Source organism: Enterobacter cloacae complex sp. 2024EL-00214, from assembly GCF_043945575.1.
GTDB classification, from domain to species: Bacteria; Pseudomonadota; Gammaproteobacteria; order Enterobacterales; family Enterobacteriaceae; genus Enterobacter; species Enterobacter cloacae_P.
In genome coordinates, this window is record NZ_JBIMRC010000016.1 from 57,392 (window position 1) to 115,062 (window position 57,671).

Below are 57,671 nucleotides of genomic sequence, written 5' to 3' on the forward strand. Positions count from 1 at the left end.
GACGATATTTTTCCCGCTTTCGGCATTAATCAGGCGTGCGACCTGGTCGCGCGCGGCTTCATAGCGTGCAGTTAAGCGCTGGGCCTCAGCAAACTGACTGCGATGCACATTACCTGCACTCAGGCTGTAAAACTGCGTAGTGGCGTCGATAACGGCCAGCGGCTTGAGCGCCGTTGCTGCGCTATCAAGGTATATACCGGCATCGGCCAGCGCCGGGAACTGTGCGCGAAAGTGTGCGGGACTGAAAGCGTTCATGGAATTCCTCATTTCGATCCGTAGATCGTCGCGCAAATTTGGAAGCAGGGCAAGGTGGTTAGATGAAACACGCTGGAGAGGGGAAAAAATGGACAAAAAAAAAGCACCGCAAATTGGCGGTGCTACATTAATCACTATGGACAGACAGGGTAAATGTACAGGAAGTGAAAAATTGGTAGCGTTGCTACCGTGGTCTGAATCGCAGACCAATTGCAAACACAACAACACAACATCACAACCGTAAGCCAAAAGCCCTTCAGAACACGCATTCTAAAAAAAGCTTTTCGTTCCGGCTCAGGAAGTGCCGCCACTATAGGTATTTGCTGGTAGTTCCTCAACGGACAAATTATAATGGCTCAGATTAAAAAAACTAATAGGTTAAACGTTGTTTCCTATATGTTAAATCTCGTTAACATCTAAGCCAGATAACCATGTCGAAGCGATTGCCACCCCTTAATGCATTACGTGTTTTTGATGCAGCAGCACGCCACCTGAGCTTCACCCGCGCAGCAGATGAGCTTTTTGTGACACAGGCCGCAGTAAGTCACCAAATCAAGTCCCTGGAGGATTTTCTGGGCCTTAAGCTGTTCCGTCGCCGCAACCGTTCATTACTCCTGACTGAAGAAGGCCAGAGCTATTTTCAGGATATTAAAGAGATTTTTTCCCAGCTCACCGAAGCCACGCGTAAGCTGCAGGCGCGCAGTGCAAAAGGCGCACTCACGGTAAGCCTATTGCCAAGTTTTGCCATTCAATGGCTGGTGCCAAGACTTTCAAGCTTTAACTCAGCTTATCCGGGAATCGACGTCCGAATTCAGGCGGTGGATCGCCAGGAAGACAAACTGGCAGATGACGTGGATGTCGCCATTTTTTATGGTCGCGGTAACTGGCCGGGCTTGCGCGTCGAGAAATTATACGCAGAATATCTGTTGCCGGTTTGTTCACCGCTGCTTCTGACGGGGGACAAGGCGCTAAAGACGCCCGCTGATTTGGCGCAGCATACGCTTTTACATGATGCTTCTCGCCGTGACTGGCAAACTTATACCCGCCAATTAGGTCTTAATCATATAAACGTGCAGCAGGGCCCCATTTTTAGCCACAGTGCGATGGTGTTACAGGCTGCCATTCACGGGCAGGGCGTTGCGTTGGCGAACAACGTAATGGCACAGTCCGAAATTGAGGCAGGCCGCCTGGTTTGCCCTTTTAATGATGTTCTGGTCAGCAAGAATGCGTTTTATCTGGTTTGTCATGACAGTCAGGCAGAACTGGGTAAAATAGCCGCCTTCCGGCAGTGGATACTGTCCAGAGCGGCGAACGAGCAAGAAAAATTCCGCTTCAGGTATGATCAATAACTTTTGTGTGCTGAGCACGTATCACTTTAGGACTGAACCATGACCAGCCGATTCATGCTGATTTTTGCCGCGGTGAGTGGCTTTATTTTTGTCGCACTGGGTGCCTTTGGCGCGCATGTGTTAAGTAAATCTTTAGGGGTGGTAGAGATGGGCTGGATCCAGACCGGCCTTGAATATCAGGCGTTCCATACGCTGGCTATCTTTGGGCTGGCGGTAGCGATGCAGCGCCGTATCAGCATCTGGTTTTACTGGAGCAGCGTATTTCTGGCGCTGGGTACCGTGCTGTTTAGCGGTAGCCTGTACTGCCTTGCGCTCTCGCATTTGCGCCTGTGGGCGTTTGTTACACCTGTTGGTGGCGTCAGCTTCCTGGCAGGTTGGGTATTAATGTTTATCGGAGCTATCCGTCTGAAACGCAAGGGCGTTGTTCATGAATAAGGTTGTTTTATATTGTCGCCCGGGGTTTGAGAAAGAGTGCGCCGCGGAAATTACGGATAAAGCGGCGAAGCGCGAAGTCTTCGGTTTTGCACGCGTCAAAGAAAATGCGGGCTATGTGGTGTTCGAATGCTACCAGCCTGACGACGCGGATAAGCTGGTGCGTGAACTGCCGTTCAGCTCATTGATCTTCGCCCGCCAGATGTTTGTTGCAGGTGAACTGCTCAAAGATCTTCCGCCTGAAGACCGCATCACGCCGATTGTCGGGATGCTGCAGGGCGTGGTGGAGAAAGGGGGCGATCTGCGCGTTGAAGTGGCTGACACCAACGAAAGCAAAGAACTGATGAAGTTCTGCCGTAAGTTCACCGTACCACTGCGTGCAGCGCTGCGTGATGCGGGCGTGCTGACGAATTACGAGACGCCAAAACGTCCTGTTGTGCATATCTTCTTTATTGCACCTGGCTGTTGCTACACGGGCTACTCATACACGACCAACAACTCCCCGTTCTTTATGGGCATCCCGCGTTTGCGCTTCCCGGCAGATGCACCGAGCCGTTCAACGCTGAAGCTGGAAGAGGCATTTCACGTCTTTATCCCGGCTGATGAGTGGGACGAACGCCTGGCAAACGGCATGTACGCGGTCGATCTCGGTGCGTGTCCTGGCGGCTGGACGTATCAGCTGGTGAAACGCAACATGTGGGTTTCGTCTGTCGATAACGGCCCGATGGCACAAAGCCTGATGGATACCGGACAAGTGACCTGGCTGCGTGAAGATGGGTTCCGCTATCGTCCAAACCGCAACAATATCTCCTGGATGGTGTGCGATATGGTTGAGAAACCGGCGAAAGTGGCTGCACTGATGGCCTCCTGGCTGGTGAATGGCTGGTGTCGTGAGACTATCTTCAACCTTAAGCTGCCGATGAAAAAGCGTTATGAGGAAGTCTCTCAGAACCTGGCCTACATTCAGGCACAGATGGATGAACATGGTATTAACGTGGAAATTCAGGCACGTCAGCTTTATCACGACCGCGAAGAGGTGACGGTGCATATTCGTCGCTGGTGGGCTGCTGTCGGTGGGCGTCGCGACGAACGGTAGTTCCCCTTACCCCGGCCCTCTTCCCAAAAGGGTGAGGGAGAAAAGACAACACCGGGCAATTCCCTCTCCCCTATGGGGAGAGGGTGAGGGGCAACTAACGCTCTAACCTCAGTTGCTGCAAATTCCCGTCTAACTGTAAATCCGTCTGTAGTGTCGCCACATCCCGGCAGATAAACGCCATTTCTTTATGTGCCTCCAGCTTTTTGCGCCACTTTTCTGGTACGTCATCCAGCCGGGCATAAATTCCTTCCAGGCTCTGAAAATCCGTCAGAAGCTGTGCGGCACTCTTCGGCCCAATACCCGCCACCCCCGGAACCTTGGAGCTGCTTATCCCCGCAAGCCCCCAGTAATCGGGAAGTTGTTCAGGCGAGACGCCAAACTCACTGGCAATAAACGGTGCGTCCAGCCAGCGTTTTTGAAAGTAGTCGCGAATGCGGATAGTGGGTGAAAGTAGCTGGCAGTAGCCTTTATCGGTCGACACAATTGTGGCCTGATGCCCGGCGCTCGCCACCTTTACGGCAAGCGTAGCTGCCAGATCGTCGGCCTCATTGCCTTGAGCACCCCAGCAGGGGACACCGTGCTGTTCAAAGGCGGCGCGGATGGCGGGCATTTCAGCATGCAGATCGTCTGGCATGGGCGCGCGTCCGGCTTTGTAGTCGGGCAGGCGCTGGTGACGCCAGCCTGTATTGCGTGCTTCGTCGTCGAACACCGCGACGACATGGGTCGGTTCGCTATGGCGGATAAGCAGCTCCAGTGCGTGCAGGCAGGTATCCTTACACGGCGTACCTTGCACCGCATGAATTCGGCGAATCAGGTTGAGGGCATCGACGATAAGCAAATGAACGGCCACAGATAATCTCCCTTCTGTTAATGCAGGAAGGGTAACACTGTCAGCAGTATGAAACTATGCGCGGCGGGGAAAACAGGAAGAAGCCTCGCAAAACGAGGCTTCCTGAGAGGCTTAATCGCAGGTGACGATCTTCATCGCCAGGCCACCGCGAGAGGTTTCGCGGTATTTGGCGTTCATATCTTTACCGGTTTCGTACATGGTTTCGATAACTTTATCGAGGCAGACGCGCGGTTCACTGGTACGGCGCAGCGCCATACGTGCCGCGTTTACCGCCTTCACCGAGGCGATAGCGTTACGCTCGATGCAAGGCACCTGCACCTGTCCTGCAACCGGGTCACAGGTCAACCCCAGGTTGTGTTCCATGCCGATTTCCGCTGCAATGCACACCTGAGCCGGGCTTGCCCCCAGCAGTTCTGCCAGACCTGCCGCAGCCATTGAACAGGCCACGCCCACTTCACCCTGACAGCCCACTTCCGCCCCGGAAATGGATGCGTTCATTTTGTACAGTGAACCAATCGCACTGGCGACCAGCATGTAACGTGCCAGAGAGTTCGCATTTACTTCACGAATAAACTTGTCGTAGTACGCCAGCACAGCCGGAACAATGCCGCAGGCACCGTTGGTTGGTGCTGTCACCACGCGGCCACCCGCAGCGTTCTCTTCGTTAACGGCCAGCGCGAACATGTTGATCCAGTCCACTACGGCCATCGGGTCAGTCGTCGTTTTGTCGGTGCTGACCAACATGCGGCGCAGTGCCGCCGCACGGCGTGGTACGCGAAGTTTACCCGGCAGAACACCCTCGGTGGTGATGCCGCGTTCAATACCGCTGCGCATCACTTCCCAGACGTTGGCAAAGTGCTGTTCAAGCTCTTCTTTGCTGTGCAATGCCAGTTCGTTTTTCATCATCAGGCCAGAGAGAGACAGACCTGTCTCCTGACAGTGACGCTGTAAATCCGCCGCGTTTTTATACGGATACGGTACCTCAACGGAGGAATTGTTCGTCTGACCAAAGTGGTCTTCGTCGACGATAAAACCGCCGCCGATGGAGTAGTAAGTCTGGCTGTAAATCGCCTTGTCGCCTGCCAGCGCGGTAATGCGCATGCCGTTTTCGTGCAGCGACAGGTTGTCGGCATGGAAATTCATGCACTGATCAACCGGGAACTCAACTTCATGCTCACCGTTTGCCAGCAGCAAACGACCATGCGTATTGACGTCCTGGATGAATCCCGGAATCGTATCAATATCAACGGTATCCGGCAGGTTTCCTGCCAGGCCCATGATAATGGCGATATCCGTATGGTGACCTTTACCGGTCAGGGAGAGAGAACCGTATACATCGACAACTACGCGGGTAACGTCGTGCAACATGCCGCGTGCAATCAAGTCATCCGTGAATTGTTTACCTGCTTTCATTGGTCCGACGGTGTGAGAGCTGGAAGGACCAATACCGATTTTGAAGATATCGAATACGCTAATCATGATGCGTCCATTGCTATCAGTCAGAGAGGAGGAGTGCGCCGCCCAGGGGCGGCGCAGGAGGTATTAGCTGAAGAGCGAGAAGAAAATGGCGGAGATGGCAATCAGACCCATAATCACAACGAATACGTTGCTGATATGGCCGCTGTATTTACGCATCGCAGGCACTTTCTGAATCGCGTACATCGGCATCAGGAACAGAATCATCGCGATAACCGGGCCACCCAGGGTTTCAATCATACCCAGGATGCTTGGGTTCAGGGTGGCTACCGCCCAGGTGGTGACCAGCATGAACAGTGCAGTGATTTTGTTCAGTTTGTTGATTTCAATGCTCTTGCCTTTACCGCGCAGAGATTTAATCACCATACCGTTGAAACCTTCACGTGCGCCCAGGTAGTGGCCCAGGAAGGATTTGGTGATAGCGATAATCGCGATGATAGGTGCCATCCACGCAATCAACGGAGCGTTAAAGTGGTTTGCCAGGTAAGACAGAATAGAGATGTTCTGCTCTTTCGCCGCAACCAGATCTGTCGGGGAGAGGCTCAGTACGCAGCTGAAGACGAAGAACATCACGGTCAGCACCATCATGATGTGTGCACGTGCCAGGATGCTGGAACATTTCTTCTCTGCGCCATTGCCGTACTCTTCACGCTTCGCAACCGCGAAGGAGGAGATGATCGGGGAGTGGTTGAAGGAGAACACCATCACAGGGATTGCCAGCCACAGGGTCAACAGCAGGCCGTTACCGGTTGCGGATGCGCTGCTCAGGGACAGGGTTTCCAGTGCTGCACCGTTCCACTGCGGGATCAGGTAGCACGCCAGCACCATCAAGGCTGCCACAAACGGGAACACCAGAATGCTCATCGCTTTAACAATCATCTGCTCACCGAAGCGTACGATGGTCATCATACCGACGATCAGGATCAGAGACAGAATGGCACGCGGAGGTGGCGTCATGTGCAACTGGTGCAGCATGAAGCTCTCTACGGTGTTGGTGATTGCCACGCTATACACCAACAGGATTGGGTAAATTGCAAAGAAGTAGAGCAGGGTAATCAGTTTACCTGCGCCTACGCCAAAGTGTTCTTCAACAACTTCGGTGATGTCTTCACCCGGGTTTTTACCGGACAGCACGAAGCGGGTCAGACCGCGGTGTGCAAAGAAGGTCATCGGGAAGGCGATGATTGCCATGATGATCAGCGGAACCAAACCGCCGACACCTGCGTTAATAGGAAGGAATAGTACACCAGCGCCGATTGCTGTGCCGTAAAGGCCAAGCATCCACATGGTATCCGTTTTGCGCCAACCACTTCGGGATTCAATCGAAGCAACGGTGCTGGTTTGAGTGGTTTCCATCTGTATCTCCTGGAGGAAGCAAATTGTCAGGTTTCTAGTCTAATCCGATGAAAAAGGGCCTGACGGTAATATGAAATTCGTTCAGTGACGGTTTTTTAATAATTTTTGCCCGTAACTATTGGCGGGCGGAAAGATACATTTTAGTTATGAGTGTATCAGTGATCACGATCCCAAATGCAATAATCCACTTTTGATGTGGGCATCTTTAGACCATTTATCTATTAAAAAAACATCAAAGAGAATTTACGGGCGCGAAGGCTACCATTAACAACATGTGACCTGAAAGGCTGGCCAGTGAGATAGGCGTCTTACGCTGTAAAGAAATGGGATTTTAGGATTTTCTGGCAGATAATTTTGATTAAGGCTGATAATTTCCGGTTTGAAAAATGAGGTAATCGTTTGCGTATTGGCTGGTTTTGTAAATGACATAAGAGATATGCATCAGTTGTCAGGGAGTTATAAAGGAAATAAAAAAGCCGGATAGCGATCCGGCTTGAAAGGGTTTTGTGCTGATAGTCAGGTGCAGATTTCGTAGCAAGGAATATAGGCTGAACCCGGTAGCTTCATGCGGTGCTGGGCCACAAAGCCCTGCAGCATGTCATCCATGCGGCGCATCATCTCTCGATCGCCGTGAATTTTGTATGGGCCAAACTCCTCGATAGCGCGGATACCCATCTCTTTCACGTTACCTGCCACGATACCGGAGAAGGCGCGGCGCAGATCGGCTGCCAGAACCTCTACGGGTTGATCCGGATAGAGCTTCAGGTTGGCCATATTCTCGTGCGAAGGTTCGAACGGGATCTGCAGATCCGGCGCAATGCGGATTGACCAGTTAAAGCTGTAGGCATCGCCGGTGTCACGACGATTCTCTTTCACCAGTGGCATCGCTTTTTTCATCTGGCGTGCTACTTCTGCCGCATCGTCAATGATAATGCGATAGTGACGACGCGCAGCTTCACCCAGTGTATGCACGATAAACTCGTCCAGTACGCGGAAGTAGTCGGCACTCTCTTTCGGCCCGGTCAGGATCAGCGGCAGAACCTGATCTTTGTTGGCCGGGTTCATCAGGATCCCCAGCAGATAAAGCAGCTCTTCCGCCGTACCCACACCACCAGGGAAGATGATGATGCCGTGGGCGATACGGACAAACGCCTCAAGGCGTTTTTCGATATCCGGCATGATAATCAGCTCATTAACCAGTGGGTTAGGTGGTTCAGCTGCGATAATGGACGGTTCGGTCATACCGATAAAACGTCCCTCTTTATAGCGTTGCTGCGCGTGTCCCACCGCTGCACCTTTCATTGGCGCTTCCATCGCCCCCGGGCCGCAGCCGGTACAGATGTTCAGTTCGCGCAGACCAAGCTGTGTCCCCACCCGACGGGCATAGAGGTATTCGGTTTCATTAATGGAGTGACCACCCCAGCAGACAACCGTATTCGGCGCTTCGCCGACGTGCAGAGCGCGGGCATTACGTAAAATAGAGAACACCAGGTTGGTGATATGAACTGAGCTTTCCAGATCGAGATGCTGGAAGCGGTCGGCGTTGTGGATCTGCCCGTTAACAAACAGGATGTCACGCAGCACGGCAAACAGGTTGGCCTGCAGGGAACGAATAATGCGCCCGTCGACAAAGGCCTCTTCCGGCGGGTTGATGACCTCAAGTTTCACACCGCGCTCGCGGCGCAGCACGTTGATGTCAAAACTTTCGAAGCGGGACAGCAGTTCTTTACTGTTGTCCGTCAGACTACCGGAGTTCAGTACGGCAAGTGAACAGTTACGAAACAGTTGATAAAGATCGCTGCTGGCGGTGCGTTTAAGCATATCCACTTCCAGCTGCGACAACATATCCATTGAGCCAAGCGGGCTAATATGTGTAATCAAGTGAGCTCCTTACGGGACAATTTTCGTCTTTCCCTGTTGATTACAATAGCCCTGGCTTATGACGTTTCACAACCTAAAGCGCGGAATGAACCGCGCATATTTTCAAAAAAAATGTTACTGACGCACCAGACGTCCGGTAGCAGGCACAAAATCGGTATTGGTGCGCCACGGGTTGATATCCAGACCGCCACGGCGGGTGTAGCGCGCATAGACGCTCAGTTTTTCCGGGTGGCAGAAACGCTGAATGTCATTAAAGATGCGCTCCACGCACTGTTCGTGGAATTCGTTGTGATGGCGGAACGACACCAGGTAGCGCAGCAGCTTTTCCCGGTCAATTTTCGGGCCGCGATACTGAATCTGCACTGAGCCCCAGTCCGGCTGATGGGTGATCAGGCAGTTGGACTTCAACAGATGGCTGACCAGCGTCTCTTCGACCACTTTTCCGCTCGCTGCATTTTCGAGGTAATCGGCGCTGAATTCATAGTTAGCCACCTCTATGTCCTGATCGTCGATGCATGCACCGTTGAAGTGGGCAATAGGTTGCCCTTCCAGCTCATGCAGGCGATACAGTGAGACGGTCACCTTACCCTGCGCGCAGGTGCTTAAATCCCGCTCCAGCGTGTGCTGGACATCTTCCCAACTGCGGAATTTTGTCTGGTTAAAGCTGTTGAGGTACAGCTTAAAGCTTTTAGATTCCACCAGGTTAAGACTGGCGTAATCCAGCTCAACGTGACCCACAGCGACCTGCGGCAGGCCGCGCTCGTTAAGCCAGGACAGTTCGTATAACGTCCAGATATCGCCGCCGACAAACGGCAGCGCGTCGGCGTGCAGACCCAGAGGATCGCGGTTCAGGCTGCGCGGTACGCCTTGCAACAGGCTTGCATCGTAGGTGTCGCGGTAATCGGTCGATTTACCCAGCGTTAAGCCCGTTAACGCCTGATGATTTTCGTAAGACATGTTTCATAGCCACTTTACAGGTACACTTATGGGCTGAGTTTATCCTGTCTTACAAGAAGAGAGAAATCGGTGGATATCGAAACTGCAAATGCCCTGACTACCTTCACGACCCGCTACTGCGATGCATGGCAAGAAAAGCAGGGGACGTGGCCGCAAAGTGCTGACTTATATGGTGTACCATCACCGTGCATTATCTCTTCTCTGGACGACCGCGTTATCTGGCAACCAAAACCCTTCACGGGCGAGCAAAATGTAAATGCGGTTGAACGCGCAATGGACATTGTGGTACAACCAGCGATTCATGCGTTTTACACCACGCAATTTGCAGGGGATATGGCCGCACGCTTTGCCGACATATCGCTGACCTTGCTGCAGACCTGGAGCGAAGACGATCTACAGCGCGTTCAGGAAAACCTGATTGGCCATCTGGTCACGCAAAAACGCCTTAAGCTTTCTCCGACTCTCTTTATTGCCACGCTGGACAGTGAACTGGATGTTATCTCCGTCTGCAACCTGTCTGGTGAAGTGATCAAAGAGACTATCGGTACCCGCAACCGCGACACTCTTGCTCCTTCACTTGCGGATTTCCTCACCCGGCTTGAGCCTCTTCTGTAATCCATGATGCTACTGTGCGTGTGAGAGATCTCTTACAAGGTTTGTGAGAGATTGCCGCATTCTTCAGTATTGTCTCAGAGAATTAAGAAAGCTATTGTCATATTTTTCAATGAATTAATTGTTTTTTGAGGCGTCTGGAGAGGTTTCTTGTGGCTTACCACGCTTACAGGGTGGGTTGTAAGACGAAGCGGAATAGCGGATTCTATCTCTGTCGACAGGATGCCGACACGAGAAACGAACATCAGGATGATGGCGTTTCTCACAAAGGACTCGTCAGGATGACGCTGCAGGAAGGCTTCAGGATGAAGCAAAGAGGATAGCGCAGGATGCGTAATGGACACCTCCAGGAAGGAGAACGAGAGCCGGTCAGGATGGTCGGTGGGTCAGGACGGCCAGGACGTTTCAGGATGAAACAGCACATCAGGATGATGTGAGCAGGATGCAAAAGGTTTACGGATGACCATGCCTTCGGGCCTCAGGAAAAGTTGTCACGGATGAGCAGGGAGCACAAATTGTAGCTGGAATGCTGCGGAACGAACCGGGAGCACTGTTTTTACAGTGCTCCCTTTTTTTATTTCTGCGTCCTGCAATGCTATGCTGCGCGCCGTTCAGTTTTTCAGTTGAGGTTACTATGACGCAACACGATAGCGTTCGTGCCCGGTTGCACGCCATCGAAGCACTATTGCGCCAACATCAGCTGTGGCAGGAGACCGCGCCGCAGCCAGAAGCGTTCGCAAGCACCCAGCCGTTTTGCCTGGATACGCTGGCACCGTTTGAGTGGCTCCAGTGGGTGTTAATTCCGCGCATGCACGCGCTGCTCGAAGGTGGCCACCCGCTGCCGCAGACGTTTGCTGTTTCGCCCTATTATGAAATGGCACTTGAGGCGACGCATCCTGCGCGCGACGTGATGCTGCCTGAGTTAGAAAGGCTGGATGCACTGTTTGCCGGTGATGATGCATGATGCTTGAGATCCTCTATCAGGATGAGTGGCTGGTGGCGGTGAATAAACCGTCAGGCTGGCTGGTACACCGTAGCTGGCTGGATCGCGACGAGAAAGTGGTGGTGATGCAAACCGTGCGTGACCAGATTGGTCAGCATGTTTTTACCGCACACCGGCTGGACAGACCGACATCCGGCGTACTGTTGATGGGGCTTTCCAGCGAAGCGGGCCGCCTGTTGGCGCAGCAGTTTGAACAGCATCAGATCCAGAAACGCTACCACGCGATTGTGCGCGGCTGGCTGACGGAGACTGCCCGGCTTGATTATCCGCTGGTGGAAGAGCTGGACAAAATTGCCGATAAATTTGCCCGTGATGACAAAGGCCCGCAGCCCGCCGTGACGGATTATCGCGGCATGGCAACAACAGAAATGCCGGTGGCTACCAGTAAATTCCCCACCACCCGCTATAGTCTGGTTGAGCTTTTGCCCAAAACCGGGCGCAAACATCAGCTCCGCCGTCACCTGAAACATCTTCGCCATCCGATTATTGGCGACAGCAAGCACGGCGATCTGCGCCAGAACCGTAGCGCGGCAGAGCATTTTGGCTGCGATCGTCTGATGCTGCATGCAAGCGAACTGAGCCTGACACACCCGTTTACCGGCGAACCCCTGACCATTCGGGCAGGGCTGGACGACATCTGGATGCAGGCACTGTCACAGTTTGGCTGGCTGGGGCAACTCCCCGAAAATGAAAGGGTTGAGTTTGTACCGGGCAGCGTTCAGGATGAACAGCAAGCGCAATAATTAAGGGAACATAACATGGCTGAAGTTGGTATTTTTGTCGGCACGATGTACGGCAACTCGCTGCTGGTTGCTGAGGAGGCGGAAGCCATCCTTGCGAACCAGGGCCATAAAGCCACGGTCTATGAAGACCCGGAGCTTGCTGACTGGGAAAAGTACAAAGACAAATACATTCTGGTTGTGACCTCCACAACAGGCCAGGGCGATTTACCTGACAGCATCGTACCGCTTTTCCAGGGGATTAAAGACCAGCTTGGTTATCAGCCGGATGTTCACTACGGCATTATCGCCCTCGGTGACAGCTCCTATGCCAATTTTTGTGGCGGCGGTAAGCAGTTTGACGCGCTTTTGCAGGAACAGAGTGCCCAGCGCGTTGGCGACATGTTGCTGATTGATGCCGGTGAACATCCGGAGCCAGAAAGTGAATCGAATCCGTGGGTTGAGCACTGGGCGACCTTGCTGAAATAACGCCCCGCATGAACCGTTGGCCGGGTCAGGTGTCGCCGCCGCCCGGCAACGAACCCCAATTCCATGAAGTCTCTTCCTGCGCGTTGGGCTTATGCCCTAAACAACCTCTCATCATCACCGCAATGTTGTGTTCCTGCACGGTGAGAACATCACTCCCTCCGACATATACTTTTCCCCTCCATGACCAAAAGGGCAGTGCAGATATATGCTTAATGCAGTGAGTATGCGTAAGGGTGACCTATGAAAATTGTGATCGCGCCGGACTCATATAAGGAAAGTTTGAGTGCTCCTGAGGTTGCGACGGCGATAGAACGCGGTTTTCGCGAGATTTTTCCTTCGGCGCACTACGTCAAACTGCCGGTTGCTGATGGTGGCGAAGGTACGGTAGAGGCGATGGTCGCGGCAACTCAGGGGCGAATAGTTCATGTTCCGGTGACCGGCCCGCTGGGTGAGCGCGTGGACGGGTTTTATGGGTTATCCGGCGACGGGCAGCGCGCATTTATTGAGATGGCGGCGGCGAGCGGCCTGGCGCTGGTCGCGCCTTCGCAACGTAACCCATTGAAAACCACCTCATGGGGAACCGGCGAGCTTATTTGTCATGCACTGGATGTTGGTGTGAAACATATCATTATCGGCATTGGTGGCAGTGCAACCAATGACGGTGGTGCGGGTATGGTGCAGGCGCTGGGGGCAAAACTGCTTGATGCCAAAGCGCAACGCATTGGGCCAGGTGGCGGCGAATTGTCACGGCTGACGCATATCGATCTGAGCGAGATGGACAACCGTCTGGCTGATTGCCGGATTGAGGTGGCCTGTGATGTGACCAATCCGCTCATCGGCGAAGAGGGCGCGTCAACGGTGTTTGGGCCACAGAAGGGGGCCACGCCGGAGATGGTCGTCACCCTGGACAACGCGCTTGCCCACTACGCGCGGGTTATTGCCCGGGATCTGAGTATTGATGTGACAAACCTCGCCGGTGGCGGGGCGGCTGGCGGAATGGGGGCGGCACTGTACGCCTTTTGTGGCGCTCAGTTGCGCCAGGGCATCGACATTGTCACGGATGCGTTGCACCTGGCGGAGCAGGTCGCCGATGCGGATCTGGTTATCACGGGTGAAGGGCGTATTGACAGCCAGACTATCCACGGCAAAGTGCCTGTCGGCGTGGCGAGAGTCGCCAAACGCTACAACAAACCGGTTATTGGTATTGCGGGTAGTCTGACGGCGGATGTCGGCGTGGTGCATGAACACGGTATCGACGCGGTGTTTAGCGTGCTTTATACCATTTGTTCGCTGGAAGATGCGCTGGATAATGCCAGCGAGAATGTGCAGCTGGCGGCGAGGAATATTGCGGCGGTGCTGAAAGTGGGACAGGGGTTGAAACGCTGAATGCCGGGTCAGGCGACGTCGCCGCCCGGCAATGGTTCTAGTTTCCCAATAACTTCATCGCTTCCCGCGTCACATTATCCATCTCATCCAGCAGTTCCAGAAACTCCGGTTCAAGCTCCGATTCTGGCATGCCAGCTCGTAGCTGTTGCTCCAGCAACTGGCAGAGATTTTTCAGCCGTGGTACCCCGCTGTAGCCGCAGCTGCCGTGCAGCTTGTGGATGGCCTCCAGCAGATCCTCCGGGTTCTCTCCCACCAGTTGTTCTTCAATCTTATTCCGAATTTCCGGCAGGAACGCGACCAGCATTTGCAGCATTTCACGGGCTAAATCGGCCTTCCCGGCCGCCTGGCGTAGCGCAAGCTGCCAGTCAAAAGTGGCATTATGGTTGATGTTGATCTCAACCGGTTCGGCAGAAACGGTATACGTCCCGCTGATATGTCCCGGTTTATAGCGCAGCAACAGGTTGTGCAGCTTTTCTTCGTCAATCGGTTTTGCCAGATAATCATTCATTCCGGCGCTCAGAAGTTTCTCTTTCTGACCGGCCATCGCATGTGCTGTCACGGCAATGACCGGGGTTTGCTGCTGGTGCGGGAGCTGGTGTATCAGCTCACAGGCGCGAATACCGTCCATACCTGGCATCTGAATATCCATCAGAATTAAGTCGAACTGCATCTGTTTAGCCTGTTCGACCGCCTGAGCACCGCTGGCACACAGTTCAACGTGCTGAACCTGATCCTCAAGCAGTACACCTATCAGCTTCAGGTTGGCCGGATTATCATCCACCGCCATGACGCTCATCGGCAGCTTTTGTTCATCGTCAATCAGCGGCACGGCATGCTGGCTCAGGCGACAATACTCCGTGAGTGCTGGCAGCAAGCGTGTGGCGGTGAGTGGCTTAAGCAGGCAGGCGGCCGCTCCGTCATTTTTCAACTCTTCCGCGTTGATTTGGGCATGACACGGCAGGGCAAGCAGCAGGTAATCGGTCATTGATGCAGCTTTCGCCAGGCGCTCCTGTTGCATCGTGAGTTCGCCGGTAAAGGTGACCGGGACCCCCATCAGCAAAATATCGTAATGCTCGACGGCCAGTGCAGAGAACGTTGGGCTGTAGACAACCTCCAGCGGCGTGGTGCTTAAAATATCCAGCGTACACTGTGCCGCCGCTGCGTTAGGCTCAACATAGGCCAGACGCATTCCTTTCAGGCAATCCGTCACCGGGATATCTGTCAATACGTTCGGATTGAGGTCCAGGCTAATATGGAACCAGAAGGTTGACCCACGGTTTGGCTGACTGTGGAAAGAGATATCTCCGCCCATCTCTTTCACCAGTTTTTGCGTGATCACCAGCCCCAGACCCGTACCGCCGTGGCGGCGGGAAATGCTCGCATCTGCCTGACGGAACGCCTGGAAAAGACGCGACTGGTCGCGCTCCGGAATACCGATACCCGTATCGCGGATCTGAACTTCAATCTGTACCTTGTTATTACTGAGCGCCCGTTTTTCGACCAGAATGTCGATGTTGCCGCTTTCAGTAAACTTGATGGCGTTACCCACCAGATTGGTGATGACCTGTTGCAGACGCAGCGGGTCACCAATGACGTTATCCGGCACGTCGTTCTTGATATTGAGCGTCAGCTCCAGCCCTTTGTCGTGTGATGAGTGGGCGAGCAACGTCACCACTTCATCGAGCGTACTGCGCAGCGGGAAGGGAATGCTCTCCAGAAGCAGCTTACCGGCTTCCAGCTTGGAGAAGTCCAGCACGTCGTTGATGATAGCCAGCAGGTTATTGGCCGAGCGTTCAATGGTGTGCAGGTGATCGCGCTGGGTTGGGTTAAGCTCGCTTTTCAGCGTCAGGCGGGTAAAGCCGATCACGCCATTTAGCGGCGTGCGCAGCTCGTGCGACATATTTGCCAGGAATTCAGATTTAATGCGCGCCGCTTCCTGGGCGCGTTTTTTCGCCAGATCCAGCTCGACGTTCTGAATCTCCATCTGCTCCAGCGTTTCACGCAGATCGGAGGTGGCCTGGTCGACGTTATGCTGCATCTCCTCGTGGTATGCCGCCAGCGACATCGCCATCGAGTTAATGCCGTTTTTCAGCATATCCAGTTCGCCCAGCATAAATCCTTCCACACGACTGTCGAGCTGGCCCCGCCGGATGCGGTCAACGGTGTTGACCATATTACGGATTGGCCCCGTGACGTCGCGCATCAGTCGCCAGCCAAAGATTAGCGCAATACCGATACAGAACAGCATCATCACGCCGGAGATAAAAATCTCTTTGTACTGCTGCAGCCGTACAGACTTGAGATCCAGCTCCAGCGCCACATATCCCAGCATATTATTGGTGGATTTGGCGTCGGACTGGGCAGACTCATCAGGGGAGTAACTTTCCGAGATAATAGGCGTGCGCAGGATCATGATATCGCCATGCCGCATTACGCTGAGATTGCGCGGGAACGGCGTACCGTCCGGGATTTTCAGTTCCGCAGGGTCGAGATGAAAATTCGAGGTTACGAACAGGCGGTTATGCTCATCGTAAACGGAAATGGCGCGCACGATCTCCGAGTGTCGACGATGCAACACACTGATTAACTGACCAATAGATTCGCGGTTTTGCAGGTTCATCCCGTACTCACTGGAGACGGCCAGCGGTTCAATAATGCTGGCTCCGGCATCTTCCAGTTGTCGCTGCAAATCGTTATAGCGATGCACCACAAAGAAGATACTCAGCAGCAAACCGATAAGTACGGTGGGGGCGAGGATCAAAATCATCATGCGTGCACGCAGGCTGTAGTTGGTCATGGCGTTCCGTTATGGGACAATTAGGGTCACTAAATTTATTTGAGAACAATCTCAGCGATGGCGCAATTCTACTCTGCAAAGCGACGCGTGACGACGCGTCAGATCATAACTGTTGAAGCCACAGACCTCGATCCCTTTGGTCAGGGGGTTGCGCGTCATAATGGTAAAGCATTGTTTATAACAGGTTTGCTGCCAACAGAACGAGCAGAAATTACGCTGACGGAAGATAAGCGCCAGTACGCGCGTGGCCAGGTGAAGCGCCGACTGAGTGATAGCCCTGAACGCGTGGTGCCGCGCTGCCCGCATTTTGGCGTCTGTGGCGGCTGTCAGCAACAGCATGCCAGCATAGGTTTACAGCAAAAAAGTAAAAGTAGCGCACTGGCGCGCCTGCTTAAGCATGAGGTTAACGAGATTATCGCCGACCAGCCCTGGGGTTACCGTCGTCGCGCCCGTCTGAGCCTCAACTATCAGCCAAAAACCGGGCGGCTGGAGATGGGGTTTCGCAAGGCCAGCTCCAGCGATATCGTCGATATCAGGCAGTGCCCCATTTTGGTGCCCCATCTTGAGGCGTTGCTCCCGGAAGTGCGCACCTGTCTGTCTGAGCTGGATGGGGTTCGTCACCTCGGACACGTTGAACTGGTTCAGGCAAACAATGGCCCGCTGATGGTGCTGCGCCATACCGCGCCACTGTCGAAAAAAGACCGTGAAAAACTGGAACGCTTTTCGCATTCCCACGAGCTGGTGCTTTTCCTCGCCCCACAAAGCGAGATACTAGAACAGGTTACAGGAGATGCGCCCTGGTATGCGTCAAACGGGCTACGCTTAACGTTCAGCCCGCGGGATTTCATCCAGGTAAATGATGGCGTGAATCAGAAGATGATTGAACAGGCGTTGTCATGGCTGGATGTACAAAAGAGTGACCGGGTGCTCGATCTGTTCTGCGGTATGGGGAATTTCACGCTGCCATTGGCTCAGAAAGCGGCAAGTGTGGTGGGGGTAGAAGGTGTTGAGGCGCTGGTTGCCAAAGGGCAAGAAAATGCCCGACAGAACGGTTTGCAAAATGTGACATTTTTTCACCAAAATCTTGAGGAAGATGTCACTCAGCAGCCGTGGGCAACGCAGGGCTTCGACAAAATTCTGCTCGACCCGGCCCGGGCAGGCGCACCTGGCGTGATGCAACATATTATTAAACTCGCGCCGAAGCGTGTGGTCTATGTTTCCTGTAACCCGGCAACGCTTGCGCGGGATAGTGAGGCATTAATCAGCGCGGGTTACCAGATTCAGCGTCTGGCAATGCTGGACATGTTCCCGCACACTGGGCATCTGGAATCAATGGTGTTGTTTGAGCATATAGATACACTAAATAATTCGAGTTGCAGGACAAAACGCTCTGGCGTTTTGAACAGCGCTTGCGCTGGCCCCGAAGGGGCGAGGCCGCAGGCCGAGTAACGCGGCAAACGAATGAATCACCAGGAGCTTACATAAGTAAGTGACTGGGGTGAGTGAGTGCAGCCAACGCACATGCAGCTTGAAGTATGACGGGTATAATTAGTTTGGCTTGTCGACTTCGACAGGCCCAGGTCCCTAAAGGAGAGGACAATGGTTGCGGTAAGAAGTGCACATCTCAATAAAGCTGGGGAGTTTGACCCACAAAAATGGATCGCAAGTCTGGGGATTTCCAGCCAGCAGTCGTGTGAACGCTTAACCGAAACCTGGGCCTATTGTCTACGCACCACACAGGGGCATCCGGACGCTGATTTGCTGTTGTGGCGCGGCGTGGAGATGGTCGAAATTTTATCCATGCTGAACATGGATATCGAAACGCTGCAGGCCGCGCTTCTGTTCCCATTAGCCGATGCTGATGTGGTCACTGAAGATGTACTGCGAGAAAGCGTCGGTAAATCTGTCGTCGCGTTGATCCACGGCGTGCGCGATATGGCAGCCATCCGCCAGCTTAAGGCTGCGCACACTGATTCCGTCTCTTCAGAACAGGTCGATAACGTTCGCCGCATGCTGCTGGCAATGGTGGATGACTTCCGCTGCGTGGTTATCAAGCTTGCCGAGCGAATTGCGCACCTGCGTGAAGTGAAGGATGCACCTGAAGACGAGCGCGTACTGGCTGCCAAAGAGTGTACAAACATCTATGCGCCACTGGCGAACCGCTTAGGGATCGGGCAGCTGAAATGGGAGCTGGAAGATTACTGTTTCCGCTACCTGCACCCGGCAGAATATAAGCGCATTGCTAAACTGCTGCATGAACGCCGTATTGACCGCGAACACTATATCGATGAGTTTGTCGGCGGACTGCGTCTGGCGATGAAAGAAGAGAATGTGCGCGCCGAAGTCTATGGTCGACCAAAACACATCTACAGTATCTGGCGCAAAATGCAGAAGAAACATCTCGCCTTCGACGAGCTGTTCGACGTGCGTGCGGTGCGCATCGTGGCGGAACGTCTGCAGGACTGCTACGCCGCGCTGGGGATAGTGCATACTCACTTCCGCCACCTGCCGGATGAGTTCGATGACTATGTCGCGAACCCGAAACCTAACGGCTACCAGTCTATTCATACCGTTGTGCTCGGCCCTGGCGGCAAAACGGTTGAAATTCAGATCCGCACCAAACAGATGCACGAAGACGCCGAGCTGGGCGTGGCCGCGCACTGGAAATACAAAGAGGGTACCTCTGGCGGTGCACGATCTGGTCATGAAGATCGTATCGCCTGGCTGCGTAAGCTGATTGCGTGGCAGGAAGAGATGGCCGATTCTGGCGAGATGCTCGACGAAGTGCGTAGCCAGGTCTTCGATGACCGGGTATACGTCTTTACGCCGAAAGGCGATGTTGTCGACCTGCCTGCTGGTTCAACACCGCTCGACTTTGCCTACCACATTCACAGTGATGTGGGGCACCGCTGCATTGGCGCGAAGATTGGCGGGCGAATTGTGCCGTTCACCTATCAGCTGCAGATGGGCGACCAGATTGAAATCATCACCCAGAAACAGCCAAACCCAAGCCGGGACTGGCTGAACCCGAACCTGGGTTATGTCACCACCAGCCGCGGGCGCTCCAAAATTCATGCCTGGTTCCGCAAGCAGGATCGTGACAAGAATATCCTTGCCGGTCGCCAGATCCTGGACGACGAGCTGGAACATATCGGGATTAGCCTCAAAGAAGCTGAAAAACATCTGCTGCCGCGTTACAACTTCAATGAGCTTGATGAGCTGTTAGCGGCCATTGGTGGCGGTGATATCCGTCTGAATCAGATGGTGAATTTCCTGCAGGCGCAGTTTAACAAGCCAAGTGCGGCAGAACAGGATGCGGCCGCGCTGAAACAGCTTCAGCAAAAAAACTATGCACCGCAGCAGCGCAGCAAAGACAACGGTCGCGTGGTTGTGGAAGGCGTGGGCAATCTGATGCACCACATTGCCCGCTGCTGCCAGCCGATTCCGGGAGACGATATCGTCGGCTTTATCACGCAGGGGCGTGGGATCTCAATTCACCGTTCTGACTGTGATCAGCTTGCTGAGCTGCAGTCGCATGCGCCGGAGCGTATCGTGGAAGCGGTCTGGGGAGAAAGCTACTCCTCCGGTTACTCGCTGGTGGTGCGCGTTACCGCTAACGACCGTAGCGGCTTGCTGCGCGATATCACGACCATTCTTGCCAACGAGAAAGTTAACGTGCTGGGCGTTGCCAGCCGCAGCGATACCCGCGAACAGCTTGCCACCATCGATATGACCATCGAAATCTATAACCTGCAGGTGCTGGGCCGCGTGCTTGGCAAACTGAACCAGGTGCCGGATGTGATTGACGCACGTCGCCTGCACGGCGGTTAAGCGCCCTCTTCGACAGGCCGGGTCAGGCGCAGCCGCCACCCGGCATTTCTTTTTTTCATCAGGACAGAATTATGACTCAAATCGACCGCCTGCTCGGCATCATGCAACGCCTGCGCGACCCGGAAAACGGCTGTCCGTGGGACAAAGAGCAGACTTTTGCCACCATCGCCCCATACACCCTCGAAGAGACCTATGAAGTGCTGGACGCCATTTCACGCGAGGATTTTGACGACCTGCGCGGCGAGCTGGGTGACCTGCTTTTCCAGGTCGTATTCTATGCGCAGATGGCACAGGAAGAGGGACGTTTTGATTTTGACGACATCTGCGCGGCCATCAGTTCCAAACTGGAACGCCGCCATCCGCATATCTTTGGTGATGCTACTGCAGACAACAGCGCCGAAGTGCTGGCCCGCTGGGAGCAGATTAAAAGCGCCGAGCGTGCTGAAAAATCCCAGCACTCTGCGCTGGACGACATCCCGCTGAGCCTGCCTGCACTGATGCGTGCGCAAAAAATGCAGAAACGCTGCTCCACCGTGGGGTTTGACTGGACATCTCTTGGCCCGGTGCTGGAAAAAGTGTATGAAGAGATAGACGAAGTGATGCACGAAGCGCAGCAGGCCGTCGTGGATGAAGCAAAGCTGGAAGAGGAGATGGGTGACCTGCTGTTTGCCACGGTCAATCTTTCCCGCCATCTGGGAGTAAAAGCGGAAACCGCGCTGCAAAAAGCCAGCATTAAGTTTGAACGTCGTTTTCGCGAAGTTGAGCGAATTGTGGCTTCGCGCGGCCTGGAAATGACCGGAATTGACCTCGAAGAGATGGAAGAAGTCTGGCAGGAAGTAAAACGCCAGGAATCTGATCTCTAACGGAATTTTGCGATCAAGCGCAATTTGTGTGATTTTTTAAATGACAAGCGCTTGATTTGCGTCAAAAACATTTACCCAAAACGGGCTATTTTCTCACTCCTTATGTTTGTCATCGCCTGGAAAGGAGACGGAGAATGAAAGTTTGTGGCGCTCGCCGTGTTCGGGTATACTACTTTCCCGTCCTGGTTATTCCATCGTTTCACCCTAACTTCTCAGGTTCAGCATGACAACGAACTATATTTTTGTGACCGGCGGGGTCGTATCCTCTCTGGGTAAAGGCATTGCCGCAGCCTCCCTCGCAGCCATTCTTGAAGCCCGTGGCCTCAATGTGACCATGATGAAACTGGATCCGTACATCAACGTCGATCCTGGCACCATGAGCCCAATCCAACACGGGGAAGTGTTCGTTACTGAAGACGGCGCTGAAACCGATCTGGATCTTGGCCACTACGAGCGTTTCATCCGTACCAAAATGACCCGTCGTAATAACTTCACGACTGGCCGTATCTACTCCGACGTTCTGCGTAAAGAGCGCCGTGGTGACTATCTGGGTGCTACCGTTCAGGTTATCCCGCACATCACTAACGCAATCAAAGAACGCATTATTGCGGGTGGCGAAGGCCATGACGTTGTGCTGGTTGAAATCGGCGGTACTGTAGGTGATATCGAATCCCTGCCGTTCCTGGAAGCGATTCGCCAGCTGGCGGTCGATATTGGTCGTGAACATGCGCTGTTCATGCACCTGACGCTGGTGCCTTACCTGGCGGCGGCTGGTGAAGTGAAAACCAAGCCGACTCAGCACTCTGTGAAAGAACTGCTCTCCATCGGTATTCAGCCTGACATCCTGGTTTGCCGTTCCGATCGCGCTGTTCCGGCGAACGAACGTGCGAAAATTGCATTGTTCTGTAACGTGCCTGAAAAAGCCGTTATTTCAATGAAAGATGTCGATTCCATTTATAAAATCCCGGGCCTGTTGAAATCACAGGGTCTGGACGATTATATTTGTAAACGATTCAGCCTGAACTGTCCGGAAGCTAACCTGTCTGAATGGGAACAGGTTATTTACGAAGAAGCTAATCCGGCAGGTGAAGTGACTATCGGTATGGTCGGCAAGTACATTGAGCTGCCGGATGCCTATAAGTCCGTTATCGAAGCGCTGAAACACGGCGGTCTGAAGAACCGCGTCTCCGTTAACATCAAGCTGATTGATTCGCAGGATGTTGAAACGCGTGGCGTAGAAATTCTGAAAGGTCTGGATGCGATTCTGATCCCTGGTGGCTTTGGCTACCGTGGTGTGGAAGGCAAGATCGCCACTGCACGCTATGCGCGTGAAAACAATATTCCATACCTCGGCATCTGCCTGGGTATGCAGGTTGCGCTGATCGAATTTGCGCGCAACGTAGCAGGAATGGAAAACGCGAACTCTACGGAATTTGTGCCAGACTGTAAGTACCCTGTCGTGGCGCTTATCACTGAATGGCGTGACGAAGACGGTAACGTTGAAGTCCGTACAGAGAAGAGCGATCTGGGTGGCACAATGCGTCTTGGCGCACAGGCCTGCCAGTTGTCCGACGATAGCGTGGTTCGCAAGCTGTATGGCGAGCCAACCATTACTGAGCGCCATCGTCACCGCTACGAAGTCAACAACATGTTGTTGAAACAAATTGAAGCTGCGGGTCTGCGTGTTGCGGGCCGTTCCGGGGATGATCAGTTAGTCGAGATCATTGAGGTGCCTAACCATCCGTGGTTCGTTGCCTGCCAATTCCACCCGGAATTTACTTCTACGCCGCGTGATGGACATCCGCTGTTTGCAGGCTTTGTGAAGGCCGCCAGCGATTACCAGAAGCGTCAGGCGAAGTAAAAAAGTTAGAACGGCAACGCGTACCTTTGGTACGCGTTGTTTGTCTGGAGTTTTAGTTTAACTTGTACTGAGGAAAATCTAATGTCCAAAATCGTTAAAGTCATCGGTCGTGAAATCATCGACTCCCGTGGTAACCCGACCGTTGAAGCTGAAGTTCACCTGGAAGGTGGTTTCGTCGGTATGGCAGCTGCTCCATCAGGTGCTTCTACTGGTTCCCGCGAAGCGCTGGAACTGCGCGATGGCGACAAATCCCGTTTCATGGGCAAAGGCGTACTGAAAGCTGTTGGCGCTGTAAACGGTCCTATTGCTCAGGCAATCCTTGGCAAAGACGCCAAAGACCAGGCTGGCATCGACAAGATCATGATCGATCTGGACGGTACTGAAAACAAATCTAACTTCGGTGCGAACGCCATCCTGGCCGTTTCTCTGGCGAACGCCAAAGCGGCAGCTGCTGCGAAAGGTATGCCTCTGTTCGAGCACATCGCTGAACTGAACGGCACCCCAGGCAAATACTCCATGCCAGTACCAATGATGAACATCATCAACGGTGGTGAGCACGCAGATAACAACGTTGATATTCAGGAATTCATGATTCAGCCAGTTGGCGCGAAATCCCTGAAAGAAGCGGTACGTATGGGTTCTGAAGTGTTCCACAACCTGGCTAAAGTTCTGAAAGCTAAAGGTATGAACACTGCTGTTGGTGACGAAGGTGGCTATGCGCCAAACCTGGGTTCTAACGCCGAAGCACTGGCTGTAATCGCTGAAGCGGTTAAAGCAGCTGGCTATGAGCTGGGCAAAGACATCACCCTGGCAATGGACTGTGCAGCATCTGAATTCTACAAAGACGGTAAATACGTTCTGGCTGGCGAAGGCAACAAAGCGTTCACCTCTGAAGAGTTCACTCACTTCCTGGAAGACCTGACCAAACAGTACCCAATCGTTTCTATCGAAGACGGTCTGGACGAGTCTGACTGGGCTGGTTTCGCATACCAGACTAAAGTACTGGGCGACAAAATCCAGCTGGTTGGTGACGATCTGTTCGTAACCAACACCAAGATCCTGAAAGAAGGTATCGATAAAGGCATCGTTAACTCCATCCTGATCAAATTCAACCAGATCGGTTCTCTGACCGAAACTCTGGCTGCGATCAAAATGGCGAAAGACGCTGGCTACACTGCAGTTATCTCTCACCGTTCTGGCGAAACTGAAGATGCTACCATCGCTGACCTGGCTGTTGGTACCGCTGCAGGCCAGATCAAAACAGGTTCTATGAGCCGTTCTGACCGTGTTGCTAAATACAACCAGCTGATTCGTATCGAAGAAGCTCTGGGCGAAAAAGCACCATACAATGGTCGTAAAGAGATCAAAGGCCAGTAATAGCCTTTAATCCCTTGAAATGAAAATGCCAGTCGAATGACTGGCATTTTTTTTGGCTATTTAAAATCGACTTCCATTTGCTCCGGAATAGTCAGCCCCCGGGTGGTCTGAACGCAGCGGGCAATGTAGTCCGTAAAGCGAGGGGGTTTTGGCATCCCCATGCTCAGCAGCTTATCATTGCTGAAGCGCACGTTCAGCGTGGCAAAGGCACCGTATAAACGCATCGCTTTCAACATCAGACGCTCATTGCACGGGCCAAAAATATCCTTCAGCTCGCGACGCATTCTGACCAGCGTTTCGTAGCTCACCTGAGCGTACTTATCACCGACAGGCGCTTTCTCCAGTGCCAGCGCCATTGCGTTATCAATATCCGCAAAACGAACGCTGTTCTCTTCCCCGGCAGAAATATGCACAACTTCCCCTGGACGAGCATTGCTGTAGAGGAGCATTAACAGTGCATCGGCGCAGTAGTCCACCGGCACAACATCGATCTTGTCCTCCATCGAACACATAAATTTTTGCAGCATCAGTCCCATGCTGAAGACCCAGAAAATGCTGCTTGAAGGCGCACAGCCGTGACGGGTATGGCCGACGACGATGGATGGACGGGCAATAAGCAGTGGCAGATTTGGGCAATGCTGACGCATCATCTGCTCAATAGTGGATTTCGAGTACGTATATTCCACCAGGTGCTCGGCGCTCTCTCTGAATTCCGCGCTTTCGGCTACCAGTGAATCCTGCTCCGGCGTACAGGACATGGCTGTACCCACGTGCAGGAAACGCTCTAATGTGGCCACTTGCTCCATGCGGCGAGCCAACGCCAGCGTGCCCTCAACGTTAACTTTCCAGATCAGCGGGTTATTACCAAATGACGCAACGGCTGCGCAGTTAAGAACATGCGTCACCTGTTCCAGACGAGGATCGTCCAGGAAACTCTCAGGCTGGCTGAGATCGCCGATGAGGATATCCTCCGCTTTCAGCGAGGCCAGTTTATCCTCATGGACGTTGAATTTACGCATGTTCTCTTTCACGCGCTCCAGCCCTTTTTGTTGGTCGCTGGCACGCGCGAGCAGGAGTAACCTTACGGGTTCGTTGCTATTAAGGATTTTTTCAAGTGCTGCACCGCCCAGAAATCCGGTCACGCCTGTAATCAATAACGTCTTCATGGATACCGTCTCATTATGATAGATGAGGCGGATTGTAGGCGGGTAAAAGTAAACGGCATTTAAATAAAAAAAAGCCCTGTCGAGTGACATCTTAAGCTTATTTTAAGGTAATGAAATTGGCCGTAGTTTTTTTGACAACAACAGGGGGTGAAAAATTCATTATTTAAACTTAAAATGACTAATTAACTGTTTTAAAAGATTTTTATCTTATGGAGTTAGTTACGTCTAACTGTAAAAACTAAAATAATTTGTTACATTATGAATTCATGTGATGAATAAATAAAAGAGCCTCAGGCGGCACAGTTAAACCGGAAAATAAAAATAGCAGACAAAAATGAAATAATCGGTTTACCGCTTTTTCACATCAATTTTTCCTCAAAGCACCGATGGAGCATGATCCTCAGGCGGGGATCTGCGATACTTATCGTTTATCCCCTTAACTGAGATGACTATGCAGTACCCGATTAACGAGATGTTCCAGACCCTGCAAGGCGAGGGTTACTTTACCGGCGTTCCCGCTATCTTTATCCGCTTGCAGGGATGCCCGGTTGGCTGTGCCTGGTGTGATACCAAACATACGTGGGATAAACTCGCAGATCGGGAAGTGTCGCTGTTTAGCATTCTGGCCAAAACCAAAGAGAGCGATAAGTGGGGTGCGGGAAGTTCGGAAGATCTGCTGGCTATCATTGGTCGCCAGGGCTGGACGGCCCGCCATGTGGTGATCACCGGCGGTGAACCCTGCATCCACGACCTGACGCCGTTGACTGAGTTGCTCGAAAAGAACGGCTATAGCTGCCAGATTGAAACCAGCGGTACCCATGAAGTGCGCTGCTCACATGCCACCTGGGTGACGGTATCGCCAAAAGTAAGTATGCGCGGTGGATATGAGGTGCTGTCTCAGGCGCTGGAACGTGCCGATGAGATCAAACATCCGGTTGGTCGCGTGCGTGATATTGAAGCGCTGGATGAACTGCTGGCAACGCTCACCGATGAAAAGCAGCGGGTCATTGCCCTGCAGCCGATCAGTCAGAAAGACGATGCCACGCGTCTGTGCATTGAAACATGTATCGCCCGCAACTGGCGGTTGTCGATGCAGACGCACAAGTATTTGAACATTGCATAAAAAAGCCCGGTCTGACCGTAATGCTGGTCACTTAAGATGACCAGCAGTTTTTCTCGTCGGGTATTTCTGGGATTTTTCTCTTAACTCCCGAGGGTAACTTCGCTCTCTTCTTCCGGGTAATACCAGCCATTTTGCTTTCTCATACAACGTTCTTAACTCGCCCGGCATCTTACCCGGTGAAGCCCATGGCAACGTTATCAGCAGCCGGGTGATTTCACTTATTGAGCCGCTAAAGCTCAGTTGATAAGGCAGATAATCTCCTTTCCGTTCGAACGCCATCCTTACCATCTGGTATCTCACCAGGTTGTAAGTCAGCAGCACACCCCATAACTCCTGTCGCACCCGTTCTGGCAGTTTGCTGCGTAACGTCCAGCGATTGTCCAGCATCCCTTGCTTCGCTTCCCGATAACCCAGTTCAATTTCCCATCTGTGACGATATAACACGCTGATATCATTGCCAGGATAACGATTCTGGTCTGTCAGGGATGTCAGAGATGTCAGGGATGTCAGGACCCGCCTTTCTTTACCATTAATCGTTCGGGTCAGCAGTCTGGCTGTGAACCGCTCGGGGAGTGCAGGCCACTGTTTTCGGGCCTGTGGGCTGGTTGTCAGTTCAACAAACTCATCGCCGCGCTCCAGTTTATGCACGACTTCATATTGGGTGTGTTTTTTCAGCGGTAGCAGCCAGTGCCGTTTTTCTCCGCACGTTTGCCAGTGATGAAGCAGTCCCGGTGAGTAAAATCCTTTATCGAACAAAGTGATACTCTCATCCGGTGTTCTCTCTGCCAGCTGCGCTGCCAGTCGCATTTCGCTGACGTTCTCGCTGTCAAAGACGCTGGCATTAATCAGATGGCTGCTCAGGTCCATCAGGCAGATCATCCGGACCTGCGGATAGCCACCGATACCATTCCGTCCGGCAGGTCTGCTGAAGGCTTCGCTGTTTTCCGGCGCTGAATGACTGAGCTGCGGGCGGTAAAAGGCTCACCGGTCCTGTCAGTGATATCCATCAGATTCACAATCTCAGTCATGGGGCGATTGCAGAAAATGGACATGCCAACGACAAGCCAGATCATGGATTCAAGAGGAAGTTTGCGTTTGCGAAGCGTGACAGTATCCGTCAGCGTTAGCGCCTTCTGAATGAATTCAGGGGGAATGAGGTCAGAAAGGCTACGGGCGTGCTCAGGGGAGGTGACATTGATAATGCCGGGAGCTTGTGAAAGTTCCATTTAAAAAGGGTCCATGATGAACATGAACCCTTTTTACACCGCCCACCGGATCGGCATTAGGTCTGACCGGGATTTTTTTACTCTCCGCGATATACGCAGCCTGCCGTACAGGTTTCTTTGATCATCACCGCGCTCAGCAGTGGTACCAGCGGTTTCATCTGATCCCAGACCCATTTTGCCAGCACTTCGCTGGTCGGGTTTTCAAGGCCCGGGATGTCATTCAGATAGTAGTGATCCAGACGATCGTAGGTTGGTTTGAAGGCGGCCTTCAGTTCGGCAAAGTCCATGATCCAACCCGTATGCGGATCGACTTCACCGGTGATCTCAAGACGCACCATAAACGAGTGCCCATGCAGGCGGCCACATTTATGCCCTTCAGGGACATGCGGAAGGCGGTGGGCGGCTTCGAAGGTGAAATCTTTAAACAGTGTGGTGGACATCATCGCTCTCAGTAATGCGGAAAAAACCGCCGCATAGTACCGGAAAGCACAATTTTTATCATTAACTAAAACGGCTTTAAGGTGTGAACCCTGCCTGTCAGACACTTTTCCTGTTTTTTGTCTTTTAATTTCAATCTGTTAAATAATCGGTTTTATCGTTAAGAACGATAACTAAAACAGGTTAGTCCATTTGGTTATTTATTATTTCCATCCCTTCTTTAATTGTTATTATCCCCGCCGTTAACCTTATCCCTAGTTTGGTCTTTTTGCATAAATTCCGCTTTGCTACTGGAACATAACGACGCATGACAACACAGGCCCCACCTTCAAACTTGCTTCCCCTGAACCCGGAGCAACTGGCGCGCCTTCAGGCTGCCACCACTGATTTTTCACCCACTCAGCTTGCCTGGGTGTCCGGCTATTTCTGGGGAATGCTTAACCAACAGGCAGGAGCCGTTGTTGCTGCTCCTGCGACTGCCGTTGAGACCCCGGCCATTACGCTTATCTCCGCCTCGCAGACGGGCAATGCCCGCCGTGTTGCCGAAGCGCTACGTGATGATCTGCTCGCAGCCAAACTGCACGTGAACCTGGTGAACGCCGGGGATTATAAATTCAAACAAATCGCGTCAGAAAAACTGCTGGTGGTTGTGGCTTCAACGCAGGGTGAGGGTGAGCCTGCTGAAGAAGCGGTGGCATTGCATAAGTTCCTGTTCTCGAAAAAAGCGCCAAAACTGGCGGGCACTGCCTTTGCCGTGTTCGGCCTGGGCGATACCTCCTATGAATTCTTCTGCCAGTCAGGTAAAGATTTTGACAGCAAACTGGCGGAACTGGGCGCAGAGCGCCTGCTGGACAGAGTCGACGCCGATGTGGAATACCAGACTGCGGCAGCTGAATGGCGCTCGCGTATTGTTGAGGTGCTGAAAGCCCGTGTTCCGAAAGAGACATCGGCGCAGGCAACACTCACGGCGACGGGGGCCGTCAATGATATTCACTCCACGCCATACACCAAAGAGACTCCGCTGACGGCGACGCTTTCCGTTAACCAGAAAATTACTGGCCGTGACTCTGAAAAAGATGTGCGTCATATCGAAATCGATCTTGGTGACTCGGGTCTGCGTTATCAACCCGGTGATGCGCTGGGGATCTGGTATCAGAACGATCCTGCGCTGGTGAAAGAGCTGGTTGAATTGCTGTGGTTGAAAGGTAACGAACCTGTCACCGTGGAAGGTAAAACACTGCCGCTCAGCGAAGCGCTGCAGTGGCATTTCGAGCTGACGGTAAACACCATCAATATCGTTGAGAACTATGCCACCTTAACGCGCAGCGAATCACTGCTGCCGCTGGTTGGCGACAAGGCGAAATTGCAGCATTACGCGGCAACTACCCCGATTGTCGATATGGTGCGTTTCTCTCCTGCTCAACTGGATGCCGATGCGCTGATTAGCCTGCTGCGTCCACTGACGCCGCGCCTGTACTCCATCGCCTCTTCGCAGGCAGAAGTGGAGAGCGAAGTGCATGTCACCGTGGGCGTGGTGCGTTATGACATCGAAGGCCGTGCGCGTACGGGGGGAGCATCAGGCTTCCTGGCTGACCGTGTAGAAGAAGAGGGCGAAGTCCGGATCTTTATCGAGCACAACGATAACTTCCGTCTGCCAGCAAACCCGGAGACGCCGGTCATTATGATTGGCCCGGGCACCGGTATTGCACCGTTCCGTTCATTTATGCAGCAGCGCGCAGCAAATGAAGCGCCGGGCAAAAACTGGCTGTTCTTCGGCAACCCGCACTTTACCGACGATTTCCTCTACCAGGTTGAATGGCAGCGCTACGTCAAAGAAGGCGTACTTTCGCGCATCGATCTGGCCTGGTCTCGCGACCAAAAAGAAAAAGTCTACGTACAAGACAAACTGCGCGAACAGGGTGCAGAGCTGTGGCGCTGGATCAATGACGGTGCCCATATTTATGTCTGCGGCGACGCCAATCGCATGGCGAAAGACGTTGAGCAGACGTTACTGGACGTGATTGCCGAATTCGGCGGTATGGATGCCGAAACGGCGGATGAATTTTTAAGTGAGCTGCGCGTTGAGCGCCGTTATCAGCGAGATGTCTACTAATGAGTGAAAAACATCCTGGCCCACTGGTGGTCGAAGGCAAACTGTCTGATGCCGAGCGCATGAAGGTTGAGAGTAACTACCTGCGCGGCACCATTGCCGAAGATTTAAATGACGGTCTGACCGGCGGTTTCAAAGGCGATAACTTCCTGTTGATCCGTTTCCACGGTATGTACCAGCAGGACGACCGTGACATCCGCGCCGAGCGTGCTGAACAAAAGCTGGAGCCGCGTCATGCAATGCTGCTGCGCTGTCGTCTGCCGGGTGGGGTTATCACCACCAAACAGTGGCAGGCGATCGACAAGTTTGCCCATGACAATACTATTTACGGCAGCATTCGTCTGACCAACCGTCAGACCTTCCAGTTCCACGGTATTCTGAAGAAGAACGTGAAGCCGGTACACCAGATGCTGCACTCTGTTGGCCTGGACGCGCTGGCGACCGCCAACGATATGAACCGTAACGTGCTGTGCACCTCGAACCCATTTGAGTCCGAACTGCATGCAGAAGCGTATGAGTGGGCGAAGAAAATTTCTGAGCATCTGTTGCCACGTACCCGCGCTTATGCGGAGATCTGGCTCGATCAGGAAAAAGTCGCCACCACCGACGAAGAACCGATCCTCGGCCAGACCTATCTGCCGCGTAAGTTCAAAACCACGGTGGTGATCCCGCCGCAGAACGATATCGATCTGCACGCCAACGACATGAACTTTGTGGCGATTGCCGAAAACGGCAAGCTGGTGGGCTTTAATCTGCTGGTGGGCGGCGGTTTGTCCATTGAACACGGTAACAAGAAGACCTATGCCCGCACCGCGAGCGAGTTCGGCTTCCTGCCGCTGGAGCACACGCTGGCCGTGGCGGAAGCGGTAGTCACCACTCAGCGTGACTGGGGTAACCGTACCGATCGTAAAAACGCGAAAACCAAATACACCCTGGAGCGCGTAGGCGTCGAGACGTTCAAAGAAGAAGTAGAGCGTCGCGCGGGTATTAAGTTTGAGCCGATCCGTCCGTACGAATTCACCGGTCGTGGCGATCGCATCGGCTGGGTAAAAGGTATCGACAATAAATGGCACCTGACGCTGTTTATCGAAAACGGTCGTATTCTGGATTATCCAGGCCGTCCGCTGAAAACCGGTCTGCTGGAAATTGCTAAGATCCACAAAGGTGAGTTCCGCATTACCGCCAACCAGAACCTGATCATTGCCGGTGTGCCGGATAGCCAGAAGGCGAAGATCGAGAAGCTGGCACGCGATCACGGGTTGATGAATGCGGTCAAACCGCAGCGTGAAAACTCGATGGCCTGCGTGTCATTCCCGACCTGTCCGCTGGCGATGGCGGAAGCCGAACGCTTCCTGCCGTCGTTCACCGATAAAGTGGAAGCGATTCTGGAAAAGCACGGTATTCCTGAAGAGCACATTGTGATGCGTGTGACCGGTTGTCCGAACGGCTGTGGCCGCGCGATGCTGGCCGAACTGGGGCTGGTCGGTAAAGCGCCGGGCCGCTACAACGTGCATCTCGGCGGCAACCGGATGGGTACACGCATTCCGCGTATGTATCGCGAAAATATTACGGAACCGGAAATTCTCGATTCCATTGACGAGCTTGTCGGGCGCTGGGCGAAAGAGCGCGAAGCGGGTGAAGGCTTCGGTGACTTTACGGTGCGTGCGGGCATCATTCGCCCGGTGCTCGATCCCGCACGGGATTTCTGGGAGTAACCACGAGAGGTAATTATGTCCGTACTCGATCTAAACGCCCTTAACGAACTGCCAAAAGTTGAACGTATTCTGGCACTGGCGGAAACCAACGCAGAGCTGGAAAAACTGGACGCCGAAGGGCGAGTGGCGTGGGCGCTGGAAAACCTGCCGGGTGACTATGTTCTCTCGTCGAGTTTTGGTATCCAGGCGGCGGTCAGCCTGCATCTGGTGAATCAAATTCGACCGGACATTCCGGTGATCCTCACCGATACCGGCTACCTGTTCCCGGAAACCTACCAGTTTATTGATGAGCTGACGGACACGCTCAAACTGAACCTGAAAGTCTACCGTGCAGAGCAGAGCGCGGCCTGGCAGGAGGCGCGTTACGGCAAGCTGTGGGAGCAGGGTGTTGAGGGCATTGATAAATACAATGAGATCAACAAAGTCGAGCCGATGAACCGTGCGCTGAAAGAGCTCAACGCGCAGACCTGGTTTGCGGGCCTGCGCCGCGAGCAGTCCGGTAGCCGGGCGACATTGCCGGTGCTGGCTGTTCAGCGCGGTGTGTTCAAAGTGCTGCCGATTATTGACTGGGATAACCGTACGGTTTACCAGTACCTGCAAAAACACGGGCTGAAGTACCATCCGCTGTGGGATCAGGGCTATCTGTCAGTCGGCGATACCCACACCACGCGTAAATGGGAGCCGGGAATGGCGGAAGAAGAGACGCGATTCTTTGGGCTGAAGCGCGAGTGCGGGTTGCACGAAGGGTGATCCCATGTCCCCGGACCGTACATGGGAGAGGGGCGGGGTGATCCTATATCCTCCCTCTCCCTGTGGGAGAGGGGCGGGGTGATCCTATATCCTCCCTCTCCCTGTGGGAGAGGGTCGGGGTGAGGGCATCAGGCAGCACTAAGCCTTATTTGCTTTCGCCAGTTCTTTCACCAGCGGCAACATCACTTTCACCACATCGCGACTGCGGTGTTCAATTCTTTGCGGTAGCGCGCTATCAATGTGCTGCTGATTATCCAGTCTGATGTCATGCCAGCTTGTCCCGTCCGGGAAGGCTTTCGATTTGGCACGCTGTTGATAGCCATCTTTCTTGCCCAGCGTCCAGTTAGTGGCCTCAACGTACAGTACCGGAATACCCGCTTTGTCGAATACTTCACCGTCGGAACAACAGGCGGTTCCTTTTGGATGCGCCGGGTTGCCGCCAGGATTGCTGGTAGCATACACACCCTGATTACGGGCAATGGCCAGCGCCCGGTCTCGCGTGAGTTTACGCACGGTGCCAGGGGTACTTTGTCCGCTGTTGAAATAGAGCTTATCGCCCACGATCAGGTTATCGAGGTTAATCACCAGCAGCGTATTTTTCTTCTCTTCTGCACTCATGCGCTTAAGGATATTCTCAGCGCCGAGTTTTCCTTCTTCTTCACCGCTGGTCGCGACAAAGCGAATTCCGTATTTTGTCGGGACATTCTTCATGCGCTCGGCCAGTTCGAGCATGACGCCCAGACCGGCCGCGTTATCATCCATTCCCTGCAGCGTCAGCCCGCCGAGGTTATTATCGATATCGGCATCGCTCATCGGCGCGTAGGTATCGAGATGCGCCATAATAATAATCTGCTGGGCGGCGTGGCCCTCGTGTGCAGCAATGACGGTGCTGCCGGTCACGTTATGCCAGTTTTTCGTTTTGTTGCGTGAGGTATAGATGTAGCGGCTGTGGAACGATCGGATATCACTTTGGTAACCCATATCCGCAAACTGCTGGCGAATATAGTCTGCAGAGAGCATCTCTGCTGGCGTGCCGGTCATGCGACCAGGAAAGACCGTTGCAATGTGCCGCGCCTGCATATTGGCGATTTCACCATACGGTTGATTTTTTGCCTGAGCCGGAAGGATAAAGCAAACGCCGAGCGCCAGGGCAGCCATACGGTGGCGCGTTGCGGATAACATAGTGAGTCCTTAAAAACAGAGCAAATTTTTAACCTGCTTAGTATGAAACTGTGATCCCGTATGCACAATTTGAAATGCTCTTAAATGCCCGATATTTCGCATGTTAAGCACTTTTTGATATTTGTATTTCTGTGTCGTTATTCCATTGAGTAACTACTCATTCCAATTCGTAATTTCATTCGATCTAAGCCGCCCCCTATAGTCCCACTATTCCCGGTTGTTAGTTGCACAGCACGTTCAACATACAACAGACGCAGAGAACTTCCGTTCTTCTGCGGTGATTCTGGCTTAAGGAACGGTTATGGACCAAAAACGACTTACTCACCTGCGGCAACTCGAAGCGGAAAGTATCCATATTATCCGCGAAGTGGCAGCTGAGTTCTCTAACCCGGTGATGATGTACTCCATCGGCAAAGATTCCAGCGTGATGCTGCACCTGGCGCGTAAAGCGTTTTATCCGGGCACGCTGCCGTTCCCGCTGCTGCACGTTGATACCGGCTGGAAATTCCGCGAGATGTATGAATTCCGCGACCGTACTGCGAAAGCCTACGGTTGTGAGCTGCTGGTGCATAAAAACCCGGAAGGGGTGGCGATGGGCATTAACCCGTTTGTACACGGCAGCGCCAAACATACCGATATCATGAAAACCGAAGGCTTGAAGCAGGCGCTGAATAAATACGGTTTTGATGCCGCCTTTGGCGGTGCACGCCGTGATGAAGAGAAATCCCGTGCCAAAGAGCGTATTTACTCCTTCCGCGACCGTTTCCACCGCTGGGACCCGAAAAATCAGCGTCCGGAGCTGTGGCACAACTACAACGGCCAGATTAACAAAGGCGAAAGCATTCGCGTCTTCCCGCTTTCTAACTGGACCGAGCTGGATATCTGGCAGTATATCTATCTGGAAAATATTGAAATCGTTCCACTGTATCTGGCGGCAGAACGTCCGGTTCTGGAACGCGATGGCATGCTGATGATGATCGACGACGATCGCATTGACCTGCAGCCGGGTGAAGTGATCAAAAAACAGATGGTGCGTTTCCGTACTCTCGGCTGCTGGCCGCTGACCGGCGCGGTGGAATCTCACGCGCAGACGCTGCCGGAGATCATCGAGGAGATGCTGGTGTCGACCACCAGTGAGCGACAGGGCCGCGTGATTGACCGCGACCAGGCAGGCTCGATGGAGCTGAAGAAACGTCAGGGTTATTTCTAAGGAGCCGCCATGAACACCACAATTGCCCAACAAATTGCTGATGAAGGCGGCGTAGAAGCTTACCTGCACGCACAGCAGCACAAAAGCCTGCTGCGTTTTCTGACCTGTGGCAGCGTCGATGACGGGAAAAGTACCCTGATTGGCCGTCTGCTGCACGACACGCGCCAGATTTATGAAGATCAGCTCTCGTCCCTGCACAATGACAGCAAGCGTCACGGCACCCAGGGTGAAAAACTCGACCTGGCGCTGCTGGTTGATGGTCTGCAGGCGGAACGCGAGCAGGGCATCACCATTGATGTGGCCTACCGCTATTTCTCCACAGAGAAGCGCAAATTTATTATTGCCGACACCCCGGGGCATGAGCAGTACACCCGTAACATGGCGACCGGTGCGTCCACCTGTGAGCTGGCGATCCTGCTGATCGACGCCCGTAAAGGCGTGCTGGATCAAACCCGTCGCCATAGCTTTATCTCCACGCTGTTGGGGATCAAACACCTGGTGGTGGCGGTGAACAAAATGGATCTGGTGAACTTCAGCGAAGAGAAGTTCGGGGAGATCCGCCAGAGCTACCTGACCTTTGTCGAACAACTGCCGGGTAATCTGGATATTCGCTTTGTGCCGCTCTCTGCACTGGAAGGCGATAATGTCGCGTCCCAGAGCGAAAACATGCCGTGGTACAGTGGCCCGACGCTGCTGGAAGTGCTGGAAACCGTAGAGATTCAGCGCGTGGTTGACACTCAGCCGATGCGCTTCCCGGTGCAGTACGTTAACCGTCCGAACCTTGATTTCCGCGGCTTCTCCGGCACGCTTGCTTCCGGTAGCGTGAAGGTTGGCCAGCGTGTGAAAGTGCTGCCGTCGGGTGTGGAATCGGCCATTGCCCGCATCGTGACCTTTGATGGCGATCTGTCGGAAGCCGGTGCAGGTGAAGCGGTGACGCTGGTGCTGAAAGATGAGATTGATATCAGCCGGGGTGACCTGCTGGTAGATGCTCACGAAACGCTGGCGGCGGTGCAGGGCGCTGCCGTTGATGTGGTGTGGATGGCTGAACAGCCGCTGGCCGCTGGCCAAAGCTACGACATTAAAATTGCGGGTAAGAAAACCCGTGCCCGCGTGGACGGCATTCAGTTCCAGGTGGACATCAACAATCTGACCCAGCGCGAAGTCACCGGACTGCCGCTGAACGGGATTGGGCTGGTGGATCTGACCTTTGATGAACCGCTGGTGCTGGATAAATACCAGCATAACCCGGTCACCGGTGGGCTGATCTTTATCGACAGGATTTCTAACGTCACCGTCGGGGCCGGTATGGTGCGCGAGCCCAACGGCCAGGCCGCCGTGCCATCCGAATTCAGCGCCTTTGAGCTGGAGCTGAACGCGCTGGTGCGTAAGCACTTCCCGCACTGGGGCGCACGCGATCTGCTGGGAGGCAAATAATGGCCGATCATGATGAGAACGTCGTCTGGCATCCTCATCCGGTTACCGTCGCAGCGCGCGAGCAACTCCACGGTCACCGTGGGGTTGTGCTGTGGTTTACCGGGCTGTCTGGTTCCGGTAAATCCACGGTAGCGGGCGCGCTGGAAGAGGCGTTACACCAGCAAGGGGTGAGTACTTACCTGCTGGATGGTGACAACGTGCGCCACGGCCTGTGCAGTGATTTAGGGTTTAGCGACGAAGACCGCAAAGAAAATATCCGTCGGGTGGGGGAGGTTGCCAGCCTGATGGCGGATGCCGGGCTGGTAGTGCTGACCGCGTTTATCTCACCTCATCGCGCCGAGCGCCAGATGGTGCGCGAGCGCGTAGGTCAGGATCGCTTTATCGAGGTGTTTGTTGATACCCCGCTGGCGGTTTGCGAAGCGCGCGATCCCAAAGGGCTTTATAAGAAAGCCCGCGCGGGCGAGCTGCGGAACTTCACCGGTATTGATGCGGTATATGAAGCGCCTGAATCGCCTGAAATTCACCTGGAAGGTCAACAATTGGTAACAAATTTAGTAAGCCAATTATTAGATCTGCTCAAACGGGACGATATTATCAGATCCTGAGGCGGTATCGTTCGGGGGCAGTTTTCCCGAGCGGTGAGTCATGGTCACAGGATTAGCTATGCGCAACAGCGAAAACTACATTATCACCACCGGGTCGGAGCCGTTATCGACCGACGACGAGACGACCTGGTCATTTCCTGGGGCCATCGTCGGCTTCGCCTCGTGGTTACTGGCGCTGGGTATCCCTTTTCTTATCTACGGCGGTAACACGCTGTTTTTCTTCCTCTACACCTGGCCTTTTTTCCTGGCGCTGATGCCCGTGGCGGTTGTCGTTGGCATTGCGCTGCATTCGCTACTCAATGGCAAACTCCTGTACAGTACCGTGGTCACGATTGTGACGGTGGTTCTGATGTTTGGGCTGTTATTTTTGTGGCTCATGGGCTAAGTTCAGCCATAATTCAAACCGTAACCAACTGTGTGACAATATTGTGCAGGGCGATTCTGCGGAAAAAATGTGGTACATTTGCCCGCGATGTTGCGGCATCTCTGTTACCCCGGCGTAGAGTCCTGGGGGCGTTTTGGGATGATGATGCCGTTTTTCAGGGGGCAGGATGGGTAAACTAACGCTGCTGTTGCTGGCTTTGCTGGTCTGGCTGCAATATTCGCTGTGGTTCGGTAAGAACGGGCTGCACGACTATAGCCGGGTGAGCGATGACGTCGCGGCTCAGCAGGCAACAAACGCCAAACTTAAGGCGCGAAACGATCAACTCTTTGCTGAAATTGATGACCTCAATGGCGGGCAAGAGGCGATTGAGGAACGCGCACGTAATGAACTCAGTATGACTAAGCCGGGCGAAACCTTTTATCGTCTGGTTCCGGATGCGTCTAAACGCAATCAGGGCTCAGCACAGAATAATCGATAATCAGGCCCAGGATTACGACATGGCAGTAACTTTTTCGGACGTATGCGCCGTGGTGCCGGCTGCGGGTTTTGGCCGGCGCATGCAGACAGAATGTCCCAAGCAATACCTTTCTATTGGTGATAAAACGATCCTTGAGCACTCCGTGGCGGCGCTGCTGGCGCATCCACGGGTGACGCGCGTGGTCATCGCCATCAGCCCGGGTGATGCCCGTTTCGCGCAACTGCCGCTGGCAAATCATCCTCAGATAACGGTTGTTGATGGTGGTGCCGAGCGCGCCGACTCCGTGCTGGCGGGCATTCAGGCTGCCAAAGATGCGCAGTGGGTTCTGGTGCACGATGCCGCACGCCCGTGCCTGCACCAGGATGACCTGGCGCGCCTGTTGGCAATTAGCGAAACCAGCAAGGTGGGCGGCATTCTGGCTGCACCCGTGCGCGACACCATGAAGCGTGCCGAACCGGGCAAACTGGCCATTGCTCATACCGTTGAGCGCGTCGATTTATGGCACGCGCTGACGCCACAATTTTTCCCCCGCGAGTTACTCCACAACTGCTTAACGCGTGCGCTTAAAGAAGGTGCGACCATTACGGACGAAGCCTCGGCGCTGGAGTATTGCGGTTTTCATCCTGAGCTTGTTGAAGGGCGCGCTGATAATATAAAAGTGACGCGCCCGGAAGATTTACAGCTTGCGGAATTCTATCTTACCCGTTCGACCCATCAGGAGAAGGCATAATGCGAATTGGACATGGTTTTGATGTACACGCCTTTGGCGGAGAAGGCCCAATTATCATTGGCGGCGTACGCATTCCTTATGAAAAAGGTCTGCTGGCGCATTCTGATGGCGACGTGGCGCTGCATGCCTTAACCGACGCGTTGCTCGGAGCTGCCGCGCTGGGTGATATCGGCAAGCTGTTCCCGGACACCGACCCGGCGTTTAAAGGGGCTGACAGCCGTGCGCTGCTGCGCGAAGCCTGGCGTCGTATTCAGGCTAAAGGTTACACCCTGGGCAACGTTGACGTGACGATCATCGCCCAGGCTCCCAAAATGCTGCCCCATATTCCACAGATGCGCGTGTTTATTGCCGAAGATCTGGGTTGCCACATGGATGACGTCAACGTCAAAGCGACCACCACTGAGAAACTTGGGTTTACTGGCCGTGGCGAAGGCATTGCCTGTGAAGCCGTGGCGCTGCTGCTGAAGGCGGCCAAATGACCGATTTCGATGACCTGACGTACCTGCATGGTAAACCGCAGGGGAACGGCCTGCTGAAAGCCAGTCCTGAAGATTTCGTCGTAGTGGAAGATTTAGGTTTTGAGCCGGACGGCGAAGGCGAGCACATTCTGGTACGCATTCTGAAAAACGGCTGCAACACCCGGTTTGTAGCCGACGCGCTGGCGAAATTCCTGAAAATTCACGCCCGCGAAGTGAGTTTCGCCGGGCAGAAAGACAAACACGCGGTCACTGAACAGTGGCTTTGCGCGCGCGTGCCGGGCAATGCGATGCCTGATTTAAGCCAATTTGAGCTCGAAGGCTGTAAGGTGCTGGAGTATGCCCGCCATAAGCGCAAACTGCGTCTGGGGGCGTTGAAAGGTAACGACTTTACACTGGTGCTGCGCGAAGTCACTAATCGTGATGATGTCGAAAAACGCCTGAACGCCATCAGCGAGCAGGGCGTGCCGAACTACTTTGGCGCACAGCGCTTTGGGATCGGCGGCAGTAACCTGCAGGGCGCACTGCGCTGGGCGCAAAGCGATGCACCGGTTCGTGACAGGAATAAACGCAGTTTTTGGTTGTCGGCGGCCCGCAGTGCGTTGTTTAATCAGATTGTGAGCGAACGACTGAAAAAACCAGACGCGAATCAAGTTGTTGTCGGCGATGCGCTACAATTAGCGGGACGCGGAAGCTGGTTTGTGGCGACGGCTGAAGAGATGGCTGACGTACAGGCTCGCGTGGACGCCAAAGCGCTGATGATTACCGCAGCGCTGCCCGGTACGGGCGAGTGGGGCCCTCAGGGCGCTGCGCTGGCCGCTGAGCAGTCAGCCGTGGCAGATGCACAAGAATTACAATCATTGCTGGTGCGGGAAAAAGTCGAAGCGGCACGCCGTGCGATGCTGCTCTACCCGCAACAGTTGAGCTGGAACTGGTGGGATGACGTGACCGTTGAGTTACGCTTCTGGCTGCCGGCAGGTAGCTTTGCCACCAGTGTTGTCAGGGAACTTATCAACACGTCGGGTGATTATGCGAATATTGCTGAGTAACGATGACGGGATCCATGCGCCAGGTATTCAGACGCTGGCGAAACATCTTCGCGAATTTGCAGAAGTGCAGGTAGTGGCTCCCGATCGTAACCGCAGTGGGGCGTCTAACTCATTGACGCTGGAGTCGTCGCTTCGCACCTTTACCTTTGATAATGGTGATATTTCCGTGCAGATGGGCACACCGACCGACTGTGTGTTCCTGGGCGTGAATACGCTGATGCGCCCGCGTCCGGATATTGTTGTGTCCGGTATCAATGCCGGGCCAAACCTCGGCGATGACGTTATCTACTCGGGTACCGTGGCGGCCGCGATGGAAGGGCGTCATCTGGGGTTCCCGGCGCTGGCGGTATCGCTTAACGGTCATAAGCATTACGACACAGCGGCGGCAGTCACCTGTTCGATTCTTCGGGCGCTGAGCCGTGAACCGCTGCGTACCGGCCGCATTCTTAACATCAATGTTCCCGATCTACCGCTGAATGAAATCAAAGGCATTCGTGTGACGCGCTGTGGCAGTCGTCATCCGGCTGACCAGGTGATCCCGCAGCAGGATCCGCGTGGCAATACGCTCTACTGGATTGGCCCACCGGGTGAAAAATGCGATGCCGGGCCGGATACGGATTTTGCCGCCGTAGATGAAGGATACGTTTCCGTTACGCCGTTGCACGTAGATTTAACCGCCTATAGCGCGCATGATGTCGTGTCGGGTTGGCTGGATCGCGTTGGAGTGAACACGCAATGGTAAGCAAACGTGTACAAACTCTTCTGGAACAATTACGCGCTCAGGGGATCACTGACGAGCATGTGCTGGATGCGCTTGCCCAGGTTCCCCGCGAGAAGTTTGTTGACGAGGCGTTTGAACACAAAGCATGGGAAAACGTGGCGTTGCCTATCGGGCAGGGCCAGACGATTTCACAGCCCTACATGGTGGCACGCATGACGGAACTTCTGGAATTAACGCCGGAGTCCCGCGTGCTGGAGATTGGCACCGGGTCGGGGTATCAAACGGCGATCCTGGCGCATCTGGTTCACCATGTTTGCTCAGTCGAGCGAATTAAAGGTTTACAGTGGCAGGCGCGTCGTCGCCTGAAACAACTGGATTTACATAATGTTTCGACACGGCACGGTGATGGATGGCAGGGTTGGCAGGCACGAGCCCCATTCGATGCCATCATCGTGACGGCCGCTCCGCCTGAGATCCCTGCGGCACTGTTGTCGCAGCTTGATGAAGGGGGCATTCTGGTTCTGCCCGTGGGGGACGAGCAGCAGCTTTTGAAGCGCGTTCGTCGACGCGGCGGCGAATTTATTATCGATACCGTGGAAGCCGTGCGCTTCGTCCCACTCGTTAAGGGTGAGCTGGCCTGAGACTCGGAATTATCCAGGGTTATTAAGGCAAATTCAGCGTATGGTGTGGCGCGAAAGGTTCGAGCCATCACGGTTATTTTTAAGTCACTGGTAGTTAACACATTCCTGGGGGATAAATGAGCGCGGGAAGCCCTAAATTCACCATCAGCCGTGTTGCGGCATTATCACTGGTTTCGCTATGGCTGGCAGGTTGTTCAAATTCTGGTAACGCACCTGCGTCTGTGAGTTCCGTAGGCGGAAACAGCGGATCGGGTAACACGTCCAGCGGAATGTTGATCACCCCTCCGCCAAAAATGGGTTCCACGACACAGCAGACGCAGCAGATTCAACCGGTTAAGCAACCGGTATCGCAGCCAACACAGATTCAGCCAGTGCAACAGCCTGTGCAGACCCAAAATGGGCGCATAGTTTATAACCGTCAGTATGGGAACATTCCAAAAGGGAGCTATACCGGCGGCAGTACGTACACCGTCAAGCGTGGTGACACGCTGTTCTACATTGCGTGGATCACCGGGAACGATTTCCGCGACCTGGCTCAGCGTAATAATGTCCAGGCTCCGTATGGACTGGAAGTCGGTCAGACGCTCCAGGTCGGCAACGCCACGGGCACACCGCTCACGCCGGGCAATACCGTTTCAGCGGCAGATGTCACGGCGCAAAATAACAGCGTTAAACCTGCACAAAAAACCACCACGGTGGTTGCTTCGCAACCTGTAATTACGTATTCTGAAGATTCAGGTGATCAGAGTGCTAACAAAATGTTGCCGAATAATAAAGGGACTGCGACTGCTGTCACAGCACCGACTACGGCACCTGTGGTTAGCTCTATCGAACCGACTGCCAGCAGTTCATCTACCAGTTCGCCTATCTCTGCATGGCGCTGGCCAACTGACGGCAAGGTTATCGAGAACTTCTCTTCTACCGAAGGTGGGAACAAAGGGATCGATATCGCAGGAAGTAAGGGACAGGCTATCATCGCGACCGCAGATGGGCGCGTTGTGTATGCCGGTAACGCGCTGCGCGGTTACGGTAATCTTATTATCATCAAACATAACGATGATTACCTGAGTGCCTACGCCCATAACGACACAATGCTGGTCCGGGAACAACAAGAAGTTAAGGCGGGGCAAAAAATCGCTACTATGGGTAGCACCGGTACCAGTTCTACACGCTTGCATTTTGAAATTCGTTACAAGGGGAAATCCGTAAACCCGCTGCAGTATCTACCGCAGCGATAATTTGACGGGGCATGCCAACCTGGGTGTCTTGTTCAGGGATCACGGGTAGGAGCCACCTTATGAGTCAGAATACGCTGAAAGTTCATGATTTAAATGAAGATGCGGAATTTGATGAGAACGGAGCAGAGGCTTTTGACGAAAAAGCCTTAGTAGAAGAGGAACCCAGTGATAACGATTTGGCTGAAGAAGAGCTGTTATCGCAGGGAGCCACACAGCGTGTACTGGACGCGACTCAGCTTTACCTTGGGGAGATTGGTTACTCCCCACTGTTAACGGCCGAAGAAGAAGTCTATTTCGCACGTCGTGCTTTGCGTGGTGATGTTGCCTCGCGCCGTCGCATGATTGAAAGTAACTTGCGTCTGGTCGTGAAAATTGCCCGTCGTTACGGTAATCGTGGTCTGGCTCTGCTGGATCTGATTGAAGAGGGCAACTTAGGTCTCATCCGCGCAGTAGAGAAGTTTGACCCGGAACGTGGGTTCCGCTTCTCCACTTACGCTACCTGGTGGATTCGTCAGACTATCGAACGGGCAATTATGAACCAGACCCGTACGATCCGCCTGCCAATCCACATCGTCAAAGAGTTGAATGTCTATCTGCGTACCGCGCGCGAGTTGTCCCATAAGCTGGACCACGAGCCAAGTGCGGAAGAGATTGCCGAACAACTCGATAAACCGGTTGATGACGTAAGCCGTATGCTGCGTCTCAACGAGCGCATTACCTCAGTTGACACCCCGTTGGGTGGCGACTCCGAAAAAGCGCTGCTGGACATCCTGGCCGATGAAAAAGACAACGGCCCGGAAGACACCACGCAGGACGATGACATGAAACAGAGCATCGTCAAATGGCTGTTCGAACTGAACGCCAAACAGCGTGAAGTGCTGGCACGTCGTTTCGGTTTACTGGGGTATGAAGCTGCGACACTGGAAGACGTCGGCCGTGAGATTGGCCTGACCCGTGAACGTGTCCGCCAGATTCAGGTTGAAGGTCTGCGTCGCCTGCGTGAAATCCTGCAGGGGCAAGGGCTGAATATCGAAGCGCTGTTCCGCGAGTAAGCAACCATTCGTCAAAAAAGGCTCGTCGTGAGACGAGCCTTTTTCTTTTGTGTTACGGCTGCGCGGTTTCGTGCAGCAAACGCCACGTTATCCGATCGCCTTCCTGATTGAGCACCGCGGTTGACCAGCGCACGTTGAGTGGCTGCTCCGGGCGGGTTTGCGTCTCCCGATAGTGAAGCACTGCGCCGTTGTTCCAGGTTTGTAGCGTCGTTAATTCATCAATGACGATCTTCAGACCGGGACGGCTTCCGCGCTGACTGTCCAGGAAACTGGCAAGGGCTTGATAGTCGAAATGTGCCCCACCCGGTGGGATCATCAGAAAATCTGGCCGGAAACGGGTGAGCAGGGCGCTGGGATCGCCTTCGCCTTTGCCTAACCAGTTTTCAAGCGCAATGTGGAGGTCGATAATTTCGTGTTCGAAAGGCGTCATGAATTCTCCTGTCGCAGCTGGGTTAGCACCTGCGTATTGTTAAGACGAAAAACATACAGTACAGGCAGTAAGGTGATGCCTGCAGCAAAAATAAACATCCCGTGCCACGCGGCGAGCGGCGTCAGCCAGGCCAGCGCCAGGTTCAGCGCCTGCGCCAGCAACAGGGCTCCTGCAAAAAAGCTTAACTGTCGATTAAGATTCCACAGCGCGCTGGCATCCGGCATATCTTCCTGGTGCGTCGTCAAAAAAGCGCTACTCTGAGCCGTACTGCTGCAAAGGCTTCCGCCTGCGCCCATCAAGGTAAACGCAACGGCAGGTAACAGCATTGCCGAACTGGCGTTAATCAAAAGCAGAATGCCCGTTGCCTGCAAAAGGCAACCGAGGACAATCAGCGGCCGGGGTCCGATACGGTTAAAATAGCGTCCTGTCGCCGTGATGGCTATAAACGATGCCACAGACCACGGCAACATAAGCATCCCCGTTGCGGCTGGTGTCATATTGGCCTCGCTCTGAAGATAAAACATGCCCGTGACGTTCACCCCGATAAACATGCCGGGGACACATAAATAGACCAGCATGGAAAAACGTAAAAGCGGGTCCGTCAGCAAAGGCAGGTTTAGCAGCCTGGTTGCTTTCATCGGTGGCATTTCGTGTTTAAGCCACAGGCAGGCCAAAGCAAAGGTCACGATGGCAACCGGGAGCGTGGCGAAAAATATCCAGCGCCAGCTTAATGCCTGAACCAGCAGTCCCCCAATAGCGGGTGAGCAAGCGGGGGCAAGCAACGCAACCAGCATGACCGCTGAAGAGAGTCTGGCGCGCTCGTGGGGCTTAAATTGTTGCCATGTCAGTGCCTGTCCAACCGGGATCAGCAAACCACCCCCAATCCCCTGCAGCACTCGCCAGACAATCAGGCTCTCCAGCGAGGATGACAGGCCCGCTGCAGCAGAGGCTGCGCTGAACAGAAAAAGTGAAAGCAGGATAACGCGCTTTGGCCCGATGCGGCGCGTCAGCACGGTGCTGAAGGGGATCACCAGTGTCAGACCGGCAATGTACCCGTTACTGACCCAGGAAAGTGCTGAAGGCGTGGTGTTAAAGGCGTGAGCCATTGCCGGAAAAGCGACGCTGGCGATAAACATATTAATCAGATCAAGAAAAAAGCCCAGCAGATAGACAACTGCGACTTTGCTGCGATACGTCATGGTAGATCCTCCGGTGAGGAGGCGGATCGTAGCGTTCCTTAATGTGCTGATAAACACGACAAACTGAGATATTCTGTCAAAATTATTTTGACAGTTCTCAAGGCTGATAATGATTAATTTACAGCGTACGGCGATGTTTGTTGCGGTAGCGGACACAGGCAGTTTCACTGCCGCAGCAGATGCGATGGGGCTGACAAAAGCTGTCGTCAGTTTCAATATTCGCCAGCTTGAAGATGAGCTGGGCGTAACGTTGTTGCTGCGATCTACCCGTCGCCTGAGGTTAACCGAGGCAGGGGCGCTTTTTCATCAACGTAGCGTGGCGCTTTTAAAGGATGCAGAGCGATTGCGGGATGATGTCCGCGCAAACCATGCCGGGCTTACGGGGGAATTGCGGATCACCACTACGCCCGAGTACGGTTCGCAGATCGTGATACCTTTGCTGGCCGGGTTCAGCCAGCTACACCCGAGCCTGCGCATACGTCATGTCTCGTCGTCTCTGCATGCCGACCTTATCTCTGAACGCTTTGATGTCGCCATCAGACTGGGAACCCTCGCAGATTCACGTTATCACGCCGCATTGATTACCCACTTTTCCATCCTGCCCGTTGCGACGCCTCGTTGGCTGCTTGACCATCCGGTTGAATCGCTGGAACAGCTGGCTGAAGCAGACTGGATTATTCACGAGCGCCTGGCCTCGCCGCTGCACTGGCAGGTGAAAGATGCACGGGGGGCGTCAGCCACCCTGGAGATAAAAAAAGCACCGCGTTTGTTTGCGGACAGTGCTCAGGCGCTGATGGCCTTTGCTCTGGCAGGAAGCGGTGTGGCGCTACTTCCGGAGTGGCTGGTTCGAAATGCTCTTGATGCGGGAAAACTGGTATCGGTTTTACCGGGATACCGTTTTGCACGGCAGGGTATCTACGCGGTGTATCCTGATGCCCAGCATGTGCCTGCGAAAGTGCGGACATTTATCGATTTTATGCGCATGAGGGTTAATTAATCGGGGCGCATCTTTTTGATAAGTGCCGAAAACTCGCACCTGCTTTACTTTGTTAAGGCGTCCTGAAAATACCTCATCAACCTGATTGCTGAAGCGCTGAAAAAAGCCCGGTAAGCGTGAGCGCCACCGGGCCCAGACGACAAAGGACTAAACCAAACTCTTCAGCCGGTAAATCCACTCCAGCGCCTGACGCGGTGTCAGTGAATCCGGGTCGAGATTCTCCAGCGCTTCGACTGCGGGAGAGGTTTCTTCTGCAGGAGCCAGCAATGACATCTGTGTACCGTCAATCTGTGTGGCTGCGGCATTGGGTGACAAACTTTCCAGCTCACGCAATTTCTGCCGCGCGCGCTTGATCACCTCTTTCGGCACGCCCGCCAGCGCTGCGACGGCCAGGCCATAGCTCTTGCTTGCCGCACCGTCCTGCACCGTGTGCATAAAGGCGATGGTATCACTGTGTTCCAGTGCATCAAGATGAACGTTTGCCACGCCTTCCATCTTCTCTGGCAACTGTGTCAGTTCGAAATAGTGGGTTGCAAACAGCGTCATGGCCTTGATTTTATTCGCCAGGCTTTCGGCACATGCCCACGCCAGCGACAGTCCGTCATAGGTTGACGTTCCGCGTCCAACTTCGTCCATCAACACCAGACTGTACTCGGTTGCGTTATGCAGGATGTTGGCGGTTTCGGTCATTTCCACCATAAAGGTTGAACGCCCGCTTGCCAGATCGTCTGCAGCGCCCACACGGGTGAAGATACGATCGATTGGGCCAATCTCCACTTTTTGCGCTGGAACGTAGCTACCGATCCCGGCGAGCAGGGCGATGAGCGCAGTCTGGCGCATATAGGTACTTTTACCGCCCATGTTTGGACCGGTGATGATCAGCATTCTTCTTTGCGGTGACAGGCTTAGTGGGTTAGCAATGAACGGCTCGTTCAGCACGCGCTCGACCACTGGATGTCGACCCTCGGTAATGCGAATACCGGGTTTATCGGTAAAGGTTGGGCAGGTGTAGTTCAGCGTCTCTGCGCGTTCTGCCAGGTTTACCAGCACATCCAGTTCAGCCAGTGCACCGGCGCTTAATTGCAGCTCAGCAAGGTGTGGCATCAGCATGTCGAACAGCTCGTCATAAAGCTGTTTTTCCAGCGCCAGGGCTTTGCCTTTCGAGGTGAGAACTTTGTCCTCATACTCTTTCAGCTCAGGAATGATATAGCGCTCGGCATTTTTCAGCGTTTGTCGACGAACATAGTGGATAGGTGCCAGATGGCTTTGTCCACGGCTGATCTGAATGTAGTAACCGTGTATCGCGTTATAACCTACCTTCAGGGTGTCCAGCCCCAGACGTTCACGCTCGCGGATTTCCAGCTTATCAAGGTAGTCTGTTGCACCGTCTGCCAGCGCGCGCCATTCATCCAGCTCTTCGTTGTAGCCTGGTGCAATTACGCCGCCATCACGAACCAGAACCGGAGGCGCATCAATGATGGCGCGCTCCAGCAATTCGCGAAGCCCGGTAAACTCTCCCATTGTTTCGCGCAGCTTCTGTACTGGCGCGCTGGCTACGTCACCAAGCTGGGCACGCAGTTCCGGTAGCTGCTGGAAGGCATGACGCATACGCGCGAGATCGCGTGGGCGAGCCGTACGCAGTGCCAGACGAGCAAGAATACGTTCCAGATCGCCGACCTGGCGCAGCACGGGCTGCAGCTCAGTATAGCGATCCTGCAAAGCGGCAATGGTCTGCTGGCGGCTGGTCAGTGTATCGGTATCGCGAATCGGCATATGCAGCCAACGCTTAAGCATGCGGCTGCCCATTGGGGTAACCGTGTTATCGAGCACCGAGGCGAGGGTATTTTCCACACCACCAGCCAGATTCTGGGTGATCTCCAGGTTACGGCGCGTCGCAGCATCCATGATGATGCTGTCCTGCTGACGTTCCATTGTAATCGAGCGGATATGCGGCAGCGCCGTGCGTTGGGTATCTTTCACATACTGTAGCAGGCAGCCAGCTGCACACAGCCCGCGTGGGGCATTTTCCACGCCAAAGCCAATCAGATCGCGCGTGCCAAACTGCAGGTTCAACTGCTGGCGCGCGGTATCAATTTCGAATTCCCATAGCGGGCGGCGACGCAGGCCACGGCGGCCTTCAATGAGTGCCATTTCGGCGAAATCTTCGGCATAGAGCAGCTCTGCCGGGTTTGTGCGTTGCAATTCGGCCGCCATGGTTTCGCGGTCAGCCGGTTCGCTCAGGCGAAAACGTCCGGAGCTGATATCCAGCGTGGCGTAGCCAAATCCTTTACTATCCTGCCACAGCGCTGCCAGCAGGTTATCCTGGCGCTCCTGCAGCAGGGCTTCGTCACTGATGGTGCCTGGCGTGACAATGCGCACAACTTTGCGTTCAACCGGGCCTTTTGAGGTGGCTGGATCGCCAATCTGCTCGCAGATCGCCACGGATTCGCCCTGGTTCACCAGCTTTGCCAGGTAGTTTTCTACCGCGTGATGGGGGATACCCGCCATCGGGATAGGCTCACCTGCCGATGCGCCACGTTTGGTCAGGGAGATATCGAGCAACTGCGACGCGCGTCTGGCATCGTCATAAAAGAGCTCGTAAAAATCGCCCATACGGTAAAACAGCAAGATTTCCGGGTGTTGTGCTTTCAGCTTCAGATACTGCTGCATCATCGGCGTATGTGCGTCGAAATTGTCGATTGTGGTCATGGAGTTATGATATCCATTTCTTTGATAATATTACGCTTTGAGCGGCTCAGTGGCCGTTAGTTCCCTCTATTGTCGCATGAAAAAAAGGTGTGGCGCAGAAAAATGTCACGACTTTACGAGACGCCTTCCGGCATTAACTCGATGATGATTTTTCCATGCTCAACACCCACCCGAACCTGCGAATTTGTGGTAAATCCGGCTTGTTCAAGCCAGTCCCCTTTTAAGCTTAAAGCAGCATGCACGCTGTAATGTGTCGGGATTTTAGTCTTGCGGTCCTCGTGACGTTTTCTGAAATAGCCGACTTTTAAATGACGATAGGGTTTGGCGATAGCGATCTGTTGCATACGGTCTCCGGTAGATACGGGCAAAGTGTGTTTCTGATACCTGTATAAAATACCAGTAAAAGTCATGAGGGGCGGGGTTAAAACTGGAAGGCGTCTTCAGAAAACGAAATGCAACGACTGAAACCGCAAGGGATAAATGGTATTATAAATGCACTTTATTATTCGGTGACCCGTCATGTCTGATAAACGCATCGCACGAGAAAAAGAGACGATCGCCAAAATGATCGCCCTGTATGAAAAACGGTGCCCACAGGCTTCACAGGAAGAAGGGTACTATCAGGCACTTAATGCCTATGCGGATAAGCGTCTGGATAAATGCGTCTTTGGTGAGGAAAAACCAGCCTGTAAACAGTGTCCGGTACACTGCTACCAGCCCGCCAGACGTGAGGAAATGAAGCAGGTTATGCGCTGGGCAGGGCCACGCATGCTGTGGCGTCACCCCATTCTGACGATTCGCCATCTGATTGACGATCGCCGTCCGGTACCGGAATTGCCGGAAAAATATCGTCAGAAAAAGTAGTCCGTTACGTCCGGGAAGGTCGTATTGAACGGCAAATCACGGGTAACGCAAGTGCGCTACAAAAAGGAAATAACGCCAGCAGCAGCCAGGGGTAAATTGCCTGCGTTGAGGGAACCAGCGCATGATCCAGTAGCGGGCCGAAGAACAGATTCCCCGCCAGCACTGCGCAGCCCCCGGCGGTAGAGAGTGCACCATAGTGTGCCCCCAGCGTTGACGCTTCGGCAAAGTGTGGGATCAGGTCTTTTGCTGACGGTACGAGCAGCATTTGGCCCAGCGTTAACAGGGTCACAAGGCACACCGAAGGCAACAACCGTAACCAGCCTTCCGGCGGCTCTGTTGCGGCGAACAGGGAGACGCTCGCAAAGGCGGCGGCGAGCAGCAAAAAACCCACCGGTAAGATCCTGATGGCACCCACGCGTCGGGCGAAGCGCGCCAGCGGAAGCTGAAAAGCGATAATCAGTACTGAAGCCAGCATAAAGAGAGGACCGAGATCTTGCTCGCTGCCACCTGAACGCTGGATCTCTACCGGCAACGCCAGATAGAGCTGGTTATAGCTCAAAAGCCACGAGCTATAGGCAATGATAAAGGCGACAAAGCGCGGCTGGCGGAAGGTCGTCCACCAGGGAAGCACCTTTAGTACCTGTTTGCTGTGGGGTGTGGCAGGAAGGCAGAAGTACAGCACAACGAGCGCAATGACAAACACTCCAGCACCTGCCAGCGCCACCTGACGGAAGCCCAGCCCTGTCAGCAGCGCGCCGGCAACCGGGCCCAGGACCGCTCCAAGTTCACCGCACACGGCAAAAAGAGCAAACCACTCTGCCCGGCTCCGTTTTCCCTTTGCTTCGCTTTGTGTCCCCGTTTTTGCCAGCAGGGCTTCAATGGAGGGAGAGAACAGTGCCCCCCCGATACCCGTCAGGCACGCTCCCAGAATGATGGGAAACAGGGATTGTCCGCATGCCAGCAGGAGATAACCCGCCACGCGAATAATGCAGCCGCAGAGGATAACGATCTTTGCGCCATATTTGTCAGAGAGCGCTCCACCAACGATAAACATACCCTGTTGGGAGAACGTGCGTAACCCCAGCACCAGCCCGATAAGCCCGCCAGAGAGCAACATATCGTCGCGTAAAAATATCGCCAGGAAGGGAACAACTGCGTAAAAACCAATATTAAATACGAACTGGCTACCCAATAAAACGGGCGGCCAGAGCGTTGTAGCAGAACGCAGGGAGAACAGAGACATGCAGCCTGACCCTAAACGATAAAATGAATGTGCTTTTTGCCGTGGTACGGGGAGATCTCAATTTTGGTTTTCACCCTGAACACATCCCAAAGCAATTCCTCGGATAAGATCTCCTGCGGCGTGCCTGTGGCGACAATTTGCCCTTTCTGCATCACAATCAACGAATCACAGAACATCGAGGCGTGGTTGAGGTCGTGGAGAGCCACAATGCTGGTCACCGGTAACTCGCTGATCAGGTGCATTAATTGTATCTGGTGATGAATGTCCAGGTGGTTAGTCGGTTCATCCAGCAGGATTTCGGTGGGTGTCTGCGCCAGTGCGCGGGCAATATGCACGCGCTGACGCTCCCCTCCGGACAGGCTCAGCCAGCCCTGGTCACTTTTTCCCTGCATATCCACCCTCTGCAGAGCCGCGGTGACGGCCTCGTCATCATGCGTGCTCCAGTTCGAGAAAGGAGAGTGATGCGGTATACGACCAAGTTTTACCACATCACGAACCCGCATGTTGGCATCAGTCATGCTGTGTTGTTCAACGAATGCCACCCGGCGTGCCAGCTGTTTTTTGGCGATGCGGGCAATGTTTTGCCCATCCAGCGTCACGCTACCGGTATCCGGGCGACGCAGGCCTGCCAGAATGCGCAAAAGAGAGGACTTACCACAGCCATTGGGACCAAGTAGCCCGACTGTTTCTCCCCGGGAAACGTTCAGCGAGACATTATTGACGATGACCTTTTTACCGACCTTCCAGGTAATATTTTCAGCGGAGATACTCATCACTTATTCCTTGAGCGGTAGATAATCACGGCAAAGAAAGGTACGCCAACCAGAGCCGTCACCACGCCAACGGGAAGGCTTTGCGGTGCAATCAGTATGCGAGAGGCGATATCCGCCAACACCATCAGGACCGCCCCGGCCAGTGCACTGGCAATCAGCAACGTGCGGTGCAGCGGGCCGAAGAAGAAGCGCATGACGTGCGGCACAACCAGCCCCACAAAGCCGATAGAGCCAGCCATGCTGACGATAGTCGCGGTGATGAGTGCAGTGGTGGTAAAGAGGATCAGGCGTACCCAGGGCACGGCAATACCCAGAGAGGCGGCGGCATCATCACCAAAGGTAAAGGCATCCAGTGCGCGGGAATAGTAGAGGCAAACGGCAAGCCCAATCGGTACCACCACCAGAATCAGTTGAAACTCAGGCCATCTTACACCGCTGAAACTCCCCAGCAGCCAGAACATCACATCACGTGCCTGCTGAGCACTGGCAGAGGTACTGATGGTGTAAGCGGTGATCGCGTTGAAGAGCTGCGACGCGGCAACGCCCGCCAGAATGGTGCGTTCATTGCCGCCGCGTGCGCCGTTGGTCAGGAAGGCGACAAAAACAAAGGCGGCAAATGCCCCGGCAAATGCGCCCGCGGAGAGAGAAACCGCACCGGTACCAATACCCAATACGACCACAGAAACCGCACCTGTTGATGCTCCCGCAGAAACGCCGAGCACGTAGGGCTCAGCCAGTGCGTTCTTCAACAGGCTTTGCAGCACTGCTCCGCAGATGGCCAGACCAGCACCACAGCATGCCGCCACCAGGGCGCGGCTCAGGCGGAAGTCCCAAATCACGCTCTCGTAGATGCGGTTGAGGGGAACATCGGTCAGGCCGATTTTATTGCTGACGGTGTAAAAGACGTTTTGCAGCGGGATCGAAAGTTCGCCGACGCTGACACTCAGGGCAATGACCACGAACAACAGTACTGTTGCGAGCAAACACGAGGTGGTCAGGAGCAGTCCCTGTCGCGCCTGAATAACGGCCGTCGTCATCAGTTCAGCCCCAGTTTTCTGAGCTGTTCACCCACTTGTTCAGCCCCGTAAATCGTGCGGATTGTCGGGTTCATCGCCTGACCATCCATCACCACAATATGACCTTTTTTCACTGCATCCAGCTGGCTGACGGCAGGATCACTTTTCAGGAATTTGATTTTTTCTTCAGCATTATCAAGCGCCCAACGGTTACGATCCAGGCTGGAGACCACGATCACATCGGGGTTCGCGGCGATAATGCTTTCCCAGCCCACCGTCGGCCATTCGGTTTCGGAGGTGATGGCGTTATGTCCACCGAGAACGTTGGCGATAAACCCAGAGGCGCTGTTTTTTCCGCCTACGTAAGCATCAGCAGAAGGGGAAGAACTGGAGAACCAGAAGACAAAAGAGAGATCCTTTTTATTCTTACTGAACGTTTTACGCAGGTCATTCTCACGTTTTTTGAAATCGGCAATCAGTGCTTCGCCACGAGATTGCACGTTAAAGATTGCCGCGAAATCTTCAATCTCTTTATAGAGCAAGGTCATATTCCACAGCTTTTGACGGCTGCCGTACATATCACCTGCGGCTTTTTTGGTCGCACACATCCCCGGAGATAAATAGCTGTTTACGCCGACGGTGGCCAAATCTTCACGTTTTGCCACCTTGCTTTCTGGCCCCAGTAAGAGAGGGAGTTGTGCAGGAACAAAATCAGGGTTTTGCGCAAGGATTGATTCAAGGGTGGGGATTTCTACCGTCAGCGTTTTGATTTTTGCATTTTGTTCAGCCAGCTGCGGCAGAACTTTGGTCGGCCAAAACGCACTGGCGGTAATGTTATTTTGCAGGCCTAACAGCAGCAAAATCTCGACGGTATTCTGACCGAGAGCAACCACCCGCTCAGGGGCTTTAGTAAATGTCTCTTTATACCCGCAGTTTTCAATCGTCAGAGGGTACGTGGTTGCCAGAGCAGAACTGGCTGACGCAAACGCCAGGCTTAACGCGCAGATGATTTTTTTCATTAAACGCTCCCCGTCATTAAAATTATTTTTAATGTAAATGAAACTCATTATTAAGGCGGGATTTTATACAGAGGAAAAGATTTTGTGTCAATGAAGGCCACTTCACGGAGATAACACGGGGGGAGCGAAGGGCGGTGCGCATGCTGCCGCCCTGTATCAGACGTTAAACCAGGCTCTCTTTATCAATTCCCAGACGCTTCATGCGAGACAACAGCGTGGTGCGTTTCAGCCCCAGCCGCTGTGCCGCGCCTTTTGGTCCGGCAACCACACCGTTCGTCTCTTTCAGCACGCGCATAATCAGCTGGCATTCGTTTTCACCGTCCTGTGCCACGTCGGTTGCTATCACGGAGGTTTCCGGCAGAGAGACTTCCGGCAGCGACAGTTGCAATACGCTGCCGCGCGTCAGCAGTACCGCGCGTTCAATGACGTTTTCCAGTTCGCGCACGTTGCCGGGCCACTCCATCAACGAGAGGGTACGCAACGTCTCGGCGGGAATGCTGTCGATGTTTCGCCCCATCCGGCGCGCAATTTTAGCCGTAAAGGCTTTGACCAGCAGGGGGATATCTTCCGGGCGTTCGCGCAGCGGCGGCAGGCAAATCGGGAAGACGTTCAGGCGATAATAGAGATCGCTTCGAAACTCGCGGTCGGCGACCATTTTTTTCAGGTCGCGGTTGGTGGCGGCAATCAATCGCACGTCTGTCTGAATCAGTTTGTTGCTGCCGAGGCGTTCAAACTCCTGCTCCTGCAGGACGCGAAGCAGTTTTGGCTGCAGCTCCAGCGGCATATCGCCCACTTCATCCAGAAACAGCGAGCTTTTATCCGCCAGCTCAAAACGGCCCAGACGCTGGCTACTGGCACCGGTAAAGGCACCGCGTTCATGGCCGAAGAGATCGCTTTCCAGCAAACCTGCAGGCATGGCGGCGCAGTTCATCTTCACCATGCGACGGCTGTTGCGGTTACTTAAATTGTGGATCGCGCGGGCAATCAGCTCTTTACCCGTGCCCGTTTCACCCAGGATAAGCACCGTACTGTCGCTTTGTGCCACCATCTCAACCTGCTTGAGTACGCTGTACATCGCTTCGCTACGCCCGATAATCTCACCAAACTCGCTGTCAACGTTGTTGAGCTGCTCGGTCAGCGCCAGGTTTTCATCCACCAGCCGTTCTTTCAGACGGTGGATTTCCTGATAGGCCAGCGCGTTATCCAGCGCGATGGAAATACGCTCGGCGATCTGGCGCAGCAGCTTCAGGTTGGCGGTAGTAAAAACGCCTTCCTCACACTGCGCCAGCTTCAGGACGCCCAGCATGGTGTTGCCGGACATCAGGGGGAGCAGACACAGCGTCTGGATGTTATTGCCCCAGATGTTAAACAGCATCCGCTCGTAGGGGGCCTGTGCATCCTGTTCATTGAGATTGAGCAGCAGGATCTCTTTGCTTTTGAACACCCGTTCAGAAAGGGTGCCTGCTTCATCCACTTCGCTCTGCTCGTGAGCCGGGTTTGCCTCATCAAGATAGTGCGTGGAGTAAATATTCAGTTTGCCCTTACGATGGCCCCGGAGCGCAATGCTGATGGCATCGATTTTGAAATAGTGGTGGATCTCTTTCGAGACTTCGCTGACCAGTTCATCCATGTCGAGCCGTGACAGCACGGCGTTAGTGATCGCCACCAGAATGCGGAAGTTGTCACGCTCGCGGCTCAGCAGGTCGTAGTCCACATTGTTACTGACGCGGCTTTGGATCTGCTCTGCAACGACGGCCACTATCTGGGTAAAGGTGTGCAGACGCTCATATTCCGCCTCGCTCCACGACTGGTCGGTATTGCGAATAAACTCGCAGCCACCGAAAATATGGCCTTCCACGGCCAGCGGCAGCAGGCAGTAGTGCCCGAATGGCGGATATAAATGGCTCTCTGCCAGCATCGGCCAGGCTTGTCGGAATTCATCAAAGTTGCAGTGCAGGGCTTCCGGGCGGGAAAGAATGCGCCGGACAGGGCCATGTGCCAGGAAAGTTTCATCTTCATATTCAAAGATTTTGCCGCTATCTCGTGTGGAGTAATAGCTCGCGCGATGGCTCCCGCTATGCCAGAGCACAATGGCGGCGCTGTCCGCCAGCGCAGATTGTCTGACCAGCCGCGTCAGGGCATCGCTCAGCGAGCCGAGGTCGGGCTGCTGCAAAAGTGTGCGCGTGATGTCAAACAGGCCTTGCTGTCCAAGATTGCTCATCGGTGTATACGGCATAGTGCTTTCCAGTAGAAACGGGCAAATATAGATAAATTCAGTGCTGACCGCTTTTGCCGCGGTTCTAGCAAATTCGGGGTAGGGGTTCCGCGTGCGGGAGATCCAGCGTACGCTTCACACCATAAAGTCCGGCCAGGCGCACCCCTTTGCGCTCAACCACTTCGCCAACGATCGCGGCCTCTTTCCCTAAGGGATGTGCCCGCAGCTGTTCCAGCACCGCATCGGCCGCTGCGCGTTCAACGCCAATCACCAGCTTACCTTCGTTCGCAAAGTTTAGCGGATCGAGACCCAGCAGCTCGCAAAGCCCACGAACGGCGGGTTTGACGGGCAGACCGCGTTCAGTCAGTTCAATTCCGCAGCCGCAGCTTGCGGCGAATTCGTGCACCACCGCATTGACACCACCGCGTGTGGCATCGCGCAGGGCTTTCACGCCCGGAATGGAACGCAGCGTCTGGATAAGCGGGGTGAGTACGGCGCAGTCGCTGCGTAACTCGCCATCCAGCCCCAGACCTTCGCGCAGGTTCAGTATGGTTGCGCCGTGGCAACCCAGCGTGCCGCTGACTAACAACACATCGCCCACGGCAAGCTGCTGAGCACCCCAGTGGATCTCCGCAGGGATAGCCCCCATTCCGGCAGTATTGATGAACAGTTTATCTGCCGCACCGCGCTGTACCACTTTGGTATCGCCGGTGACGATGGCGATACCCGCCTCGCGTGCAGTATGCGCCATGCTGTTGACTACGGTAGTGAGCGTTTCCATCGGCAACCCCTCTTCGAGGATAAACCCGCAGGAGAGGTAGCGCGGGATTGCACCGCTGACGGCAACATCGTTCGCGGTACCGCAGACAGCCAGCTTGCCGATATCG

The 57,671-nt window shown here is 54.0% G+C and carries 51 protein-coding genes and 1 pseudogene (2 of these 52 running past the window's edge); 31 read left to right on the top strand and 21 right to left on the bottom strand.

Annotated features, from left to right (window positions below; all coding sequences use genetic code 11):
• Positions 1-255, bottom strand: the start of a protein-coding gene (gene csdA, locus ACHHZ6_RS17310) for a cysteine desulfurase CsdA (protein ID WP_182918878.1). Its footprint begins 951 nt before the window's first position; only the first 255 of its 1,206 coding nucleotides appear in the window; its start codon is at positions 253-255; the stop codon falls past the left edge of the window.
• Positions 256-686: 431 nt separating this feature from the next.
• On the opposite strand from csdA, the gene gcvA reads away from it, so the two are divergent.
• Genes gcvA through rlmM form a run of 3 tightly spaced genes read left to right on the top strand, consistent with a single transcriptional unit; the run spans position 687 to position 3,132 of the window.
• On the top strand, positions 687-1,604 hold the full coding sequence (gene gcvA / locus ACHHZ6_RS17315; protein ID WP_182272494.1) for a glycine cleavage system transcriptional regulator GcvA: 918 nt from the start codon (positions 687-689) through the stop codon (positions 1,602-1,604).
• Between the two features lie 39 nt (positions 1,605-1,643).
• A complete protein-coding gene (locus ACHHZ6_RS17320) occupies positions 1,644-2,039 on the top strand; it encodes a DUF423 domain-containing protein (RefSeq protein WP_003862756.1) in 396 nt (131 codons plus the stop codon).
• Positions 2,032-3,132 carry a 23S rRNA (cytidine(2498)-2'-O)-methyltransferase RlmM gene (gene rlmM, locus ACHHZ6_RS17325; protein ID WP_182272493.1) on the top strand — a complete coding sequence of 367 codons (1,101 nt, stop codon included), beginning with the start codon at positions 2,032-2,034 and terminating at the stop codon, positions 3,130-3,132. The genes ACHHZ6_RS17320 and rlmM overlap by 8 nt, the downstream gene beginning before the upstream one ends.
• A gap of 94 nt (positions 3,133-3,226) precedes the next feature.
• Here the strand turns inward: rlmM and xni are convergent, their stop codons facing one another.
• From xni to queF, 5 genes are all read right to left on the bottom strand, one after another.
• A complete protein-coding gene (xni, locus tag ACHHZ6_RS17330) occupies positions 3,227-3,982 on the bottom strand; it encodes a flap endonuclease Xni (protein WP_182272491.1) in 756 nt (251 codons plus the stop codon).
• A gap of 111 nt (positions 3,983-4,093) precedes the next feature.
• Entirely contained in the window at positions 4,094-5,461 is a 1,368-nt protein-coding gene (gene sdaB, locus ACHHZ6_RS17335; protein ID WP_182918876.1) for an L-serine ammonia-lyase II, read from the bottom strand.
• Positions 5,462-5,524: 63 nt separating this feature from the next.
• On the bottom strand, positions 5,525-6,814 hold the full coding sequence (locus ACHHZ6_RS17340) for an HAAAP family serine/threonine permease (protein WP_182272489.1): 1,290 nt from the start codon (positions 6,812-6,814) through the stop codon (positions 5,525-5,527).
• Positions 6,815-7,330: 516 nt separating this feature from the next.
• Positions 7,331-8,695, bottom strand: a complete 1,365-nt coding sequence (gene ppnN, locus ACHHZ6_RS17345) for a nucleotide 5'-monophosphate nucleosidase PpnN (RefSeq protein WP_182272488.1) — start codon at positions 8,693-8,695, stop codon at positions 7,331-7,333.
• 114 nt (positions 8,696-8,809) lie between these two features.
• Positions 8,810-9,652 carry an NADPH-dependent 7-cyano-7-deazaguanine reductase QueF gene (queF, locus tag ACHHZ6_RS17350; protein WP_182918875.1) on the bottom strand — a complete coding sequence of 281 codons (843 nt, stop codon included), beginning with the start codon at positions 9,650-9,652 and terminating at the stop codon, positions 8,810-8,812.
• A gap of 69 nt (positions 9,653-9,721) precedes the next feature.
• Here queF and syd point away from each other — a divergent pair, with 69 nt between their 5' ends.
• From syd to ACHHZ6_RS17375, 5 genes are all read left to right on the top strand, one after another.
• A complete protein-coding gene (syd, locus tag ACHHZ6_RS17355; RefSeq protein WP_182918874.1) occupies positions 9,722-10,267 on the top strand; it encodes a SecY-interacting protein in 546 nt (181 codons plus the stop codon).
• A 631-nt stretch (positions 10,268-10,898) separates the two neighbouring features.
• On the top strand, positions 10,899-11,228 hold the full coding sequence (locus ACHHZ6_RS17360) for a YqcC family protein (RefSeq protein WP_182272485.1): 330 nt from the start codon (positions 10,899-10,901) through the stop codon (positions 11,226-11,228).
• A complete protein-coding gene (gene truC / locus ACHHZ6_RS17365; RefSeq protein ID WP_182920060.1) occupies positions 11,228-12,010 on the top strand; it encodes a tRNA pseudouridine(65) synthase TruC in 783 nt (260 codons plus the stop codon). The genes ACHHZ6_RS17360 and truC overlap by 1 nt, the downstream gene beginning before the upstream one ends.
• Positions 12,011-12,025: 15 nt before the next feature.
• A complete protein-coding gene (locus ACHHZ6_RS17370) occupies positions 12,026-12,475 on the top strand; it encodes a flavodoxin (RefSeq protein WP_182272484.1) in 450 nt (149 codons plus the stop codon).
• Between the two features lie 240 nt (positions 12,476-12,715).
• Positions 12,716-13,861, top strand: a complete 1,146-nt coding sequence (locus ACHHZ6_RS17375) for a glycerate kinase (RefSeq protein WP_395122784.1) — start codon at positions 12,716-12,718, stop codon at positions 13,859-13,861.
• Between the two features lie 37 nt (positions 13,862-13,898).
• Here ACHHZ6_RS17375 and barA read toward each other — a convergent pair whose 3' ends face one another.
• Positions 13,899-16,658: a two-component sensor histidine kinase BarA gene (barA, locus tag ACHHZ6_RS17380; RefSeq protein WP_182272482.1), complete on the bottom strand. Its 2,760-nt coding sequence runs from the start codon at positions 16,656-16,658 to the stop codon at positions 13,899-13,901.
• A 57-nt stretch (positions 16,659-16,715) separates the two neighbouring features.
• On the opposite strand from barA, the gene rlmD reads away from it, so the two are divergent.
• The 5 genes from rlmD (at position 16,716) to eno (ending at position 24,590) form a co-directional block, all read left to right on the top strand.
• Entirely contained in the window at positions 16,716-18,107 is a 1,392-nt protein-coding gene (gene rlmD, locus ACHHZ6_RS17385) for a 23S rRNA (uracil(1939)-C(5))-methyltransferase RlmD (protein ID WP_395122785.1), read from the top strand.
• A 150-nt stretch (positions 18,108-18,257) separates the two neighbouring features.
• On the top strand, positions 18,258-20,489 hold the full coding sequence (relA, locus tag ACHHZ6_RS17390; protein WP_182272481.1) for a GTP diphosphokinase: 2,232 nt from the start codon (positions 18,258-18,260) through the stop codon (positions 20,487-20,489).
• A 71-nt stretch (positions 20,490-20,560) separates the two neighbouring features.
• Entirely contained in the window at positions 20,561-21,352 is a 792-nt protein-coding gene (mazG, locus tag ACHHZ6_RS17395; RefSeq protein WP_395122786.1) for a nucleoside triphosphate pyrophosphohydrolase, read from the top strand.
• Positions 21,353-21,575: 223 nt separating this feature from the next.
• The gene (gene pyrG / locus ACHHZ6_RS17400; RefSeq protein WP_182272479.1) at positions 21,576-23,213 is read left to right on the top strand and encodes a glutamine hydrolyzing CTP synthase; all 1,638 of its coding nucleotides are present in this window, start codon (positions 21,576-21,578) and stop codon (positions 23,211-23,213) included.
• An 81-nt stretch (positions 23,214-23,294) separates the two neighbouring features.
• Positions 23,295-24,590 (top strand): phosphopyruvate hydratase, encoded by a 1,296-nt coding sequence (gene eno / locus ACHHZ6_RS17405; protein WP_182272478.1) that lies wholly within the window; start codon positions 23,295-23,297, stop codon positions 24,588-24,590.
• Between the two features lie 56 nt (positions 24,591-24,646).
• Here eno and ACHHZ6_RS17410 read toward each other — a convergent pair whose 3' ends face one another.
• Positions 24,647-25,756, bottom strand: a complete 1,110-nt coding sequence (locus tag ACHHZ6_RS17410) for an SDR family oxidoreductase (protein WP_182272477.1) — start codon at positions 25,754-25,756, stop codon at positions 24,647-24,649.
• 451 nt (positions 25,757-26,207) lie between these two features.
• Between ACHHZ6_RS17410 and queE the strand changes: the two genes are divergently transcribed.
• On the top strand, positions 26,208-26,879 hold the full coding sequence (queE, locus tag ACHHZ6_RS17415; protein ID WP_182918871.1) for a 7-carboxy-7-deazaguanine synthase QueE: 672 nt from the start codon (positions 26,208-26,210) through the stop codon (positions 26,877-26,879).
• 27 nt (positions 26,880-26,906) lie between these two features.
• Here queE and ACHHZ6_RS17420 read toward each other — a convergent pair.
• Both ACHHZ6_RS17420 and queD read right to left on the bottom strand, forming a co-directional pair.
• Positions 26,907-28,105: pseudogene (locus tag ACHHZ6_RS17420) on the bottom strand (IS4 family transposase).
• A gap of 77 nt (positions 28,106-28,182) precedes the next feature.
• A complete protein-coding gene (gene queD, locus ACHHZ6_RS17425) occupies positions 28,183-28,548 on the bottom strand; it encodes a 6-carboxytetrahydropterin synthase QueD (protein WP_182272475.1) in 366 nt (121 codons plus the stop codon).
• Positions 28,549-28,850: 302 nt separating this feature from the next.
• On the opposite strand from queD, the gene cysJ reads away from it, so the two are divergent.
• Genes cysJ through cysH form a run of 3 tightly spaced genes read left to right on the top strand, consistent with a single transcriptional unit; the run spans position 28,851 to position 33,118 of the window.
• Positions 28,851-30,656, top strand: a complete 1,806-nt coding sequence (cysJ, locus tag ACHHZ6_RS17430; RefSeq protein WP_395122787.1) for an NADPH-dependent assimilatory sulfite reductase flavoprotein subunit — start codon at positions 28,851-28,853, stop codon at positions 30,654-30,656.
• Positions 30,656-32,368, top strand: a complete 1,713-nt coding sequence (gene cysI, locus ACHHZ6_RS17435) for an assimilatory sulfite reductase (NADPH) hemoprotein subunit (protein ID WP_182272473.1) — start codon at positions 30,656-30,658, stop codon at positions 32,366-32,368. Before cysJ ends, cysI begins: the two co-directional genes overlap by 1 nt.
• A gap of 15 nt (positions 32,369-32,383) precedes the next feature.
• A complete protein-coding gene (gene cysH / locus ACHHZ6_RS17440; protein WP_395122788.1) occupies positions 32,384-33,118 on the top strand; it encodes a phosphoadenosine phosphosulfate reductase in 735 nt (244 codons plus the stop codon).
• 138 nt (positions 33,119-33,256) lie between these two features.
• Here cysH and ACHHZ6_RS17445 read toward each other — a convergent pair whose 3' ends face one another.
• On the bottom strand, positions 33,257-34,300 hold the full coding sequence (locus ACHHZ6_RS17445; RefSeq protein ID WP_182272471.1) for an aminopeptidase: 1,044 nt from the start codon (positions 34,298-34,300) through the stop codon (positions 33,257-33,259).
• 301 nt (positions 34,301-34,601) lie between these two features.
• On the opposite strand from ACHHZ6_RS17445, the gene cysD reads away from it, so the two are divergent.
• The 12 genes from cysD to rpoS all read left to right on the top strand — a co-directional run bounded on the left by cysD (position 34,602) and on the right by rpoS (position 44,319).
• Complete coding sequence (cysD, locus tag ACHHZ6_RS17450) at positions 34,602-35,510, top strand: sulfate adenylyltransferase subunit CysD (RefSeq protein WP_040074253.1); 909 nt, start codon at positions 34,602-34,604, stop codon at positions 35,508-35,510.
• A gap of 9 nt (positions 35,511-35,519) precedes the next feature.
• Entirely contained in the window at positions 35,520-36,944 is a 1,425-nt protein-coding gene (gene cysN, locus ACHHZ6_RS17455; RefSeq protein WP_395122789.1) for a sulfate adenylyltransferase subunit CysN, read from the top strand.
• Positions 36,944-37,549, top strand: coding sequence for an adenylyl-sulfate kinase (cysC, locus tag ACHHZ6_RS17460; protein ID WP_182272468.1), 606 nt, complete (start codon positions 36,944-36,946; stop codon positions 37,547-37,549). Before cysN ends, cysC begins: the two co-directional genes overlap by 1 nt.
• Positions 37,550-37,607: 58 nt before the next feature.
• A complete protein-coding gene (locus ACHHZ6_RS17465; protein ID WP_182272467.1) occupies positions 37,608-37,934 on the top strand; it encodes a DUF3561 family protein in 327 nt (108 codons plus the stop codon).
• Positions 37,935-38,100: 166 nt separating this feature from the next.
• Positions 38,101-38,412, top strand: coding sequence for a cell division protein FtsB (gene ftsB, locus ACHHZ6_RS17470; protein ID WP_003862095.1), 312 nt, complete (start codon positions 38,101-38,103; stop codon positions 38,410-38,412).
• 19 nt (positions 38,413-38,431) lie between these two features.
• Positions 38,432-39,142 carry a 2-C-methyl-D-erythritol 4-phosphate cytidylyltransferase gene (ispD, locus tag ACHHZ6_RS17475; RefSeq protein WP_395122790.1) on the top strand — a complete coding sequence of 237 codons (711 nt, stop codon included), beginning with the start codon at positions 38,432-38,434 and terminating at the stop codon, positions 39,140-39,142.
• Positions 39,142-39,621 (top strand): 2-C-methyl-D-erythritol 2,4-cyclodiphosphate synthase, encoded by a 480-nt coding sequence (gene ispF / locus ACHHZ6_RS17480; RefSeq protein ID WP_090121043.1) that lies wholly within the window; start codon positions 39,142-39,144, stop codon positions 39,619-39,621. Before ispD ends, ispF begins: the two co-directional genes overlap by 1 nt.
• Complete coding sequence (truD, locus tag ACHHZ6_RS17485) at positions 39,618-40,667, top strand: tRNA pseudouridine(13) synthase TruD (protein ID WP_182918864.1); 1,050 nt, start codon at positions 39,618-39,620, stop codon at positions 40,665-40,667. Before ispF ends, truD begins: the two co-directional genes overlap by 4 nt.
• Positions 40,648-41,409, top strand: a complete 762-nt coding sequence (gene surE / locus ACHHZ6_RS17490; RefSeq protein WP_182272463.1) for a 5'/3'-nucleotidase SurE — start codon at positions 40,648-40,650, stop codon at positions 41,407-41,409. The genes truD and surE overlap by 20 nt, the downstream gene beginning before the upstream one ends.
• Positions 41,403-42,029, top strand: a complete 627-nt coding sequence (locus tag ACHHZ6_RS17495) for a protein-L-isoaspartate(D-aspartate) O-methyltransferase (RefSeq protein ID WP_182272462.1) — start codon at positions 41,403-41,405, stop codon at positions 42,027-42,029. The genes surE and ACHHZ6_RS17495 overlap by 7 nt, the downstream gene beginning before the upstream one ends.
• 116 nt (positions 42,030-42,145) lie before the next feature.
• A complete protein-coding gene (gene nlpD, locus ACHHZ6_RS17500) occupies positions 42,146-43,267 on the top strand; it encodes a murein hydrolase activator NlpD (RefSeq protein ID WP_182918863.1) in 1,122 nt (373 codons plus the stop codon).
• A 59-nt stretch (positions 43,268-43,326) separates the two neighbouring features.
• The gene (rpoS, locus tag ACHHZ6_RS17505) at positions 43,327-44,319 is read left to right on the top strand and encodes an RNA polymerase sigma factor RpoS (RefSeq protein WP_013098493.1); all 993 of its coding nucleotides are present in this window, start codon (positions 43,327-43,329) and stop codon (positions 44,317-44,319) included.
• Between the two features lie 52 nt (positions 44,320-44,371).
• Here the strand turns inward: rpoS and ACHHZ6_RS17510 are convergent, their stop codons facing one another.
• Together ACHHZ6_RS17510 and ACHHZ6_RS17515 are read right to left on the bottom strand one after the other, a co-directional pair.
• Positions 44,372-44,749 carry a DUF4440 domain-containing protein gene (locus ACHHZ6_RS17510; RefSeq protein ID WP_182272460.1) on the bottom strand — a complete coding sequence of 126 codons (378 nt, stop codon included), beginning with the start codon at positions 44,747-44,749 and terminating at the stop codon, positions 44,372-44,374.
• On the bottom strand, positions 44,746-45,948 hold the full coding sequence (locus ACHHZ6_RS17515; RefSeq protein ID WP_196390428.1) for an MFS transporter: 1,203 nt from the start codon (positions 45,946-45,948) through the stop codon (positions 44,746-44,748). The genes ACHHZ6_RS17510 and ACHHZ6_RS17515 overlap by 4 nt, the downstream gene beginning before the upstream one ends.
• Positions 45,949-46,057: 109 nt before the next feature.
• Here ACHHZ6_RS17515 and ACHHZ6_RS17520 point away from each other — a divergent pair, with 109 nt between their 5' ends.
• The gene (locus ACHHZ6_RS17520; protein ID WP_182272458.1) at positions 46,058-46,945 is read left to right on the top strand and encodes a LysR family transcriptional regulator; all 888 of its coding nucleotides are present in this window, start codon (positions 46,058-46,060) and stop codon (positions 46,943-46,945) included.
• A gap of 147 nt (positions 46,946-47,092) precedes the next feature.
• On the opposite strand, the gene mutS is transcribed toward ACHHZ6_RS17520, so the two are convergent.
• Both mutS and ACHHZ6_RS17530 read right to left on the bottom strand, forming a co-directional pair.
• Entirely contained in the window at positions 47,093-49,654 is a 2,562-nt protein-coding gene (gene mutS / locus ACHHZ6_RS17525; RefSeq protein WP_395122791.1) for a DNA mismatch repair protein MutS, read from the bottom strand.
• A gap of 113 nt (positions 49,655-49,767) precedes the next feature.
• A complete protein-coding gene (locus ACHHZ6_RS17530) occupies positions 49,768-49,998 on the bottom strand; it encodes a SymE family type I addiction module toxin (RefSeq protein ID WP_182918859.1) in 231 nt (76 codons plus the stop codon).
• 175 nt (positions 49,999-50,173) lie between these two features.
• Here ACHHZ6_RS17530 and ACHHZ6_RS17535 point away from each other — a divergent pair, with 175 nt between their 5' ends.
• Positions 50,174-50,518, top strand: a complete 345-nt coding sequence (locus ACHHZ6_RS17535; protein ID WP_182272455.1) for a nitrous oxide-stimulated promoter family protein — start codon at positions 50,174-50,176, stop codon at positions 50,516-50,518.
• Between the two features lie 4 nt (positions 50,519-50,522).
• Here the strand turns inward: ACHHZ6_RS17535 and ACHHZ6_RS17540 are convergent, their stop codons facing one another.
• From ACHHZ6_RS17540 to hypE, 6 genes are all read right to left on the bottom strand, one after another.
• Positions 50,523-51,761, bottom strand: coding sequence for an MFS transporter (locus ACHHZ6_RS17540; RefSeq protein WP_182918858.1), 1,239 nt, complete (start codon positions 51,759-51,761; stop codon positions 50,523-50,525).
• A gap of 11 nt (positions 51,762-51,772) precedes the next feature.
• A complete protein-coding gene (locus ACHHZ6_RS17545) occupies positions 51,773-52,534 on the bottom strand; it encodes an ABC transporter ATP-binding protein (RefSeq protein ID WP_182918857.1) in 762 nt (253 codons plus the stop codon).
• Positions 52,534-53,571: an iron ABC transporter permease gene (locus ACHHZ6_RS17550; protein ID WP_182918856.1), complete on the bottom strand. Its 1,038-nt coding sequence runs from the start codon at positions 53,569-53,571 to the stop codon at positions 52,534-52,536. The genes ACHHZ6_RS17545 and ACHHZ6_RS17550 overlap by 1 nt, the downstream gene beginning before the upstream one ends.
• The gene (locus ACHHZ6_RS17555) at positions 53,571-54,569 is read right to left on the bottom strand and encodes an ABC transporter substrate-binding protein (RefSeq protein ID WP_182272451.1); all 999 of its coding nucleotides are present in this window, start codon (positions 54,567-54,569) and stop codon (positions 53,571-53,573) included. The genes ACHHZ6_RS17550 and ACHHZ6_RS17555 overlap by 1 nt, the downstream gene beginning before the upstream one ends.
• A gap of 163 nt (positions 54,570-54,732) precedes the next feature.
• Positions 54,733-56,805: a formate hydrogenlyase transcriptional activator FlhA gene (gene flhA, locus ACHHZ6_RS17560; RefSeq protein ID WP_196390424.1), complete on the bottom strand. Its 2,073-nt coding sequence runs from the start codon at positions 56,803-56,805 to the stop codon at positions 54,733-54,735.
• A 64-nt stretch (positions 56,806-56,869) separates the two neighbouring features.
• Positions 56,870-57,671: the 3' portion of a hydrogenase expression/formation protein HypE gene (gene hypE / locus ACHHZ6_RS17565; RefSeq protein WP_182918854.1), read on the bottom strand. 209 nt of this gene lie beyond the right edge of the window; only the last 802 of its 1,011 coding nucleotides appear in the window; its start codon lies beyond the right edge, outside the window; the stop codon is at positions 56,870-56,872.

Bases quoted from the DNA above. Each gene is read 5' to 3' on its own strand.
- gcvA (WP_182272494.1), top strand. From the start codon at position 687: ATGTCGAAGCGATTGCCACCCCTTAATGCATTACGTGTTTTTGATGCA.
- ACHHZ6_RS17320 (WP_003862756.1), top strand. From the start codon at position 1,644: ATGACCAGCCGATTCATGCTGATTTTTGCCGCGGTGAGTGGCTTTATT.
- rlmM (WP_182272493.1), top strand. From the start codon at position 2,032: ATGAATAAGGTTGTTTTATATTGTCGCCCGGGGTTTGAGAAAGAGTGC.
- sdaB (WP_182918876.1), bottom strand. From the start codon at position 5,461: ATGATTAGCGTATTCGATATCTTCAAAATCGGTATTGGTCCTTCCAGC.
- ACHHZ6_RS17340 (WP_182272489.1), bottom strand. From the start codon at position 6,814: ATGGAAACCACTCAAACCAGCACCGTTGCTTCGATTGAATCCCGAAGT.
- queF (WP_182918875.1), bottom strand. From the start codon at position 9,652: ATGTCTTACGAAAATCATCAGGCGTTAACGGGCTTAACGCTGGGTAAA.
- ACHHZ6_RS17360 (WP_182272485.1), top strand. From the start codon at position 10,899: ATGACGCAACACGATAGCGTTCGTGCCCGGTTGCACGCCATCGAAGCA.
- truC (WP_182920060.1), top strand. From the start codon at position 11,228: ATGCTTGAGATCCTCTATCAGGATGAGTGGCTGGTGGCGGTGAATAAA.
- ACHHZ6_RS17370 (WP_182272484.1), top strand. From the start codon at position 12,026: ATGGCTGAAGTTGGTATTTTTGTCGGCACGATGTACGGCAACTCGCTG.
- ACHHZ6_RS17375 (WP_395122784.1), top strand. From the start codon at position 12,716: ATGAAAATTGTGATCGCGCCGGACTCATATAAGGAAAGTTTGAGTGCT.
- barA (WP_182272482.1), bottom strand. From the start codon at position 16,658: ATGACCAACTACAGCCTGCGTGCACGCATGATGATTTTGATCCTCGCC.
- rlmD (WP_395122785.1), top strand. From the start codon at position 16,716: ATGGCGCAATTCTACTCTGCAAAGCGACGCGTGACGACGCGTCAGATC.
- relA (WP_182272481.1), top strand. From the start codon at position 18,258: ATGGTTGCGGTAAGAAGTGCACATCTCAATAAAGCTGGGGAGTTTGAC.
- mazG (WP_395122786.1), top strand. From the start codon at position 20,561: ATGACTCAAATCGACCGCCTGCTCGGCATCATGCAACGCCTGCGCGAC.
- pyrG (WP_182272479.1), top strand. From the start codon at position 21,576: ATGACAACGAACTATATTTTTGTGACCGGCGGGGTCGTATCCTCTCTG.
- eno (WP_182272478.1), top strand. From the start codon at position 23,295: ATGTCCAAAATCGTTAAAGTCATCGGTCGTGAAATCATCGACTCCCGT.
- ACHHZ6_RS17410 (WP_182272477.1), bottom strand. From the start codon at position 25,756: ATGAAGACGTTATTGATTACAGGCGTGACCGGATTTCTGGGCGGTGCA.
- queE (WP_182918871.1), top strand. From the start codon at position 26,208: ATGCAGTACCCGATTAACGAGATGTTCCAGACCCTGCAAGGCGAGGGT.
- queD (WP_182272475.1), bottom strand. From the start codon at position 28,548: ATGATGTCCACCACACTGTTTAAAGATTTCACCTTCGAAGCCGCCCAC.
- cysJ (WP_395122787.1), top strand. From the start codon at position 28,851: ATGACAACACAGGCCCCACCTTCAAACTTGCTTCCCCTGAACCCGGAG.
- cysI (WP_182272473.1), top strand. From the start codon at position 30,656: ATGAGTGAAAAACATCCTGGCCCACTGGTGGTCGAAGGCAAACTGTCT.
- cysH (WP_395122788.1), top strand. From the start codon at position 32,384: ATGTCCGTACTCGATCTAAACGCCCTTAACGAACTGCCAAAAGTTGAA.
- ACHHZ6_RS17445 (WP_182272471.1), bottom strand. From the start codon at position 34,300: ATGTTATCCGCAACGCGCCACCGTATGGCTGCCCTGGCGCTCGGCGTT.
- cysD (WP_040074253.1), top strand. From the start codon at position 34,602: ATGGACCAAAAACGACTTACTCACCTGCGGCAACTCGAAGCGGAAAGT.
- cysN (WP_395122789.1), top strand. From the start codon at position 35,520: ATGAACACCACAATTGCCCAACAAATTGCTGATGAAGGCGGCGTAGAA.
- cysC (WP_182272468.1), top strand. From the start codon at position 36,944: ATGGCCGATCATGATGAGAACGTCGTCTGGCATCCTCATCCGGTTACC.
- ACHHZ6_RS17465 (WP_182272467.1), top strand. From the start codon at position 37,608: ATGCGCAACAGCGAAAACTACATTATCACCACCGGGTCGGAGCCGTTA.
- ftsB (WP_003862095.1), top strand. From the start codon at position 38,101: ATGGGTAAACTAACGCTGCTGTTGCTGGCTTTGCTGGTCTGGCTGCAA.
- ispD (WP_395122790.1), top strand. From the start codon at position 38,432: ATGGCAGTAACTTTTTCGGACGTATGCGCCGTGGTGCCGGCTGCGGGT.
- ispF (WP_090121043.1), top strand. From the start codon at position 39,142: ATGCGAATTGGACATGGTTTTGATGTACACGCCTTTGGCGGAGAAGGC.
- truD (WP_182918864.1), top strand. From the start codon at position 39,618: ATGACCGATTTCGATGACCTGACGTACCTGCATGGTAAACCGCAGGGG.
- surE (WP_182272463.1), top strand. From the start codon at position 40,648: ATGCGAATATTGCTGAGTAACGATGACGGGATCCATGCGCCAGGTATT.
- ACHHZ6_RS17495 (WP_182272462.1), top strand. From the start codon at position 41,403: ATGGTAAGCAAACGTGTACAAACTCTTCTGGAACAATTACGCGCTCAG.
- nlpD (WP_182918863.1), top strand. From the start codon at position 42,146: ATGAGCGCGGGAAGCCCTAAATTCACCATCAGCCGTGTTGCGGCATTA.
- rpoS (WP_013098493.1), top strand. From the start codon at position 43,327: ATGAGTCAGAATACGCTGAAAGTTCATGATTTAAATGAAGATGCGGAA.
- ACHHZ6_RS17510 (WP_182272460.1), bottom strand. From the start codon at position 44,749: ATGACGCCTTTCGAACACGAAATTATCGACCTCCACATTGCGCTTGAA.
- ACHHZ6_RS17515 (WP_196390428.1), bottom strand. From the start codon at position 45,948: ATGACGTATCGCAGCAAAGTCGCAGTTGTCTATCTGCTGGGCTTTTTT.
- ACHHZ6_RS17520 (WP_182272458.1), top strand. From the start codon at position 46,058: ATGATTAATTTACAGCGTACGGCGATGTTTGTTGCGGTAGCGGACACA.
- mutS (WP_395122791.1), bottom strand. From the start codon at position 49,654: ATGACCACAATCGACAATTTCGACGCACATACGCCGATGATGCAGCAG.
- ACHHZ6_RS17530 (WP_182918859.1), bottom strand. From the start codon at position 49,998: ATGCAACAGATCGCTATCGCCAAACCCTATCGTCATTTAAAAGTCGGC.
- ACHHZ6_RS17535 (WP_182272455.1), top strand. From the start codon at position 50,174: ATGTCTGATAAACGCATCGCACGAGAAAAAGAGACGATCGCCAAAATG.
- ACHHZ6_RS17540 (WP_182918858.1), bottom strand. From the start codon at position 51,761: ATGTCTCTGTTCTCCCTGCGTTCTGCTACAACGCTCTGGCCGCCCGTT.
- ACHHZ6_RS17545 (WP_182918857.1), bottom strand. From the start codon at position 52,534: ATGAGTATCTCCGCTGAAAATATTACCTGGAAGGTCGGTAAAAAGGTC.
- ACHHZ6_RS17550 (WP_182918856.1), bottom strand. From the start codon at position 53,571: ATGACGACGGCCGTTATTCAGGCGCGACAGGGACTGCTCCTGACCACC.
- ACHHZ6_RS17555 (WP_182272451.1), bottom strand. From the start codon at position 54,569: ATGAAAAAAATCATCTGCGCGTTAAGCCTGGCGTTTGCGTCAGCCAGT.
- flhA (WP_196390424.1), bottom strand. From the start codon at position 56,805: ATGCCGTATACACCGATGAGCAATCTTGGACAGCAAGGCCTGTTTGAC.